53 protein-coding genes and 2 pseudogenes (2 of these 55 running past the window's edge) are annotated in these 55,875 nt (G+C 73.4%); 15 read left to right on the forward strand and 40 right to left on the reverse strand.

The window, feature by feature from the left end; translation table 11 throughout:
* The 13 genes from VFZ92_RS03985 to VFZ92_RS04045 form a co-directional block, all read right to left on the reverse strand.
* Window positions 1–87 carry the start of an alpha/beta hydrolase gene (locus tag VFZ92_RS03985; RefSeq protein WP_330874302.1) on the reverse strand. It extends 747 nt beyond the left edge of the window, so the window shows 87 of its 834 coding nt (coding positions 1–87); its start codon is at window positions 85–87; the stop codon falls past the left edge of the window.
* Between the two features lie 48 nt (window positions 88–135).
* Window positions 136–2,916: an ATP-binding protein gene (locus VFZ92_RS03990; protein WP_330874303.1), complete on the reverse strand. Its 2,781-nt coding sequence runs from the start codon at window positions 2,914–2,916 to the stop codon at window positions 136–138.
* A gap of 681 nt (window positions 2,917–3,597) precedes the next feature.
* On the reverse strand, window positions 3,598–4,446 hold the full coding sequence (locus VFZ92_RS03995; protein WP_330874406.1) for a GNAT family N-acetyltransferase: 849 nt from the start codon (window positions 4,444–4,446) through the stop codon (window positions 3,598–3,600).
* Window positions 4,447–4,477: 31 nt separating this feature from the next.
* A complete protein-coding gene (locus VFZ92_RS04000; protein WP_330874304.1) occupies window positions 4,478–5,611 on the reverse strand; it encodes a M20/M25/M40 family metallo-hydrolase in 1,134 nt (377 codons plus the stop codon).
* Window positions 5,611–8,907 carry a serine hydrolase gene (locus VFZ92_RS04005; protein WP_330874305.1) on the reverse strand — a complete coding sequence of 1,099 codons (3,297 nt, stop codon included), beginning with the start codon at window positions 8,905–8,907 and terminating at the stop codon, window positions 5,611–5,613. Before VFZ92_RS04005 ends, VFZ92_RS04000 begins: the two co-directional genes overlap by 1 nt.
* The gene (locus VFZ92_RS04010; RefSeq protein ID WP_414719802.1) at window positions 8,904–9,650 is read right to left on the reverse strand and encodes an ABC transporter ATP-binding protein; all 747 of its coding nucleotides are present in this window, start codon (window positions 9,648–9,650) and stop codon (window positions 8,904–8,906) included. The genes VFZ92_RS04005 and VFZ92_RS04010 overlap by 4 nt, the downstream gene beginning before the upstream one ends.
* Before the next feature lie 52 nt (window positions 9,651–9,702).
* Window positions 9,703–11,640 carry a dipeptide/oligopeptide/nickel ABC transporter permease/ATP-binding protein gene (locus VFZ92_RS04015; protein WP_330874306.1) on the reverse strand — a complete coding sequence of 646 codons (1,938 nt, stop codon included), beginning with the start codon at window positions 11,638–11,640 and terminating at the stop codon, window positions 9,703–9,705.
* A 3-nt stretch (window positions 11,641–11,643) separates the two neighbouring features.
* Window positions 11,644–12,639, reverse strand: coding sequence for an ABC transporter permease (locus VFZ92_RS04020; RefSeq protein ID WP_414719803.1), 996 nt, complete (start codon window positions 12,637–12,639; stop codon window positions 11,644–11,646).
* A gap of 24 nt (window positions 12,640–12,663) precedes the next feature.
* Complete coding sequence (locus tag VFZ92_RS04025; protein ID WP_330874308.1) at window positions 12,664–14,259, reverse strand: ABC transporter substrate-binding protein; 1,596 nt, start codon at window positions 14,257–14,259, stop codon at window positions 12,664–12,666.
* A gap of 40 nt (window positions 14,260–14,299) precedes the next feature.
* Entirely contained in the window at window positions 14,300–15,688 is a 1,389-nt protein-coding gene (locus tag VFZ92_RS04030; RefSeq protein WP_330874309.1) for a serine hydrolase domain-containing protein, read from the reverse strand.
* A gap of 42 nt (window positions 15,689–15,730) precedes the next feature.
* A complete protein-coding gene (locus VFZ92_RS04035; RefSeq protein WP_330874310.1) occupies window positions 15,731–16,255 on the reverse strand; it encodes a DUF6328 family protein in 525 nt (174 codons plus the stop codon).
* Between the two features lie 87 nt (window positions 16,256–16,342).
* Window positions 16,343–16,861 carry a hypothetical protein gene (locus VFZ92_RS04040; RefSeq protein WP_330874311.1) on the reverse strand — a complete coding sequence of 173 codons (519 nt, stop codon included), beginning with the start codon at window positions 16,859–16,861 and terminating at the stop codon, window positions 16,343–16,345.
* A gap of 101 nt (window positions 16,862–16,962) precedes the next feature.
* Complete coding sequence (locus VFZ92_RS04045) at window positions 16,963–17,448, reverse strand: carboxymuconolactone decarboxylase family protein (protein ID WP_330874312.1); 486 nt, start codon at window positions 17,446–17,448, stop codon at window positions 16,963–16,965.
* A gap of 169 nt (window positions 17,449–17,617) precedes the next feature.
* Between VFZ92_RS04045 and VFZ92_RS04050 the strand changes: the two genes are divergently transcribed.
* The gene (locus VFZ92_RS04050) at window positions 17,618–18,529 is read left to right on the forward strand and encodes an RNA polymerase sigma-70 factor (protein ID WP_330874313.1); all 912 of its coding nucleotides are present in this window, start codon (window positions 17,618–17,620) and stop codon (window positions 18,527–18,529) included.
* A 213-nt stretch (window positions 18,530–18,742) separates the two neighbouring features.
* Here VFZ92_RS04050 and VFZ92_RS42385 read toward each other — a convergent pair.
* Window positions 18,743–18,952 (reverse strand): annotated as a pseudogene (locus VFZ92_RS42385) (SDR family NAD(P)-dependent oxidoreductase); the annotation flags it as partial.
* 113 nt (window positions 18,953–19,065) lie between these two features.
* Here VFZ92_RS42385 and VFZ92_RS04060 point away from each other — a divergent pair.
* Together VFZ92_RS04060 and VFZ92_RS04065 are read left to right on the forward strand one after the other, a co-directional pair.
* Window positions 19,066–19,632: a TetR/AcrR family transcriptional regulator gene (locus VFZ92_RS04060; RefSeq protein WP_330874407.1), complete on the forward strand. Its 567-nt coding sequence runs from the start codon at window positions 19,066–19,068 to the stop codon at window positions 19,630–19,632.
* Between the two features lie 158 nt (window positions 19,633–19,790).
* Window positions 19,791–20,507 carry an SDR family NAD(P)-dependent oxidoreductase gene (locus VFZ92_RS04065; protein ID WP_330874315.1) on the forward strand — a complete coding sequence of 239 codons (717 nt, stop codon included), beginning with the start codon at window positions 19,791–19,793 and terminating at the stop codon, window positions 20,505–20,507.
* Between the two features lie 15 nt (window positions 20,508–20,522).
* Here VFZ92_RS04065 and VFZ92_RS04070 read toward each other — a convergent pair whose 3' ends face one another.
* Window positions 20,523–21,380: a LysR family transcriptional regulator gene (locus VFZ92_RS04070; protein ID WP_330874316.1), complete on the reverse strand. Its 858-nt coding sequence runs from the start codon at window positions 21,378–21,380 to the stop codon at window positions 20,523–20,525.
* Window positions 21,381–21,495: 115 nt separating this feature from the next.
* On the opposite strand from VFZ92_RS04070, the gene VFZ92_RS04075 reads away from it, so the two are divergent.
* Together VFZ92_RS04075 and VFZ92_RS04080 are read left to right on the forward strand one after the other, a co-directional pair.
* Window positions 21,496–22,527: an NAD(P)H-dependent flavin oxidoreductase gene (locus tag VFZ92_RS04075; protein WP_330874317.1), complete on the forward strand. Its 1,032-nt coding sequence runs from the start codon at window positions 21,496–21,498 to the stop codon at window positions 22,525–22,527.
* 13 nt (window positions 22,528–22,540) lie between these two features.
* Window positions 22,541–22,903 (forward strand): SgcJ/EcaC family oxidoreductase, encoded by a 363-nt coding sequence (locus VFZ92_RS04080; protein ID WP_330874408.1) that lies wholly within the window; start codon window positions 22,541–22,543, stop codon window positions 22,901–22,903.
* 252 nt (window positions 22,904–23,155) lie between these two features.
* On the opposite strand, the pseudogene VFZ92_RS04085 reads toward VFZ92_RS04080, so the two are convergent.
* Window positions 23,156–23,683, reverse strand: a pseudogene (locus VFZ92_RS04085) (helix-turn-helix domain-containing protein); the annotation flags it as partial.
* 183 nt (window positions 23,684–23,866) lie between these two features.
* Between VFZ92_RS04085 and VFZ92_RS04090 the strand changes: the two are divergent.
* A complete protein-coding gene (locus tag VFZ92_RS04090) occupies window positions 23,867–25,054 on the forward strand; it encodes a cytochrome P450 (RefSeq protein WP_330874318.1) in 1,188 nt (395 codons plus the stop codon).
* 32 nt (window positions 25,055–25,086) lie between these two features.
* On the opposite strand, the gene VFZ92_RS04095 is transcribed toward VFZ92_RS04090, so the two are convergent.
* From VFZ92_RS04095 to VFZ92_RS04140, 10 genes are all read right to left on the reverse strand, one after another.
* Window positions 25,087–25,821 (reverse strand): GAF and ANTAR domain-containing protein, encoded by a 735-nt coding sequence (locus VFZ92_RS04095; protein ID WP_330874319.1) that lies wholly within the window; start codon window positions 25,819–25,821, stop codon window positions 25,087–25,089.
* Window positions 25,822–25,971: 150 nt separating this feature from the next.
* Complete coding sequence (locus VFZ92_RS04100; RefSeq protein ID WP_330874320.1) at window positions 25,972–26,346, reverse strand: STAS domain-containing protein; 375 nt, start codon at window positions 26,344–26,346, stop codon at window positions 25,972–25,974.
* Window positions 26,347–26,616: 270 nt separating this feature from the next.
* Complete coding sequence (locus VFZ92_RS04105; protein WP_330874321.1) at window positions 26,617–27,162, reverse strand: TetR/AcrR family transcriptional regulator; 546 nt, start codon at window positions 27,160–27,162, stop codon at window positions 26,617–26,619.
* Between the two features lie 31 nt (window positions 27,163–27,193).
* Window positions 27,194–27,622, reverse strand: a complete 429-nt coding sequence (locus tag VFZ92_RS04110; RefSeq protein WP_330874322.1) for a nuclear transport factor 2 family protein — start codon at window positions 27,620–27,622, stop codon at window positions 27,194–27,196.
* 158 nt (window positions 27,623–27,780) lie between these two features.
* Window positions 27,781–28,734, reverse strand: coding sequence for a zinc-binding dehydrogenase (locus VFZ92_RS04115; protein WP_330874409.1), 954 nt, complete (start codon window positions 28,732–28,734; stop codon window positions 27,781–27,783).
* A gap of 2 nt (window positions 28,735–28,736) precedes the next feature.
* Complete coding sequence (locus VFZ92_RS04120; protein WP_330874323.1) at window positions 28,737–29,096, reverse strand: hypothetical protein; 360 nt, start codon at window positions 29,094–29,096, stop codon at window positions 28,737–28,739.
* Window positions 29,093–29,956 (reverse strand): extradiol ring-cleavage dioxygenase, encoded by an 864-nt coding sequence (locus VFZ92_RS04125; protein ID WP_330874324.1) that lies wholly within the window; start codon window positions 29,954–29,956, stop codon window positions 29,093–29,095. The genes VFZ92_RS04120 and VFZ92_RS04125 overlap by 4 nt, the downstream gene beginning before the upstream one ends.
* Window positions 29,949–30,767 carry a citryl-CoA lyase gene (locus VFZ92_RS04130; RefSeq protein ID WP_330874325.1) on the reverse strand — a complete coding sequence of 273 codons (819 nt, stop codon included), beginning with the start codon at window positions 30,765–30,767 and terminating at the stop codon, window positions 29,949–29,951. Before VFZ92_RS04130 ends, VFZ92_RS04125 begins: the two co-directional genes overlap by 8 nt.
* Entirely contained in the window at window positions 30,764–31,939 is a 1,176-nt protein-coding gene (locus tag VFZ92_RS04135) for a CoA transferase (RefSeq protein ID WP_330874326.1), read from the reverse strand. Before VFZ92_RS04135 ends, VFZ92_RS04130 begins: the two co-directional genes overlap by 4 nt.
* A 107-nt stretch (window positions 31,940–32,046) precedes the next feature.
* The gene (locus tag VFZ92_RS04140; RefSeq protein WP_330874327.1) at window positions 32,047–32,850 is read right to left on the reverse strand and encodes an IclR family transcriptional regulator domain-containing protein; all 804 of its coding nucleotides are present in this window, start codon (window positions 32,848–32,850) and stop codon (window positions 32,047–32,049) included.
* 196 nt (window positions 32,851–33,046) lie between these two features.
* Between VFZ92_RS04140 and VFZ92_RS04145 the strand changes: the two genes are divergently transcribed.
* Both VFZ92_RS04145 and VFZ92_RS04150 read left to right on the forward strand, forming a co-directional pair.
* Window positions 33,047–34,495 carry an amidohydrolase family protein gene (locus VFZ92_RS04145; RefSeq protein WP_330874328.1) on the forward strand — a complete coding sequence of 483 codons (1,449 nt, stop codon included), beginning with the start codon at window positions 33,047–33,049 and terminating at the stop codon, window positions 34,493–34,495.
* 38 nt (window positions 34,496–34,533) lie between these two features.
* Window positions 34,534–34,860, forward strand: coding sequence for a hypothetical protein (locus VFZ92_RS04150; RefSeq protein WP_330874329.1), 327 nt, complete (start codon window positions 34,534–34,536; stop codon window positions 34,858–34,860).
* A gap of 4 nt (window positions 34,861–34,864) precedes the next feature.
* Here the strand turns inward: VFZ92_RS04150 and VFZ92_RS04155 are convergent, their stop codons facing one another.
* The 5 genes from VFZ92_RS04155 to VFZ92_RS04175 form a co-directional block, all read right to left on the reverse strand.
* Window positions 34,865–35,311, reverse strand: coding sequence for a hypothetical protein (locus tag VFZ92_RS04155; protein ID WP_330874330.1), 447 nt, complete (start codon window positions 35,309–35,311; stop codon window positions 34,865–34,867).
* A complete protein-coding gene (locus tag VFZ92_RS04160; RefSeq protein ID WP_330874331.1) occupies window positions 35,308–36,171 on the reverse strand; it encodes a hypothetical protein in 864 nt (287 codons plus the stop codon). The genes VFZ92_RS04155 and VFZ92_RS04160 overlap by 4 nt, the downstream gene beginning before the upstream one ends.
* Window positions 36,171–37,427, reverse strand: coding sequence for a hypothetical protein (locus VFZ92_RS04165; protein WP_330874332.1), 1,257 nt, complete (start codon window positions 37,425–37,427; stop codon window positions 36,171–36,173). Before VFZ92_RS04165 ends, VFZ92_RS04160 begins: the two co-directional genes overlap by 1 nt.
* 2 nt (window positions 37,428–37,429) lie before the next feature.
* Window positions 37,430–39,619: a hypothetical protein gene (locus VFZ92_RS04170; RefSeq protein WP_330874333.1), complete on the reverse strand. Its 2,190-nt coding sequence runs from the start codon at window positions 39,617–39,619 to the stop codon at window positions 37,430–37,432.
* A gap of 119 nt (window positions 39,620–39,738) precedes the next feature.
* On the reverse strand, window positions 39,739–40,194 hold the full coding sequence (locus VFZ92_RS04175) for a nitroreductase family deazaflavin-dependent oxidoreductase (protein WP_330874334.1): 456 nt from the start codon (window positions 40,192–40,194) through the stop codon (window positions 39,739–39,741).
* Between the two features lie 96 nt (window positions 40,195–40,290).
* Here VFZ92_RS04175 and VFZ92_RS04180 point away from each other — a divergent pair, with 96 nt between their 5' ends.
* Together VFZ92_RS04180 and VFZ92_RS04185 are read left to right on the forward strand one after the other, a co-directional pair.
* A complete protein-coding gene (locus tag VFZ92_RS04180; protein WP_330874335.1) occupies window positions 40,291–40,905 on the forward strand; it encodes a TetR family transcriptional regulator in 615 nt (204 codons plus the stop codon).
* A gap of 95 nt (window positions 40,906–41,000) precedes the next feature.
* On the forward strand, window positions 41,001–42,443 hold the full coding sequence (locus tag VFZ92_RS04185; protein ID WP_330874336.1) for a pyridoxal phosphate-dependent decarboxylase family protein: 1,443 nt from the start codon (window positions 41,001–41,003) through the stop codon (window positions 42,441–42,443).
* 112 nt (window positions 42,444–42,555) lie between these two features.
* Here the strand turns inward: VFZ92_RS04185 and VFZ92_RS04190 are convergent, their stop codons facing one another.
* Window positions 42,556–42,960 carry an SH3 domain-containing protein gene (locus VFZ92_RS04190; protein WP_330874337.1) on the reverse strand — a complete coding sequence of 135 codons (405 nt, stop codon included), beginning with the start codon at window positions 42,958–42,960 and terminating at the stop codon, window positions 42,556–42,558.
* Window positions 42,961–43,201: 241 nt separating this feature from the next.
* Here VFZ92_RS04190 and VFZ92_RS04195 point away from each other — a divergent pair, with 241 nt between their 5' ends.
* Entirely contained in the window at window positions 43,202–44,218 is a 1,017-nt protein-coding gene (locus tag VFZ92_RS04195) for a helix-turn-helix domain-containing protein (protein WP_330874338.1), read from the forward strand.
* A 13-nt stretch (window positions 44,219–44,231) separates the two neighbouring features.
* On the opposite strand, the gene VFZ92_RS04200 is transcribed toward VFZ92_RS04195, so the two are convergent.
* The 4 genes from VFZ92_RS04200 to VFZ92_RS04215 all read right to left on the reverse strand — a co-directional run bounded on the left by VFZ92_RS04200 (window position 44,232) and on the right by VFZ92_RS04215 (window position 48,967).
* Entirely contained in the window at window positions 44,232–45,653 is a 1,422-nt protein-coding gene (locus VFZ92_RS04200; RefSeq protein WP_330874410.1) for an alpha-N-arabinofuranosidase, read from the reverse strand.
* A 124-nt stretch (window positions 45,654–45,777) separates the two neighbouring features.
* Entirely contained in the window at window positions 45,778–46,668 is an 891-nt protein-coding gene (locus tag VFZ92_RS04205; RefSeq protein WP_330874339.1) for a carbohydrate ABC transporter permease, read from the reverse strand.
* Entirely contained in the window at window positions 46,665–47,627 is a 963-nt protein-coding gene (locus tag VFZ92_RS04210; RefSeq protein ID WP_330874340.1) for a sugar ABC transporter permease, read from the reverse strand. The genes VFZ92_RS04205 and VFZ92_RS04210 overlap by 4 nt, the downstream gene beginning before the upstream one ends.
* A gap of 26 nt (window positions 47,628–47,653) precedes the next feature.
* Window positions 47,654–48,967 (reverse strand): ABC transporter substrate-binding protein, encoded by a 1,314-nt coding sequence (locus VFZ92_RS04215; protein ID WP_330874341.1) that lies wholly within the window; start codon window positions 48,965–48,967, stop codon window positions 47,654–47,656.
* 366 nt (window positions 48,968–49,333) lie between these two features.
* On the opposite strand from VFZ92_RS04215, the gene VFZ92_RS04220 reads away from it, so the two are divergent.
* On the forward strand, window positions 49,334–50,353 hold the full coding sequence (locus VFZ92_RS04220) for a LacI family DNA-binding transcriptional regulator (RefSeq protein WP_330874342.1): 1,020 nt from the start codon (window positions 49,334–49,336) through the stop codon (window positions 50,351–50,353).
* A 7-nt stretch (window positions 50,354–50,360) separates the two neighbouring features.
* Here VFZ92_RS04220 and VFZ92_RS04225 read toward each other — a convergent pair whose 3' ends face one another.
* Together VFZ92_RS04225 and VFZ92_RS04230 are read right to left on the reverse strand one after the other, a co-directional pair.
* On the reverse strand, window positions 50,361–50,990 hold the full coding sequence (locus VFZ92_RS04225; RefSeq protein ID WP_330874343.1) for a hypothetical protein: 630 nt from the start codon (window positions 50,988–50,990) through the stop codon (window positions 50,361–50,363).
* A gap of 137 nt (window positions 50,991–51,127) precedes the next feature.
* A complete protein-coding gene (locus tag VFZ92_RS04230; protein ID WP_330874344.1) occupies window positions 51,128–51,775 on the reverse strand; it encodes a TetR/AcrR family transcriptional regulator in 648 nt (215 codons plus the stop codon).
* 183 nt (window positions 51,776–51,958) lie between these two features.
* Here VFZ92_RS04230 and VFZ92_RS04235 point away from each other — a divergent pair, with 183 nt between their 5' ends.
* Both VFZ92_RS04235 and VFZ92_RS04240 read left to right on the forward strand, forming a co-directional pair.
* The gene (locus VFZ92_RS04235) at window positions 51,959–52,555 is read left to right on the forward strand and encodes a cadmium resistance transporter (protein ID WP_330874411.1); all 597 of its coding nucleotides are present in this window, start codon (window positions 51,959–51,961) and stop codon (window positions 52,553–52,555) included.
* Between the two features lie 107 nt (window positions 52,556–52,662).
* A complete protein-coding gene (locus VFZ92_RS04240; RefSeq protein WP_330874345.1) occupies window positions 52,663–53,010 on the forward strand; it encodes a hypothetical protein in 348 nt (115 codons plus the stop codon).
* On the opposite strand, the gene VFZ92_RS04245 is transcribed toward VFZ92_RS04240, so the two are convergent.
* On the reverse strand, window positions 52,980–54,272 hold the full coding sequence (locus VFZ92_RS04245; RefSeq protein ID WP_330874346.1) for a pectate lyase: 1,293 nt from the start codon (window positions 54,270–54,272) through the stop codon (window positions 52,980–52,982). The two genes, VFZ92_RS04240 and VFZ92_RS04245, sit on opposite strands and share 31 nt — an antisense overlap.
* Window positions 54,273–54,528: 256 nt before the next feature.
* Window positions 54,529–55,011: a MarR family winged helix-turn-helix transcriptional regulator gene (locus VFZ92_RS04250; RefSeq protein ID WP_330874347.1), complete on the reverse strand. Its 483-nt coding sequence runs from the start codon at window positions 55,009–55,011 to the stop codon at window positions 54,529–54,531.
* A gap of 172 nt (window positions 55,012–55,183) precedes the next feature.
* Here VFZ92_RS04250 and VFZ92_RS04255 point away from each other — a divergent pair, with 172 nt between their 5' ends.
* Window positions 55,184–55,875, forward strand: the 5' end (the start) of a protein-coding gene (locus tag VFZ92_RS04255; protein WP_330874348.1) for an FAD-dependent oxidoreductase. The gene runs 835 nt beyond the window's last position; the window shows 692 of its 1,527 coding nt (coding positions 1–692); the start codon lies at window positions 55,184–55,186; its stop codon lies beyond the right edge, outside the window.

Below are 55,875 nucleotides of genomic sequence, written 5' to 3' on the forward strand. Positions count from 1 at the left end.
CAGGACGACCGGCTGGCCGGAGCCGTGGTCCTCGTAGTACAGCTCGACGTCGGTCGAGCCCTCGGTGCCGACGGTGATGGTTCCCATGGTGCCTTCCCGCCCGTCCGCCGTGTGCGGACCGGGCACGGCACGAACCTAGGGAGCGAGCAGGGCTGGCCGCGTCCGTCGGACTACGTCTTCGGCGTACGTCGTCGTGCCGCGCAGCACCGCGGCGAGTTCGCCTCGTGACGTCACGCCCAGTTTGGGGAACATCCGCTGGAGGTGCGTGCTCACCGTCCTGGGCGAGACGTACAGCCGCTCGCCGATCTCCCGGTTGGTGAGCCCTTGCGCGGCGAGCTGGGCGACGTGCAGCTCGGTCGACGTGAGCCGGTCGACGGCGGCCGGGTCCTGGCGGGGCGAGGACGTGCCCGCCGCGCGCAGCTCCTGGCGTGCCCGCTCAGCCCAGGCCGACGCGCCGAGCGCGTCGAAGACCTCGCGTGCGGCCCGCAGGACCACACGGGAGTCCGCGGGCCGCCGGTGCCGCCGCAGCCACGCGCCCAGAGCGAGGTGCACCCGCGCCCGTTCGAACGGCCAGTCGACCGGGACGGCGTCGAGAGCCGCCCGGTAGAGCTGCTCGGCGGCGTCCGGCGGGCTGAGCAGGGCGCGAGCGAGGCGCAGTCCGCAGAGCAGGGCCGGTGAGGGCGTCCCCTCCGCGAGCGGCTCCAGCTCCCGCAGGACCTCCCGCGCCGCGTCGGTGAACTCGCTGCGCACAGCCGCCTCGACCAGTTCGGCGACCCCGTAGAACCGCAGCCAGGGGTGGAAAGCGGGGTCGGCGGGGTCGAAGGCGCGCTGCAGGTGCCCGAAGGCGTCGCCGTAGCGTCCCTGGCAGAGGGCTTCCTGACCGCGAGCCATCTGCACGATGGCCAGTGCCGGGCGCGCGCCACAGGGAAGAGCGGTGCGCTCCGCCTCCGACGCCCACGCCTCCACACGCGGATCGCCGCAGACGGCGGCGAGCTGTGCGCGGATGGCGTGCACCATCGCGTGCACGAGGGGCTGACCGGTCTCGCGGGCCAGCTCGGCGGCCTCCTCGGCGGCGAGGTGAGCGGCGCGCACGTCGCCGAGCCGTGCGGCGCTGCCCGCCTGGACGCACAGGGCCCTGGCCAGCATCGACAGACGGCCCTGCGCACGGAGCGGGTCCAGTGACCTCGCCGCCAGCCGACCGGCCAGGGCGGGAGCACCCACCGTCACCGCGGCGGCGCCCAGGAGCTGGTCGCCCTCGGCGTCCTCGGACGAGCGCTCCAGCTGACCGGCCAGGCCCTCGAGCGCCGTTCGGCCGCGCTCGACCGGTGCGCAGTACGCCCGCAGGGCCACCAGGTCGGCGTTGTCCGCGTGCACGGGCATCCGGTCGGCCGCGGCGGCGACCCGCCGGCGAGCGGCCGGCCCCGGCTCTCCCCAGAAGCAGTGCAGGACCGCGCCCCACAGCATGCGCAGTCCCAGCACGGGCTCACCACCGGCAGCGGTCTCGACGGCCAGCTCGGCCAGTTCGGCGGTCGCGGTGCCCTCGCCCTGCGCCGCCCCCTCGACCAGGGCGATGCCGACCCAGGCCGCACGCCCCTGGTCCCGGACCGACAGGTCCAGCGAGCGCGCCTGGGCCAGCAGGTGCGCCGCGACGTCGCTCTGGCCCGACTCCAGGGCGAGCTCGGACGCGCGCAGCAGCCGGTCCGCTCGTGCGGAGGGGTCCGCGGTCAGCTCCGCCGCTCGTCGCAGCGCGGCCAGGGCCGCGGCGACACCACCGCGCCGCACGGCCCTGCCGGCGGTGAGGTCGAGTTCCCGCGCCGCGTGCTCGTCGGGACCGGCGGTGGCGGCGGCGCGGTGCCACGCCTGCCGGTCGGGCTGTCCCTGGAGCTCGTGGGCGAGAGCGGCGTGCGCGGCCTGTCGTTCCGCGGCCGTCGCGGCGTGGTGCATCGCCGAACGGACGAGCGGGTGCCGGAAGACCATCCCCCAGGGCTCCAGCAGGCCCGCGCCGACCGCCGGTTCGAGGGCGGCGACGCCGACCGCCGTCCCGAGCATCCGGGCAGCGGCGGCGAGGCACTCGTCCATCGTTCCGTCACCGTTGAGGGCCGCGAGGAGGAGGACCGCCCGCGTGTCGGCCGGAAGCCGGGAGACCCGTGCCGTGAAGGTTCGCTCCAGCCGTTCGGTCAACGGCAGCGGACCCGGCGTGAGGGCGTAGGCCCCACCGACCGACCGCAGCGCGACCGGCAGCTCGGTCAACGCCAGCGGGTTCCCCGCCGCCTCCACCAGCAGTCGCCGCCTGACTTGCTGCCCCAGGTCGGGGGCCACCGCGTCCAGCAGCTCGCCCGACACCTCGTCCGTCAGCGGGTCCAGGTGCAGCACGGGCAGCCCGGCGCAGCCGAGCCGGTCGTCGAGGCAGCGGGTGACGGCGACCAGGGCGAGGGGGTCGGACTCGATCCGCCGCGCGACGAACCCGAGCACGTCGAGGCTGGCCCGGTCCATCCAGTGGGCGTCCTCGACGACCACCAGCAGCGGTGCCTTCACGGCCGCGTCCGACAGCAGGGTCAGCGCGGCCAGGCCGACGAGGTAGAGGTCGGGCACGAACTCGTCGACGAGCCCGACGGCCGCGCGCAGGGCGGCGCGTTGCGGCGCCGGCAGGTCGTCGATCCCGTCTCGGAGCTGGTGGACCAGCTGGTGCAGGCCGGCGCAGGGCACGTCCTCCTCCGACTCCACGCCCACCGCCGTGATCACCCGCGTCCCGCGGTCAACGGCCCGCGCCGCGGCCTCCGCGACCAACGCCGACTTGCCGATCCCAGGGGCGCCGAGGACGACCACCGCGCCGCCCGACCCCGAGGCGGCCTGCTCGACCAGGGCGGCCAGTGCACGGCGTTCCGTCTCGCGTCCCAGCAGCGCCCGTCGTTGCATGCCGCGCTCTCTCTTCCGTGTGACTTCCCGCTGCCGACGAGCGGCCGCGGTCCGCAGAATGGCACGCGCGTCGCTCCGGGCAAAGCGAGGGCTCCAGTGCCTTCGGGAGTATTCGAGCACCCGCTTGAACGTTCCACGGGCTCGTCGCTCACGAGGTGGTGCGGTTCACATCCGGGACTCGTGCGGGACCGGCCGTCCGACAACGTCGATCGGAACACCCGGCGACCGGCTTTCGGCTGACGTGAGCTCAGCCTGCCGGGCCTGCGCTTCCGCTACCACAGGACGGTTCAGGAACGTCCGGGGGATGAGGTGCCGCGGTCCGGAATCGGCCAGCCCGGAACCGCGCACCGCCCTCTGCGCAGGAACTCCTGACTCGGTGGGGGGTTGCGGGATCGGCACCAGCAGATGGCGCGGTGCACGCCAGGGCCGGAGCCGTGTCGGCTGCCGCGGCGGGCGGTCACCGGTGTGATGCCCTTGGACCGCGCCAAGTCCCGGTCGGGGACACGGCCACCGGGATGCCGTGTCCTTCGGTGAACAGGGGGTGCTCCGAGCCCGTTCCGGCCGCTCTGCCGATGCTCGACCCGATTCCCGCGCGGTGGCTGCACCTCGCGCTCCAGGGCATCGGGTTCACCGACGAGGTGCCCCGCGGTGACGTGGACCGAATCGCCGTGGCCGCTCGGGTCACGACTCCCGGCGCACCACGTACCAGCCGGTGCGGTCGAACCCGTCGACCCGGCCGCCGCCGTCGAGCAGACCGGTCAGCGCGTGGCGCACGGCGAGGCGCCAGCGCCGCGCCAGGTCGGGGTCGGTCGTGCGGAGACCCTCGACGTTCCGCGGCACGGCCACGAGGGAGGTGGCGCCGTCGAGGCTGCCCGGCAGCGGGCCGCCGTCCTCGGCGACGCCCAGCGCCACCACCGCCCCGGCCGCGAGTTCGTCCGCGGCCACGGCGCTCGTGGTGCCACCGCCCGCCGCCCGGTCGCGCAGCGCCCAGCGCACGAGGAAGCGGTCGGAGTCCTCGTCGCCGTTGATGGCGTCGAGCATGGGACCGTAGAAGTTCGTGAGGTACTCGGTCGGTCGCGCGCCCAGCTTCACCAGGTTGAAGTAGGCGTTGCGCGCCACCAGCGGGTCGAACGTCCAGGCGATCTCGGACAGGCCGCGCGCCAGCGCCCACGACCGCTGGTGCTGCTTGAGCGCGAACCCGACGCTGCGACCGGTGGCCGAGCGCGAGACACCCGCGATGTGGCTGTGCAGCGCGTCGCTCGCGGGCGCGTGGACGAAGCCGACGCAGGCGCCCACCAGCCGGTCGCCCTCGAAGGCGCCCGACACGTAGTTGCCCGCCTTGGTGAAGGCGCGCAGGAGTTCGATCGTCACCGGGGGGTTCGCCGAACGGCCCCAGACGGTGGCGAACAGGTCCACCACCTGGTTCAGCTCGGACAGGTGCGCGAGGTCGCGGACCGAGACACCGGCGGCCCTCGCCGCGGCGAGGGCGGTGTCCACCGCGCGGGCCTGCTCGGGCGCCGCGGTCTTCATGTCGGTCACGGCGTTCGTGCTCCTCAACTCGTCAGGGGTGGTCATGGCCGGGCGCCGCGGGAGCCGGGGTCGCGGAGTCCGCCAGCAGCTCCTCGACCAGCGCGCGCAGCAGCGCGGTCCGGCCGGGCACCTCGCCGACCAGCACGTGCTCGTCCGCGGCGTGGGCACCGCCGCCGACCGCGCCGAGACCGTCCAGGGTGGGGGTGCCGACGCCCGCCGTGAAGTTGCCGTCGGACGCGCCGCCGACGGCGGCCGAGCCCGGCGCGGGCAGTCCGAGGCGCGACGCGATCGTCAGCACCCGCCGGTGCAGCGCCGCCGACGAGGCGGCCTCCAGCGGCGGCCGGTTCACCCCTCCCGCCACCTCGACCCGCGCGCCGGGCAGCGCCGGCGCCAGCGCGCCGATCGCCCGGTGGACGCGCTGCTGCTCGGCCGCGGTCCTGGCGCGCACGTCGACCGCGAACGACCCGGCGGCGGGCACGGTGTTGGTGGTGGTGCCCGCGCGGGCGGCGGTCGCCGTGACCGTGGTGCCCGCCGCGGGGTCAGCGAGGGCGCTGACGGCCAGCACCTGGTGCGCCAGCTCCTCGGTGGCGTTCACCCCGCGCTCGGGTTCGAGCCCGGCGTGCGCGGCCAGCCCGAACACGCGCACCTCGTACAGCGACACGCCCTTGCGCTCGGTCTTGAGGGCTCCGCCGTCGGCGGACGCCTCCAGCACCAGCGCGGCGGTGGCGGCCCTCGCCTCCTCCTCGACCAGCTCGCGGGAGCTGGGCGACCCGAGTTCCTCGTCCCCGGTCACGAGCAGGGTGACGCCGTCGAGACCGGCCGCCGCGTGGAACGCCATCACCAGGCCGACCTTCATGTCGAAGCAGCCCGGTCCGCGCAGCACCCCGTCCTCGACCCCGTACGGGTGCTCGGCCAGCGAGCCCAGCGGCCACACGGTGTCGTGGTGGCCCAGCAGCAGCACCCGCGACGGCGCCGGGCCGAGCCGCCACCGCAGGTGGGTCCGGCCGTCCAGCACGATCCGCTCGGGCGCCACGCCCAGGCGCGCGGTGCCGACCCGTGCGACGACCTCCGCCGAGCGGGCGACGGCGGCCAGGTCGGCCGACGGCGACTCGCACTCGACGAGGGTCCGCACGTCGGCGAGCACCTCGTCGAGGAGGTCCGCCATCAGGACACCCTCGGCGTCGCGCGCACACCGAAGTGCACGTACCGCTCGCCGGTCGGCAGCTCGTAGAAGGTGACCGGGGCCCACGTCTCCGCCTCCGGCGGCTTGACCGCGAACAGGCCGGGACCGGCCGGGACGAGCGGGTGCTCCTCGACCGGATCGGGCAGCAGCGCCGCGAGCGGGCCGCTGATCGTCGTCCGCAGGAGCGGGCCGTCGGGGCCGTCCTCGACCTCCATCCGCACCGCGGACCGCTCGTACACCCCGACGTACGGGGTCACGTCGACCTGCACCGGCTCCTCCGGCGGCGCGAACGGGCGCGGCACCGCGACGTCCGCCACCTCGGCGAAGACCTCCCGGTAGAGGTCCTCGTACAGGTCGCGGGTGTGGCCGCCGTTGGTGAGCAGCACGACCGCGAGCCCCTGCTCGGGCAGCACGCGCAGGAACGCCGCCTGCCCGAGCGTGTTGCCGTCGTGGCCGAACAGCCGGTGGCCGTCCCAGTCGAACCGGATCCAGCCCAGCCCCCACGAGTCGCCGAGGACGAGCTTGTCCGGCAGGTCGGCCTGGTGCGCGGTCATGGCCGCCGCGCTCTCCTCGCCCAGCACGCGGGTGCCGTCGGCGGCGACGCCGCCGAGCAGGTGCATCCGGGCGAAGGCGAGCACGTCGGCGGCGGTGGAGGTGACCAGCCCGGCGGGACCCACCGAGCGGAACAGGCCCCAGGCCTGCGCCGGGACGGCCTCGCCGTCGCGCTCGTCGTGGCCCATCGCCGCGCCGAACGCCAGCGCCTCCTCCGGCAGCGTCACGGTGTGCGCCAGCCCGAGCGGGGTGAACAGCCGCTCGCGCAGGGCCTGGTCCCAGGTCTGCCCGGTGACCTTCTCGATCACGCGGCCCAGCAGCGAGTACCCGGAGTTGCAGTAGGACCAGGTCACGCCGACGGGGTGGTTCTGCCCGGCCTCGCCGAGCAGGTCGACGTAGCGCTCCAGGCAGTCGTCGCCGCGGCCGGTGTCGGTGAAGACGTCGCCGTCGATGCCGCTGGTGTGGTTGAGCAGGTGGCGGACCGTGACCGACTTGGTGGTGTCGGGGTCGGCGAGCCGCAGTTCGGGCAGCACGTCGACGACGGGGGTGTCGAGGTCGAGCCGCCCCTCGTCGACCAGCGTCATCACCACGGTCGCCGTCCACACCTTGGTGATCGAGCCGATCTGGAACAGCGAGTCGGTGTCGACGCGTGCTCCGGTGCGGACGTTCAGGACGCCGTGCGCCACCTCGACCAGCTCGTCCTCCGCGCCGCCGGTGCCGAGGCGGAGCAGGCCGAGCTGCGCGCCGGGCACCCCGTGGCGCTCGGCGAGCCGGGTGAGCCGCCGCTGCCAGTGGGCGGCGTCGATCCGGGCCCTGCCCCCGCGGGTGGTGTGCTGCTCCAGCCAGTCGAGCACGCGGTGGTTGAAGTCGAGCCGCTGCGAGGGCGGGCCGAGGAGGATGAACACGTGCGAGGCGTTCGGGTAGACGACCAGCCGGGTCGGGACGCCCTGCTCGCGCAGCGCCGTGTGCCACTGCTGGGCCTGGCTGACGGGGCAGGTCAGGTCGTCGGCCCCGTTGACCACGAGGGTGGGGGTGCGGACGTCGGCGACGCGGGTGAGCGGTGACATGGCGGCGTAGCCCTCCGGGTTCTGCCGCGGGGTGCCGCCGAGCTCGTACGCGCTGAGGAAGTGGCTGTCGTCGCTGGTGCCGCCCATGCTCACCAGGTCGCTGACCGGCCCGCCCGCGACCGCCGCCGCGAACCGGTCGTCGTGGCCGGTGAGCCAGCACGCCATGAACCCGCCGTAGCTGTAGCCCGCGACCGCGAGCCGGTCCGGGTCGGCGAAGCCCTCGGCGACGAGCTGGTCCAGCGGCTCCAGGAAGTCCCCGGCGTCCGCGACACCCCACGCGCCGCGGACGCCGTCGTAGAACGCCTCGCCGTACCCGTCGCTGCCGCGCGGGTTGACCAGCAGCACCGCCCAGCCCCGGTTGACCAGTTCCTGGTGGTAGAGGTGCATCTCGTCGGCGGCGGCGTTCCACGCGTTGTGCGGTCCGCCGTGCACGTCGAGCAGCACCGGCCGAGCACCGCTCCGCTCGGGGTCGTGCACCAGCCAGGCCTGGACGTCCGTGCCGTCGGAGATGGTGAACCACCGCTCCTCGCGCGGGTGCTGGTCCACTTCGGACAGTGCGGCGCCGTGGTCGGTCGGCGTGGTCTCGGCACCGGTCGCCAGGTCGACGACCGCGATCTCGCCGAACGACGTGGGCGTGGCGAGCGCGACGGCGGCCCGGCCCGCCGCGATCGACAGCCCGGAGACGACCCGGCCCGCGCCGTCGACGACGGGACGGGCGTCGCCGCCGTCGGTGCCGACCGACCACAGGTGCGTGCAGCCGCGGTCGCGCAGGCAGAACCACACCCGGCCGTCGTGCTCGTGCGGCAGGCCGCCGGGGTAGGCGGTGGCGCCGGGCATCACGTTGCGGTCCAGCGCTCCCGTGAGGTCGGTGACCGAGCCGTCGTCGACACCCACGCGGAACAGGCGGGCGTGGCCGACGGGGTCGCCGGACCAGCCGACCACGAGCAGCGCCGACCCGTCGGCCGACCAGCCCGCGGTGCTCGCGACCCCGTCGGCGAACGCGAGCACGCGCGGCCTGGCGTGCGGCGCGTCGACCTCCAGGAGGTGCACGGGCGTGCGGTGCCGCAGGTCGCCGTCGGGGCCGGTCCGCCGGGTGAAGACGAGGGTGCCGCCGTCCGGCGACCAGTCCGGCGGGCCCGCGCTGTGCGGCCCGTCGGTGAGCTGCCGGACCTCGCGGGTGGTCGGGTCGAGGACGTGGAGCTGCGTGCGGACCCGGCCGAACATCCCCGAGCCGTCGGCCTGGTAGTCGAGCCCGTCGGAGACCATCGGCCCGGCACCGCCGGACGGGTCGACCGGCGCGGTGAAGGCGAGCCTGCGGCCGTCCGGGCTCCAGCGCGGTGCGCCCGCGCCGAGCGGCAGGTCCGTCACCCGCTCGGGCACCCCTCCCCCGGCGTCGAGCACGGCCACCTGCCCGTCGCGGACGAACGCGAGGCGGGTGCCGTCCGGCGACCACGCGGGCGCGGCGTCGTCCGGCCCCGCGCTGAGGCGTCGGGGTGGGCGGCCGTCGGTGTCGACCAGCCACAGCTCGTCGACGTTGCGGTCCAGGTCGGTGTCCGGGGTGCGGAGCACGTAGGCGATCCGGCTCCCGTCCGGCGACAGCGCGGGCTGCGACGGGACCGCCACGTCGGTGAGGTCCTCGATGCGCATGCGTCGCGTCATGGCTGGCTCCTTCGCGTGGTTCGTCCGGGTACCGCGGCGAGCAGTTCGCGGGTGTAGTCGTGGTCGGGCGCGGTGAGCACCCTGGAGGTGGGGCCCTGCTCGACGACCCGGCCGTGCCGCATGACCGCGACGTGGGAGGCGACGTAGCGGACCACCGCGAGGTTGTGGGAGATGAACAGGATCGTGAGCCCGAGTTCGCGCTGGAGCTCCCGGACCAGGTTGAGCACCGCTCCCTGGACGGAGACGTCCAGCGCGGACGTGATCTCGTCGGCGATGACCACGCGCGGGCGGGCGGCCAGCGCCCGCGCCAGCGCGACCCGCTGCCGCTGGCCGCCGGACAGCCGCGACGGGACGTGGTCCGCGCACACCGGGTCGAGGTGCACGAGGTCGAGCAGCCGCTCCACCTCGGCCCGCCGCTCGGCGCGCGTGCCGCCCGGCGGCATCGCCTCGGCGACGCTCCCGCCGACGGTCATCCTCGGGTCGAGCGAGGAGTAGGGGTCCTGGAACACCATCTGGAGCGGGCGCGGCCTGCCGCGGGTCGGCACCGGGGCGCCGTCCAGGGTGATGCGGCCCGACGTCAGCGGGGCCAGGCCGACGGCGGCCCGCGCGAGCGTGGACTTGCCGGACCCCGACTCGCCGACGAGCCCGACCACCTCGCCCCCCGGCACGGTGAGGCTGACGCCGTCGACGGCGGTGGTCCGGCCGTAGCGGACCGTGACGTTGTCGAAGCACAGCTCGCTCACGTTCGCTCCACCAGGTCGTCGGTGTTCCGGTCGGGGACCGAACTCGGCGCGCTCACAGGGACTCCACCGTCTCGACCAGGTCGTCGGCGCTCAGGTCGGCGGGCAGCGGTTCGCCCGCGTGCCAGCACGCGACCCGGTGGCGCCGCGAGTCGGCCACCAGCGGCGGGTCCTCGGTGCGGCACCGGGCGTCGGCGAGCGGGCAGCGGTCGGCGTAGGCGCAGCCGGGTGGCGCGTCGGCCGGGCTGACCGGGCGGCCGGGGATCGTCGCGAGCGGCTTGGTCAGGTCGGTGGACATGTCGGGCACCGCGTCGACCAGCGCGCGGCTGTACGGGTGCCGGGCGGCGGTCGCCAGGTCGGCGGCGGGCAGGTCCTCCACGACCCGGCCCGCGTACATCACCAGGACCCGGTCGCAGACCTCCCCGACCACCGTGACGTCGTGGCTGATCAGCACCAGCGCCACGTCGTCGGCCTCCCGGATCGCGCCGAGCAGGTCGAGCACCTGCTGCTGCACGGTGACGTCGAGCGCGGTGGTCGGCTCGTCCGCGACGATCAGCGCGGGCGCGCCCATCAGCCCCATGCCGATCATGGCCCGCTGCCTCATGCCGCCGGAGAACTCGTGGGGGTACTGCCCCGCGCGCCGGTCGGCGTCGGGGATGCGGACGGCGGTCAGCCGGTCCACCGCGCGGGCCATCGCCTCGCGCCGGGTCAGGCCCTGGTGGTGGGTGGCGACCTCGGCCAGCTGGGCCCCGATGCGGCGGGTGGGGTTGAACGACGTCATCGGGTCCTGGAAGACCATGGCGAGCGAGGTGCCCAGCATCCGGCGGCGGACCGCGGTGTCGGGCGCCAGCAGGTCGGTGCCGAGCAGGTCGAGCCGGGACGCGTCGACCCGGCCGTGGTCGGCGACGAGCCGCGTGATCGCCAGCGCGGTCATGGACTTGCCGGACCCCGACTCGCCGACGATGCCGACCGCCTCACCCCGCCGCACCTCGAAGGACACCCCGCGGACCAGCCGCACCGGGCCTGCCGGACCGGGGAAGGTGACCTCCAGGTCGCGGACGTCGAGCACCACGTCGGACGACGGCTCGGGGACGTCCTCGTCGCGGACGGCGGGCTCCGGCGCGGTCGCGGGAGCGGGCGGGGCGCTCGCCCGCGCGCGCGGGCCGACGCCCACCGGGACACCGAGCCCCTTCGCGACGGACTCGCCGAAGAGGTTGAACGCGAGGCCCGCGAGGAGCACGGCCGCGCCGGGGGTGAGCGCGGCGGCGGCGTTCACGTAGATGGCGCCGATGCCGTCGTAGAGGAGGCGACCCCAGTCGAACGAGGGCGACTGGACGCCGAGACCGAGGAACGACAGGCCCGCGAACGCCAGCAGCGCGTTGCCCGCGCCGATGGTGGTGTTGACGACCAGCGGTTCGGCGATGTTCGGCAGCACGTGCCGGAACAGGATCCTGATCCGGCCGACGCCCGCCATGCCGGCGGCGGCGACGTAGTCGCGCGCCGCCACCCCGGCCACGAGGGTCTGGGTGAGGCGGGCGAACGCCGGGGCGCCCGCCAGCCCGATGGCCAGCACGGCACCGGTCGCGCCCGCGCCGAACACCACCGCGAAGAACAGCGCCAGCAGCAGGCCTGGGAAGGCCACGGCGATGTTGACCGCCGCCGTCACCACCCGGCCCGCGTGCCGTCCGAGCACGAACGGCGCCGAGCCGAGCAGCAGACCGGCCACCACCGCGATCGCGATGGCGAGCAGCGCGAGCACGATCGACAGCCGGGCCGCGACCAGGGTCCTCAGCAGGATGTCCCGCCCGAGGTTGTCCGTTCCCGCCCAGTGCTCGGCCGACGGCCCCGCCAGGATGTCGTCGGTGTCGACGGCGTCGGCGCCCGCGCCCCAGAGGACCGGTCCGAGGCAGGCCAGTGCGACCACCGCGACCACGAGCACGGTCGCCGTGAGCCCCACCGGGGTGCGCACGACCCGCGACCAGCGTCCTTGCATCCGTCAGACCTCCCGGATCGTCGAGCGGGGATCGAGCAGGGCGAGCGCGACGTCCACGACGAGGTTCGTGATCAGCACGCCGACGCCGTAGACGAGGACGATCGCCTGCACCACCGGGTAGTCCTTGGTGAGGATCGACTGCACGATCGTGCTGCCCAGTCCCGGCCAGGCGAACACGTTCTCCACCAGCACCGTGCCCGCGACCATCGAGCTGAGCAGCAGCCCGCCCAGCGTCAGGGCCGCGGTGACGGCGTTCGGCAGCGCGTGTCCCAGGTAGACGGTCCTGGCGGGGAGCCGCTTGGCGCGGGCCGTCCGGACGAAGTCCGCCTCCAGCACACCCACCATCTCGACGCGGACGATCCGCGCCAGGATCGCCGCCGCCCCGATCGCGAGCGAGAACACGGGGAGCACGTACGCCGCCGCGGTCTCGTTGCCCGCCACCGGGAGCAGCTCCAGGCGGATCCCGAAGACGTAGATCAGCGCCACGCCGATCAGGAAGTCCGGCACCGTCGCCACCACGATGCTGGTCGTGGTGAACGCCAGCTCCGTGCGGCGCCCGTGGCCGCGCCGGGTCAGCACGCCCATGAGGACCCCCAGCGGGATCGCCACGACCACGGCGGCCAGGAACGCCAGCACTGCCAGCTGGAGCGTCGCGGGCAGCCGCTGCGCGATGACGTCGGACACCGGCAGCTGCGAGGAGATCGACGTGCCGAGGTCGCCGGTGACCAGCCCCCGCAGGTAGTGCAGGTACTGGGTGAGGATCGGGTCGTCCAGCCCCAGCGCCTGCCTGCGGGCCTCGACCAGCGCCACCGGCGCCGTGGGGCCGAGCGCCCCGCGGACCGGGTCGCCGGGGATGAGGTGGATCATGGCGAAGGACGCGGTCACCAGCACCCAGAGCGACACCAGCAGCCGCCCGAGGCGCCGGACCGCGAACCGCGCCCACGGACGGGCCTGCTTCCCCGCCTCGACCCGGACCGGGCTCGGAGCCGTCACGCTCACCGACATGTCCACCGTCCCCCGTCGCTACTTCGCCAGCACGCGGATGCTCGTCGGGATGAGCTGGCCCGGCGTCCGGAACTCCGCGCCCTTGCCGAACGTGCGCACGACCTTGGCGGCGAACGGCACGACGTCCGCCTTGGCGATCAGGCTGGACTCCGCGGCGAGCCAGTCGGCGCACCCCGCGACGCCCGCGGTCGTCATCGCCGCGGCGACCGCCTTGTCGTAGTCCGCGTCGGCGATGGCGGCGAAGTTCGTGCCGTCGGGAGAGGCCGGGCCGGACAGGAAGGGCACGAGCTGGTCCGGGCTGCTCACGTTGAGCGAGACCCAGGAGACGTCCCAGTCGCCCGCACCGAAGATGGTGCTGGTCAACGTGGTCTCGTCCTGGCTGCGGGCGGTGGCCTCGACACCGACCGCCTTCCACTGCTGCACGGCGAGTTCGGCCGCGGCGTCGCCCGCGCTGCCGTTGTTGTTCTGGTAGAGGAAGGTCACCGCGAGCGGCGTGCCCCCCTTGGCGCGCTTGCCGTCGCTCCCCGCGGCCCAGCCGGCTTCGTCGAGCAGCGCGGCGGCGGCCTCGGCGTCGAAGGCGGGCAGCGCCTTCGAGACCGAGTCGCCGGGGCAGGCGACCGGCTCGTTCGCGGCCAGCGTCGTCGCCCCGGAGCCCTTGTCGGAGGTGAGGACCTTCCGCAGCTGGGCGAGGTCGAGCGCCCTGGTCAACGCCATGCGCACCTTCGGGTCGGCGGTCACCCGGCCCGCGGCGTGGTTGTACCACTGCTCCCCCACCAGCGCGGGGGTCTGCGCGGCGAACAGCCCCGACTTCTCCAGCCGCTCCGCGTCCGGCCCGTTCACCTGCGCGGCGTTCAACCCGCCGGACAGCAGCAGGTTCGCCGCGGTCGTCTCGTTCTGCACCACCTTGACCACGACCGTCTTCGGCAGCCCCTTGGTCGCGGTCGTGGCACCGCCGGGTCCCCACGTGTAGCCGTCGCGGATCGTGTAGGTGTAGTGGTCGCCCGGCGCGGCCTCGGTGAGCTGGTAGGGCCCGGTGCCCGAGGTGCCCGTCTTCAGCGCGGAGCGGTCGGCCATCCCGGTGGGGCACACCACGGGCAGGCTCGCCAGTCCGTTGAGGACGAACGGCGCGGGCTGGGGCAGCGTCACGGTCACGGTGCCCGCCGCGTCGTCGCCCACCGACGTGGCTCCCGCCGGGAAGAAGGTGCCCAGGAAGGGGCTCTTGTTGTTCGGGTCGGCGACGAAGTTGAGGTTGGCCGCGACGTGGGAGGCGGTCAGCTTCGCCCCGTCGGCGCAGGTGACGCCGTCGGCCAGGGTCAGCGAGACCGTGGTGCCCTCGACCTTCCAGGTCTTGGCGAGGCCGGACTTGATCTCGCCGGTGCCGCCGTCGACGCTGAGCAGCGGGTCGTAGGCGAACTGGGAGACGGTGAACAGCGTGGAGCCCGCGCCCATCTGCGGGTCGAGGCTGCCGGGGTCGGAGGAGACCCCGAGGGTGAAGGTTCCGCCGTCGACGACCTGGGCCTCGCCGCCGCTGGTCGAGGTGCCCCCGCAGCCCGCGAGCGCGGCGGCGACCAGGCAGAGGGACAGGCCGTAGGTGCCCGTTGTGGTCCGCTTCATGGCGGTTCCGTTCCGTGCGGTTCTCGTGGGATGGGGGTCGTCAGGCCCCGGCGCGACGTACGGCGCGGCCGAGGTGGAGGTAGAGCGCGCGGCCGGTGCCGTCGTCGCCGAGGAACGCGTGCGGCATGTGCATCCCGCGATCGGCCTCGAGCGGGATCAGCAGGTCGTCGCCGTAGTGGACGAGTTCGGTCCGCTCGACCTTCCCGCCCATGTCCACCAGCGCCCCCTTGGGGACCTGGTCGATCCAGATCCGCTGGTCGTCGTCCTGGCTGACGGTGAGGTCGAAGACCTCCGCCGAGTAGGTGCCGACGTAGCGCCGGGCGTCGATCCTCGGCGGTTGCGCGGGCGGCGCGGGCAGCGGGGGCAGTGCGACGTCGGCGAGTTCGGCGAGCACGTGGCCCACGACGTCGTGGTGCAGCGCGAACATGTCGCCGCCGTTGGTCAGCAGCGCGACCACCAGCCCCGACTCCGGGACCATCCGCAGGAACGCGCCCTGCCCGATGGTGTTGCCGTCGTGGCCGACGAGCGTGCCCTCCGGCGTGTCGAACCGCTCGAAGCCGAGCCCCCACGAGGTCCCCATGAGCCCGAGCGGGGGCAGGTCCACCTCGCGGTCGTGCATCCTGGCCGCGGTGCCGGGAGCCAGGACCGCGGTGCCGTCGGCCGCCCGGCCGTCCTCCAGGTGCATCCTGGCGAAGGCGACCAGGTCGCGGGGCCGCATCGCGAGCGTCGAGCCCGCCGGTGCGTTCGACCGCGCCAGCGCCCACACCGGAGCGGGGACGTAGCCCGCGCCCGGCTCCAGCTCGACGTGGCCGACGGCGGCGCGGAACATGATCGCCTCGTAGGGCCCGGTCGCCGCGTGGGTGAGCCCCAGCGGCGTGATGAGGTGGTCGCGCAGGCAGGCGTCGTAGGACTTGCCGCGCAGCACCTCGACGAGCCTGCCGAGCACGCAGTAGCCCGCGTTGTTGTAGGAGAACCGCTCGCCGGGCGGGAACAGCTGCGGCACGCCGTGCAGCGTCGCGACGTACTTCTCGACGCAGTCGTCACCGACCCCGGTGTCGGTGAAGATGTCGCCCTCGAACCCGGCGGTGTGGTTGAGCAGCTGCCGCACGGTGATCCGCCGGGCGGCGTCCTCGTCCGCGACGCGGAACTCCGGCAGGTACGTCCGGATGGGCTCGTCCAACCCGACCGCGCCCTCGTCGACGAGCTGCATGACCAGCGTGCTGGTCCAGAGCTTGGTGATCGACCCGATCTGGAAGACGGAGTCGGTGGTCGCCTCGACCCCGGTCGCCTTGCTGAGCAGGCCCGCGGCACCGTCGACCACCTGGTCGCCCTGGAGCACGGCCCACGCCGCACCCGGTACATCGTGCTTGGCGAGCAGGGACGGAAGCCGCTCGTCGAGCCAAGCGTGAACCTCGTGAAGGTTGCCCATGCACGATGATGCTAGGAACGAAGCGGACCGATGTGTTCGTCGTCACGGATGACTTGGCGGCTCCCGCTTGGTCGGGTGCGACAAGTCCGGGTCGTCGGGGGCGTCGATGCCGTCCCGTCCGCGTTCGCGGAGCGGGAGGACGAACCAGAGCGTCGCGAAGCCGACACCCGCCACGACGCCGAACGCGATCCCGACCCACCCGCCGACGACGACCTCACCGAGCAGCAGGACGGTGCCGGTCATGGCGCAGGCCAGGGTGCCGAGGCCGACCACGGTGAAGCGGTGGGCAACCTCGATGACGTCCTCGCGCCTGCCGCGGCGGAACAGCGCCCGGTGCCACGCGACCGGGGCCGTGAGCAGCGCGACCGACGCGGCGGCGAACAGGACCGTGACCAGGTGGGTGGCCCTGACGTACCGGTCGACCTCCTGGTAGCGGTCGGTGAACACGATGGTGAGCAGGAAGCCGAACAGGATCTGCACACCGGCCTGGGCGACCCGCAGCTCCTGGAGCAGCTCGTTGAGGTTGCGCCTCCACCGGTCCTGGTCGCGCTCCTCTGCCCGGCTCATCTGCTCGTGCGCCTCCCCAGCGGGATCGGACGGACCCCGCGACCCTCGCACCGCGCGCCGCCGACCGCCACACGAGCCTCGGCCGTCTCACGTCACGCGCAGGCGCACGACCAGCTCCTCGACCGTCGCGATGGTCACGTCGGGGACGTCGGGCAGCGCGAACTCGACGGGTTCGGCCAGCGCGTACTCGTCGCCTTCGGGCGGGAAGGCCGTCCGCGCGGCGCTGAGCCGGACGGGGTGCCGCCCCACCGCGCCGACCGTGCTGTCCGGCTGGACGACGGTCAGCGTGAAGGCCCCCACCAGCTCGTTCGCGAACCGCGACGGGGCGTCCGGCAGGGGCCGCAGCACCCCGGCGGCGCTGTCCTCCAGCTCCAGGGTGATGGTGCCGCCGTCCTCGGGGCCGCCCGCGTCGGGCAGGTCGCCGGTCAACCGCAGACCGACCAGCCGGGTCCCGACGGAGTCACCGGAGCCCTCCTCCACCCGGACGCGGCACTCGCCGACGAGGTCGACGAGCACCGGCCTGGAGCGCAGGGTGACCGCCGCGCCGGACACCCGGCAGCTCAGCTCCACCTCGACACCGACCGACGGGAGAACGGCGCGTGACATGGCACTCCTCGCTGTGCGGAACGCGGACAGGACCTCACCGCCGGTCTACCCCGGTGCGCGGGCGCCAAACGGGCCGAGGTGGGCCCGGCCGCGAACGGCGGTCAGCCCCTCATGGCGTCGAACGCGCCGGGTTCGTAGGAGCCCGCCGGGTTGCGCGCGATGACGTTCATCCGGTTGGCCGCGTTGATCAGGCCGACCAGGCAGATCAGCGCGGCGAGCTGGTCGTCGTCGTAGTGCTCGCGCGCCCGCGCCCAGGTCTCGTCGGACACGCCGTGGTGGGTGTCGGCGAGCCGGGTGCCCTCCTCGGCGAACGCGAGCGCCACCCGCTCGGCCTCGGTGAACACGGTGGCCTCGCGCCAGGCCGCGACCAGGTTGAGCCGGACCGCCGTCTCGCCCGCGGCCGAGGCCTCCTTGGTGTGCATGTCGACGCAGAAGCCGCAGCCGTTGATCTGGCTGGCGCGCAGCGACACCAGCTCCTGCGTGGTCTTCGGCAGGGCCGACTGGACGATGACCAGGCTCGCGTTGGCGAACCGCTTGCCGAACCTCGCGGCGGTCTCGTTGTGGAACAGGTCGATGCGGGCGTCCATGGCTTCGTCCTCACTCGTGGTGGTGCGATCGGTCGACCACGAGTCGTCCGCGGCGCTCCCGCCGTGACAGCGCGGTGGCGTGACGAGCGCCATGCGGCGCGGGTGTCACGGAACGGTGGTGAGCGGCGTCTGGCGGGTGACACCGGTGAGAGCGAAGAGGAGCTGCCCCATGCCCGACACGGCGCGGACCGAGACCGACGACCGCCCCGACCCCGCCACGGAGGCGTTCCTCAGCCACCGCAACCTGCTCTTCACCGTGGCCTACGAGATGCTCGGCTCGGCGGCCGACGCGGAGGACGTGCTCCAGGAGACCTGGCTCCGGTGGGTGGGCGTCGACCTCGACACCGTGCGGGACCGACGCGCGTTCCTGGTCCGGATCACCACCCGCCAGGCGCTGGACAGGCTGCGCGCGCTCGGCAGGCGCAAGGAGTCCTACGTCGGCTCCTGGCTGCCGGAGCCGCTGCTGACCGCGCCCGACGTGGCGGAGGACGTCGAGCTGGCCGACAGCGTCTCGATGGCGATGCTGCTGGTGCTGGAGACGCTCGCGCCGACCGAGCGGGCGGTGTTCGTGCTGCGCGAGGTGTTCGACCTCGGGTACGACGAGATCGCCGACGCCGTCGACAAGACCCCGGCCGCCGTGCGCCAGATCGCGCACCGGGCGCGGGCGCACGTCGCCGAGCGCCGACCGCGCGGGGCCGTCTCCCCCGCCGAGACCCGAGCCGCGTTCGAGGCCTTCCAGCGGGCGACCGAGACCGGCGACCTCCAGGGGCTGCTCGACGTCCTCGCGCCGGACGTCGTCCTCGTGGGTGACGGCGGCGGTGTCAGGCAGGCCGTTCCCCGGCCGATCGTGGGAGCGCTCAAGGTGGCCCGCCTGCTCACCTCGGGGCCGGGCCGCGACGCGGCGGCGTGGCTGCGCCCCGCGCAGGTCAACGGCCACCCGGCGATGGTCCTGCACCGGGACGGGGAGGTGGACACGGTGCTGGCGATCCGCATCGACGACGGTCTGATCACCGGCATCTACGCGGTCCGCAACCCCGAGAAGCTGTCGCACATGGAGCAGGAGACGTCGCTGAGCCGGTGAGTCCGGACCACCCACCGTCCTCCCAGGACACCCCGGTGACCGGCGGAACGGCCAGGTCCCGTCGGCGGGGTTCACCGACCATAGTGAGCACGTCGCCGCGGTCGGGCCTCCACCCCAGCTCCGAGCGCGCGCGGACCCGGCTGGACGCGGCGAGGACGTCGCCGCGGTCGAGGTGATGTCGACGACGGTGCCGTGCCCGCGCTCGGCCACGGCGGGGACGGGAGCGCCCACCAGGAGGAGCGGTGCGCGGGTGTTGACGGCGAAGTGCCGGTCGAAGCCGTCGGCGGTGGTGTCCGGCGTGCTGGTGAACGCGTGGATGCCCGCGTCGTCTACCAGGACGTCCACGTCGCCCGCGTGGGCGGCGAGAGCCCGCACCTCGTCGGCGTCGGCCAGGTCCGCGGTCACGCACCGGGTCCTGCCGCCGCGTTCGCCGACCTCCTCGACGAGCCGGGCGCCCCGCTCCGGGTCGCGGCCGTGGGCGAACCACCGAAGCCGCGCCGCCTGACCCGAAGGGCAGGGCGACCAGGGACCGCATCATCGAGGCCGCGACCGAGCTCATCGCCCGCAACGGCGTGGCAGGCACCGGCATCGTGGACGTGCGCGCGGCGGCCGGGGTGAGCGGATCGCAGCTCTACCACTACTTCGACAGCAAGCAGGCGCTGATCAGGGCGGTCATCACCAGGCAGGCCGACGCGATCGTGCGGGCGGACCAGCCGAGGATCTCCGCGCTCGACAGCGTCGAGGCGCTGCGCGCGTGGGCCGACGCCGCGATCGAGCGGCAGCGGGAGAACGGCAGCCGCGGCGACTGCAACCTCGGTTCCCTCGCCGGTGAGCTGAGCGTCCGCGACGAGGAGTCCCGCACCGACCTCGCCAACGGCTTCCCGCGCTGGAAGGACCTCATCCTCGGGGGTCTGCGGGCCATGCGCGAGCGCGGGGAGCTGCGGGCCGACGCCGACCTGGAGGAACTCGCGCTGTCGCTGCTCGCGGCGTTGCAGGGCGGTGTCCTGCTCTCGCAGACGATGCTCCAGGTCGCGCCGCTCGAAGCGTCGATGAACGCCGCGCTGGCCTACGTCGGTTCGTTCGCCACCGGCACCGGGCGGTGACGCCCGCGGCGTGACCGCGCCGAGTCCGGTGTGGACCCGGTGATCCATTACCGGGAGGCATCGATCCGCCGGAGCAGGCATTTCACAGGCTTTCCGGACGCGCCTAGCTTTTGTGGTGACAGGCGAACAGCCCAGACCACACCGGAACGGACAGCACCATGACGAACAGCATCCAGAAGGTCGCCGTCATCACCGGCGCCTCGCAGGGCATCGGCGCGGCACTCGTGGAGGCCTACCGCAAGTCGGGCTTCGCGGTCGTCGCCAACTCGCGCTCGATCGCCCCGTCCACCGAGCCCGACCACGTCACCGTGGCGGGCGACATCTCCGACCCCGCCGTGGCCAGGGCCGTCATCGAGACCGCGGTGCGCGAGTTCGGCCGCGTCGACACCCTCGTGAACAACGCGGGCATCTTCATCGCCAAGCCGTTCACCGAGTACACCGACGAGGACTACCGGGCCGCGATCGGCGTCAACCTCACCAGCTTCTTCACCACGACCCAGCTCGCCGTCGACCAGATGCTGCGGCAGGGCGGGGGCGGTCACGTCGTGCAGGTCACCACGAGCCTGGTCGACCACGCGAACAGCAGCGTCCCGTCGGTGCTGGCCTCGCTCACCAAGGGCGGCCTCCAGTCCGCGACCAAGTCGCTGGCCATCGAGCTGGCCACGCGGGGCGTGCGGGTGAACGCGATCTCCCCCGGCATCATCAGCACGCCGATGCACGCCCCGGAGACGCACGCGGCCATGGCGAGCCTGCACCCGGTGGGGCGCATGGGGACCATCGACGACGTCGTGGACGGCGTGCTCTTCCTGGAGAACGCGCCGTTCGTCACCGGTGAGGTGCTGCACGTCGACGGCGGCCAGAGCGCGGGCCACTGACCCGCGGGCACGACGTCAGCCGCGGTCGCGGGCGGAGTCGACGGCCGCCTCGACGAACCGGCGCATCAGCCGGGGCAGGCGGTCCGGCAGGAACGCGATCGAGACGGGGCTGGACGGGGCACCGATGAGCGGGATGAAGCGCACGGCGGGGTGGATGTTGCGGCGCATCGCCACCTCCGGCACGACACCGATGCCCCGGTTCGCCGCGACCGACTCCAGCCACTCGTCGAAGTTGTGGGTCTCGACGACCTCGGTCGGACGGCCGCCGCCGGTCCACGACCACGGTCCGGTGGTGCCGCTGACGGTGTTGACCACCAGCGGCCACCGGCCGACCTCGTCCCAGCGCACCTGCTCGGCGTCGGCGAGGTCGGAGTCCGCCGAGCACACGGCGACGCGCACCTCGTCGAACAGGTGCACGACCCGCGCGGGTGAGCCGCCGTCGACCGGGCCGCGCACGACGGCGACGTCGATCCGGCCCTGCACGACCCCGACGAGGGGGTCGTCCACCCGCACCAGCGACACCCGGCTCCCGGTGGCCCGCTCGAAGCGGGTCAGGGTGCCCTGGGCCCACGGATCGGGCAGCAGCCAGCTGAACCCCATCCGCACGGTCACCCGCTCGCGCGTCGAGGCCAGCGCCTGGTCCACGGCGACGAGCACCTGCTGAGCCCGTTCGAGGAACTCCGCGCCCACGGCGGTCAGCTCGACGTGGCGGGAGTCGCGGTCGAGCAGGCTGACCTCCAGCACGGCCTCCAACTGCTTGACCGTCCGCGTCAGCGCGGGCTGGGTGATCAGCATCTGCTCGGCGGCACGGGTGAAGGAGAGCTGCTGGGCCACCGCGACGAACGCCCTCAGGTGACGCAGCTCGACATCCATGACCGGTGAGTATAGGTGCACCGCACCAGGCATTTCCGCCGCGGACAGCGCACGCCTACCGTCGTTTTAGGACAGTTCACGACCCGGCCCGAGGAGGGCGGGGAGGAGGAGACCGATGGGCACCAGCTTCCTGGACGACCTCGGCGTGGCGCTGCCGGTGCTGGCCGCTCCCATGGCGGGCGGACCGACGACGCCCGACCTCGTCGTCGCCGCGGCCTCGGCCGGGGCGCTCGGCTTCCTGGCGGGCGGCTACCGGACCCCGGAGCAGCTCGGCGAGCAGATCGCGGCCGTGCGGTCGGCCACGGGCGCGTTCGGGGTGAACCTGTTCGCCCCGAACCCGGTCCGGGTCGAGAGGGCCGCCTACCGCCGCTACCGCGACGCCGTGCGGGCCGACGCCGAGCGGTTCGGTGCCGCGGTCCCGCCGGAGCCGGTCGAGGACGACGACCACTGGCGCGACAAGGTCGACCTGCTGCTCGACCACCCCGTCCCGGTCGTCTCGTTCACCTTCGGGCTGCCCGACGCCGCCGCGGTGGCGGCGCTGCACCGGGCGGGCAGCGTCCTGGTGCAGACGGTGACCTCGGCCGACGAGGCGCTGCGGGCCGTCGACGCGGGCGTCGACGCGCTCGTCGTGCAGGCCTCGGCCGCGGGCGGCCACTCCGGGACCCTGACGCCCGACCGGATCCCGCCGGAGAAGCCGCTGCGCGAACTCCTCACCGAGGTCAACCACGCGGCGGGCCTGCCCAAGATCGCCGCGGGCGGTGTCGTCGACCCCGCCGAGGTCGCGGCGATGATCACCTGCTGCGCGCGGGCCGTCCTGGTCGGCACGGCGCTGCTGCTCGCGCCGGAGGCGGGCACGTCCGCCGCGCACCGCGCGGCCCTGCTCGGCGCGGACCGCGGCGACACCGTCGTCACGCGCGCCTTCACCGGACGGCCCGCCCGCGCCGTGCCGAACCTCTTCACCGCCGCCCACCACGACCACGCGCCGTCCGGCTACCCGGCGCTGCACCACCTCACCAGGCCGATGCGCGCGGCGGCCACCGCCGCGGGCGACCCCGAGCACGTCAACCTGTGGGCGGGCACCGGTTACCGGCAGGTGCGCCCGCGGCCCGCGGCCGACACGCTCACCGACCTCGCGCGCGACCTCTGAACGGAGAAGGACCATGAACGACGAGGACATCCTGACCGGGGTGCTCGACGAGTGGAAGGCGGGCGTCGACGCGCACGACCCCGAGCGGGTCGCCGCCACCTTCACCGAGGACGCGGTCTTCCAGGGCCTGCGCCCCTACTCCGTCGGGCGCGAGGGGGTGGCCGCGTACTACGACGGCCAGCCGCTCGGCCTGACCGCGGACCACCGGGTGCTCGAAGTCCGACGGCTCGCCGAGGACGTCGTGCTCGGCTACGTCGCCGTCGACTTCGGCTTCACCGACCGACCGGCGCTGGCGGTGCTCCTGGGCGTGGTCCTGCGGCGGGTCGACGGCGCCTGGCTCATCGGCCACTACCAGGTGTCCCGGCCGACCCCCTGAGCCGGGGAACGGCCCGCCGAGTTCCCCGCCGATCACGGCCCGCCAGTGCCGCGCGGACCGGATGATGTCGCCGCCGACGTGGTCCAGGAGGCGGCCCGCCGCCGCGAGCCTGGCCCCGACGGCGGTGTCGGTCCCGAAGACGTCGGCACCGCGCAGCGCGGTCGCGGCGAGCCGCTGGTTGGCACGGGCGCCGACGACGGCGGAGCGGAAGCCCGCGTCCTCGTCGACGGAGTAGCGGTAGCGCCTGCTCCCGGTCTCGCGCTCGCGGCGGACCAGTCCCTGCTCCAGCAGGAGGCCGACGGCGTGGGAGGTGGTGGCCGCGCTGACCCCCAGCTCCCGCGCCAGCTCGGCGGCCGTGCGGCTGCCGGTCTCGGAGGTGGACAGGCACGCCAGGGCACCGGCGGCGGTGCGCGGCAGGCCGGTCGCGACGAGCGCCGCGGTGAAGTCGGCGACGAACGCCGCCGCCAGCTCGGGAGCGAGGCCGCGGTGCTCGCCGACGCGCCGCGCCACCGCCTGCGGCCGGGGCCTGCGCCGGGCCCGGTGGGTGGTGGCGAGCTGCGCCAGGTCCGCGCGGTAGCGGCCGGGTCCGCCGTTGCGCGCCACCTCGCGGCTCACCGTGGACGTGGGGCGGCCCAGCAGCCGGGCGATCCCGGCGTAGTCCAGCCCGCGCGCCAACCCCGCGGCGATCTCCCGCCGGTCGGCGCCGGTCAGCCTGCGTCCTGGCATCCGCCCAGCACCCCCGCTCCGTCGCCGCCAGTATGTGCGGGCGTCGAGGACCATTGCAACGCGACCACCTGTCAGAGCATTAATCGGCACGGTCGTTGCAATCGGCGATCACGACCACCACCAGCGCGAACCCTCCTGGCGACGAGCTTTGCCGGTGGATCGGTCTTCGGCCCGTCCCTAATGTTCGGAGCCGGTCGCCGGGCACCCGGCGGCCTCCGCGGACGAACGAGGGAGACCATGATCGAGTCCGCCGTCGACCTGCCCACCGGACGGACGCCGGGCTGTCCGTTCGACCCTCCTGCCGAGCTGACCCGCATCGGCGCCGCGGCCCCGCTGACCCCGCTGCGCTTCCCGGACGGGCACGACGGGTGGCTGGCCACCGGCTACGGCACGGTGCGCCAGGTGCTGGCCGACCCGCGGTTCAGCAGCCGCGGCGAACTCCAGCACTCGCCGCTGCCGGGGTTCGAGGGTGTGACGGCGCCGCCCGCGCGGCCCGGCGACTTCCTCAAGATGGACCCGCCGGAGCACACCCGGTACCGGAAGCTGGTGGCGGGCAGGTTCACCACGCGCCGGATGGCGCAGCTCACCGAGCGGATCGAACTCGTCGCCGCGGAGCACCTCGACGCCATGGAGCGGCACGGCGGGCCGATCGACCTCGTCACCGCCTACGCCCAGCCCATCCCCACCACGGTGATCTGCGAGCTGCTCGGCGTCCCGTACGCCGACCGGGGGCGCTTCCAGGCCGACGCCGCCAGGCTGTTCGGGACCGACACCGCGCCGGAGGGCAAGCACGAGGCGTTCGAGTCGCTGAGCGGCTACGTCCGCGACCTGGTCACGGCGAAGCGCGCCGCACCGACCGACGACGTGCTCAGCGAACTCACCACGACCGACCTGACCGACGACGAACTGGCCGCCGTGGGAGGTCTGCTCCTCGCGGCGGGCCTCGACACCACCGCCAACGTGATCGCGCTGGGGACCTTCGCGCTGCTGCGGCGGCCCGAGCGCTGGGCGGCGCTGCGCGGCGGTCCGGACGTGGTCGACACGGCGGTGGAGGAGCTGATGCGCTACCTCACCGTCGTGCCCGTCCTCGCGCGGGTGGCGCTGGAGGACGTCGAACTCGACGGCCACGTGGTCGGGGCGGGGTCGACCGTCGTGCTGGCGGTGGCGGCGGCCAACCGCGACCCGGCGAGGTTCACCGATCCCCACGTCCTGGACCCGCACCGCGCCGCCGTCGGCCACCTCGGCTTCGGCCACGGCCCCCACTTCTGCCTCGGCAGGCAGTTGGCGCGGGTCGAGATGCGCGTGGCGTTCCCCGCACTGGCGGCCCGGTTCCCCCGGCTGCGCCTGGCCGTCGCCGCCGAGGACGTCCCGCTGCGCGAGGGGGCGGACGTCCACGGGGTGACCGCGCTCCCGGTCACCTGGTGAAACCCGCGGCGGGGCCGGTTCGCCGCGGGGGTTCAGCCCACGGGCCTGCTGACCTCCGCGATGAACTGCGTGGCGACCTCGTGGAGCCTCTTGTTCTGGCGCTGCGACTGCTCGGCCAGGATGCGGAACGCCGAGTCGGCGTCGACCCGCCGGACCGCCATGATGACGCCCTTGGCCTGGTCGATCACCGCTCGCGAGGCCAGGGCGCGGCGCAGGTGCTCGGCGTTCTCCTTGGCCAGGGCGTACTGGCGGTGCGCGCGCAGGATCGCCTCCACCGCGGTCGAGTAGAGCGCCAGCGCCTGCCCGTCCAGCTCGACGAAACCCCCGTCGGAGGCGCCGTAGCAGTTCACGGCGCCCGAGAAGCCCTCCTCCACGACCAGCGGCGCCGACAGGAAGCTGCCGAACCCGGCCGCGTGGGCGTCCCGACCGAAGTCCGGCCACCGGTCGATCGCCTCCCGAGCGGTCGCCCGCACCAGCTCACCGGTGCGCGAGGCGTGCAGGCACGGGCCGTCGCCGATCCGGTACTGGTCCTGGTCGAGCCTCTGCACCAGGTCGCTGGTGGCCGCGGCGGTGCGGGCCTTCCCGTGGTCCAGCAGGGTGATGGTCGCCTGCCGCACCTCCGGCAGCGCCGTCACCACCTGCTCGCACGCGCTCTGGAGGAGGACCTGGAAGTCCTCGTCGCCGTCCAGCGCCTTGGTGAGCCCCAGCAGGGCGCTCCGCACCTCGTCCAGCGGACCCGGCGAGGCCGAGTCGGGTTGCAAGCGCATTCCTTCTCCCGTCGCACTCTCGGACGTCCACCACAGTGCACCGCTCGCGGACCGGCCCCAGACCACACCTCGATCGCTCACGACCTGGTCGGTGTCTACCCGTTCGCGGCATGATCCATGCCTTCCTCCGTGCCGACGGCGCACGGCGGCTCAGGACGTGGCGGCCAACGCCTCGGGCACGCTCGCGTACAGCTGGAGCACCTCGTCGAGCATCGTGGCCCGCAGCGCGCGCAGGGGGTTGCGGGCCGGGGCGACCACGCGCAGCGGCGTGCCCTGCCGTTCGCCGATCTGGTGGTGCTGCACCAGCAGCGACAGCCCGACCGAGGCGAGGAAGTCGACGGCGGTCAGGTCGACCACCACCGGGAGCCCGCCTCGCGCGGCGGCGGTGAACGCCGCGGCCAGCCCGTCGCCGAGGACCGGGGCGGTGGAGGTGTCCACCTGTCCGGCCACCCGGACGACGACGGCGTCGTCCCGGTGCTCCTGCTCCACCCGTACCGGTTCGACGTACTCGTCCTCGATCGACATGCCGCCTCCAGACGCCTCTGGCTCCGCTCACCAGAACCGTAGCCTGCCGCCGGAGGCGGATCGTGGAGCCGAGGGCGCTCGGCGGCACCACCCTCGACGTCCGGGAGGGCGAGCTGGTCGGTCCGGTCGGACCGAACGGCTCCGGCAGGACCACGCTGGTCGACCCGCTGTCCGGCCGCCCCGCGGCGAGGTCCTGGTGGGAGGTGAGGACGTCACGCGCCCCGCCCCGGATCGCGCACGTCGGGCGTCCTGGGCCTGTGAGCGCCGCGGTCAGGTGCGCAGCGTGCGCGCCCAGGGAGCGTCGACCGCGGTGGCGTCGATCGCCACCACGACGTTGCTGAGCAGGGCGTCCGCGAAGTACCGGCGGATCTGCTCGTCGGAGGCACCGGACACCGCCCGGACGTGCTCGACCTGCTTGGCGTAGCAGCGGCGCACGGCCTCGCCGATGACCGGTTCGGCCGCGCAGCACTGGGCGTGCACCAGGATCATCAGCAGGGCCCGGTCGGCGATGACCTCGTCGTAGGAGGCGGTCAGCGCCCGCAGCACGTCCTCCGGGTCGGTGCTCGGCGCGGACGCCGCCGCGGCGGCCACGGACTCGCGCAGGAGGTCCGAGCAGTGGTCGACCAGCGCGGCGAACAGCGCTTCCTTGTCCTTGAAGAGCCGGTACAGGTAGCCCTGCGAGATGCCCGCGGCCTTGGCCACGTCCATCGTCGAGGTCCCGTAGTACCCGCGCTCCGCGAACGCCTCGATCGCGGTGCGCAGGACCGTGGCCCGGCGCTGCTCGGCGGTGGAACGCTGTCGCGTGCCGCTGTCCATGTGCTCGACCAACTCTCGTGCGCGGGCCGCGTCAGCCCTCGCCGAGCGCCTCGGCGACCACCAGCGGGTTCCAGAAGTCGACGTAGCGGCTGATCCTGCCACCCTCGGTCTCGACCACGCAGATGTAGGTCTGGTCGTAGGGCCGACCGGTCGCCAGCGCGACCCCCGTGCCCTTGAGCTCCGCGATGACCAGCGAGGGGTCGACGGTCTCGTGGAAGCGCAGGTCGGTGAAGTCGACGCGGAAGTTCTCCGAGAAACCCCTCAGGTGCCCGGCCAGGCCCTCCCGGCCCACGACCCGGCTCGGGTAGCCCTTCGGGGCGTAGGGGAACTCCAGCACCCCGTCCTCGGTGAACAGCTCGGCCCACTCGGCGGTCCGCCCGGCGGCCAGGTGCTCCAGGTGGGTCCGGAACGTCCGCTGGGCGGTGGTTCGAACGCTGTCGGTGGTCTGCGGAGCGGACACGGTGTCTCCCATGCTTAGTAAGCGGTTGACCACTTACTTTCCAACCCAGATGAATGCCCAGTTCACGGCATCACCGATGAGTCAGGAAGTGCGAGTGGTCACAAGTAAGTAATCAACCACTTTCTTCCTCGGCCGTCAAGCGGCGGCCGCCCGCGCGGTCACGGGACCAGCACCATCCGGCCGCCGACCCGGCCCTCGGCCTGCCGCTCCCACGCCGCGGCGACCTCGGTCAGCGGCACGGCCTCGTGCGTCACGGACAGCTCGCCGCGGACGATCGCGCCCGCCACGACACCGATGCCCTCAGCCCGCTGCGCGGCGGTCAGCTCCTTGTTGGTGTACCCGAGCAGCCTCAGGGACCGGCCGTAGAGCACCGAGGCGTCCAGCGGGCACGTCGACCCCGCGCTCGCCCCGAGCGTGACCATGCGGCCGCCGGGCCGCAGCACGTGGGCGGCGGCCGCGGCGGGAACGCCGAACAGCGGGTCGAGCACGAGGTCGGCCGAGCCGTCGCAGGCCGCGAGGAAGCGGCCCACCAGCTCGGGGTGGTCGTCGGTGTCCAGCGCCACCACGGCGTCGGCGCCCGCGGCGGCGGCACGGGTCCGCGCGGTCGCGGACCGGGCGGCGGCGACGACCCGACGCGCTCCGGCGAGGCGCGCCAGCCGCACGGCCGCCTGCCCCACGACACCACCGGCGCCGAGCACGACGACCTGCTCCCCCGCCACCAGCCCGCCGCGCCACGTCAGCGCCATGTGCGCGGCCACGGCCGACAGCCCGGCCGCGGCGACCAGCACCGGGTCGGCCCCGGAGGGCAGGTCGACCAGGTCGGCGCGGCGCACGGCCACCGCGTCGGCCATGCTGCCGTCCTCCGGTGCCATGCCCGCCGCCGTGGGGAACCACACCAGCCGCCCCTCGGCCGTGCCCACGCCCTGGACGCCCGGCACGTAGGGCGTGCGCGGCACACCGTGGTAGGACCTCCCGCCCGCGCACAGGACGTCCAGCGGCGTGATCGGCGCGGCCAGCACCCGGACCACGACCTCGCCCAGCCCGGCGCGGGGCGTCGCCCGGTCGACCACGACCGGGGGCAGACCGGGCAGGCGGATCTCGGCCGCGCGCATCCTCACGTGCTGATGTCGGGGTAGGGCAGGGCCTCGTGCGCCAGCCGCCGCGCGTACTCCAGCTGGAAGCCCAGGCCCTCGTGGTCGCGTTCGAACATCGCGATGAACAGCGTGAGCGTCAGGAACGGGTGGGCGCCCATCGCGAACAGCGCGGGGTAGTCGTGGGAGCGCAGCGCCTCGCGCTCCGCCTCCTCGAACGACAGCCAGGTCGACCGCTCGTCGACGACGCAGTTGAGGATGCGGTTCGCGTGCTCGTCCTCCCACCACGCGACCGTGCCCGCGGGGTCCTCGCGGTAGCGCTCCACGAGGTCCTGGTCGCGGTCGACGGTGTAGAGGAACTTGTTCAGCAGGTACTTGCTCATCGCGCACCGCCGTCCGGGTACCAGGTGAAGTAGGCCTCCATCGTGTGGAACAGGTCGAACGTGTCGACGTAGTCGGCCTTCCGGCCGTCGCCCGCGACGCCCATCATCAGCATGAAGTCCATGAACCCGTGGGTGGCGTTGCCGGGCAGGTGCAGGCTGTCGAGGCTGACCTCGGCCAGGCACTCCTCGATGTCGCCGCCCGCGATCCACTCGACGGCCTTGCGGTCGAACTCGGGGTCGGGGCCGTGCGGGCCGAACTGCCGGGGCCCGCCCAGTTCGAGGGAGAGGTGCCCGGTGCCGATCACCGCGACGCGCTGGTGCGACGGCCACGACTCGATGAGCTGGCGGATCGTCCTGCCCAGCTGCACGAACCGCTTCGGCTGCGGCAGCGGAGGGGCGAAGATGTTGGTGTAGACGGGGACGATCGGCAGGTCGGCCTCGGGGCGCAGCGTGATGATCGGGCACGTGATGGAGTGGTCGATCCGCAGCTCGTTGGAGAACGCCAGGTCGAACCCCGCGTCCATGCCCTCGCGCAGCACGTACGCCGACAGGTCCTCGTGTCCTTTGAGGAGCATCCTCGGCAGGCCGAACTCGCGTTCCTCGTTGGCCCAGTTCGCGTCGTAGAACGGGGCCTTGCCGACCAGGAACTGCGGCATGTTGTCCAGCCAGAGCTGGTGGAAGTGGTCCGATCCCACCATCACGAGCACGTCGGGCCGCGCCTTCGTGAGGGTCTCGCGGAACGCCTCCACCTTGCGCACCCACTCGTCCGCGAACGGGGGCCGGTCCTCCCCCGTGGCGGTGCTGGCGCGGTAGTAGAACGGGTGGTGCGTGGACGCGATGACCGCGACCAGTTCAGCCATGCCGACCTCCGGTGCTCGACTCGGGTGACTGGGGATCCGGTGGGACGGAAGCGTTGTTGAGGTCCACCGAGAGGAAGATGTCGTTGCCGACGGGGTGCCTGATCTCCTCGGCGAGCTGGCCGATCAGCCCGGCCGTGCGGGCCAGCAGGGCGAAGGCGCGCAGCAGTTCCAGCGGCAGTCCGAGGTCGGCCAGCGCCGCGCCGCAGGTGCCCGCGCCGTTGAGCGGCAGCGTCTTGCCGAGCACCCGCGGGTGCACGCGGCCGATGGCGGCGAACAGCGCCAGGTGCGGGCCGTGCAGCCCCTCCTCGGCGGCGATGGCGAACAGCCGGGGCGTGCGCGGGTCGCCGTCCTTGTGCACGTGGTGCCCGAGACCGGGGACGAACTCCCCCCGCTCCCGCCGCGCGCGCACCGCGGTCAGGGCCAGCTCGTCCCAGCCGTCGTCGTCGACGGGCAGCTCACCGTCCACACCGGACAGCACGTCGTGCAGGAACCGGCCGCAGTCCTCGGTGACGCCGAGGAACCGGGAGCCGCCGCCGAGCAGGCCCGCGGCGAGCGCGCCCTGGACGGAGTCGGGCGCGGACAGGTAGGTCAGGCGGGTCACGATCGCGGTGGGGGTGAACCCGTGGTCGGCCAGCGCGGCGAGCACGGACTCGAAGACCCGCGTCTGCCCCGGCGTCGGCCTGCGCTGGGTGGCCAGCCAGAACGCCAGCTCACCGAAGCCGACGCTGCCCATCACGTCCTCGGCGAGGTCCTGGCCGAGCAGCGTGATGGTCGTGGGGGTGGAGGCGCCGAGCGCCGTCGGGTAGGTCACGCGTCCCGCCCCTTCTCCAGCCAGGCCCGCAGTTCCCCGCCGTGCTCGTCGAGCAGCGGGGGCGGCAGGCGGTAGCCGACGGGGGTCGCGGAGAAGCGGATGGGGTGGCGGGTGGTCGGCACGGCCCGGTCGCCCTCGCCCACGACGACGACCGGGTCCAGCTCGAACCGCTCGGCCATCGCGAACCCGCCGTCGATGGTGTTGATCGGCCCGCACGGCACGCCCGCCGCGACGAGCAGGTCGAACCACTCCAGCGCGCCCCTGGTCCGCAACCGCTCGGTGAGCAGCGGTCGCAGTTCGTCCCGGCGTCGCGTGCGGTCGGCGTTGCGGACGAACCGGGGGTCGTCGGCGACCTCGGGGATGCCGAGCACACCGCACAGCTTGCGGAACTGCGCGTCGTTGGCGGCGGTGACGATCAGGTCGTTGTCCGCGGTCGGCAGCGCCTCGTAGGGGAAGACGCTCGGGTGCGCGTTGCCCATGCGGAACGGGACGACGCCCGCCGCGACGTAGGAGGAGCTGTGGTTGACCAGCCCGGTCAGCGCCGACGAGAGCAGGTTGACCTCGACGTGCTGGCCCTCGCCGGTGGCGTCGCGGTGCCGCAGCGCGGCGAGGACGCCGATCGCGGCGTGGTTGCCAGCCATCACGTCGAACACCGAGATCCCGGCCCGGAACGGCGGCCCGTCGGGGTCTCCGGTGAGGCTCATCAGCCCGGAGATCGCCTGCACCATCAGGTCGTAACCCGGCACGTCCCGGCCCGCGCCGGAGCCGAACCCGCTGATCGACGCGTACACGACACCGGGGTTGGCCTCCCGCACCGACTCGAAGTCGAGCCCGTACTTCGCCATGCCGCCGGGCTTGAGGTTCTCCACCACGACGTCGGCCCGCCGGGCCAGTTCGCGGGCGACCTCGACGTCGGCCGCGTCGCGCAGGTCGAGCGCGATGGACCGCTTCCCCCGGTTGACGCCCAGGTAGTAGGTGGACACGCCGTCGTGGACCGGTGGCGTCCACGTGCGGGTGTCGTCGCCCCCGGGCCCCTCGACCTTGACGACCGAGGCGCCCATGTCGGCGAGCAGCATCGTGGCGTAGGGCCCGGCGAGGATCCGGGAGAAGTCCGCCACCAGGACGCCCGCCAGCGGGCCCGCCGACGTCTCCGGCACTCCGGTGTCAACCATGCAGTTATCCCGCCGTCCTGCGGACACGCGTCCGCAGGACGGATTGTGCGACTGGCACGGGAACTAGTCAAGGATCTAGCGGACACATGTCCGACGAGCGGACAACGCTAGGCGGACGCGGTCACGTGCGGGACGGTCTCCAGCCGGGCGAAGTCGGCGCTGATGTCGCCCGCGGTCTGGAGCAGCAGCGGCAGGTGGTGCTCGACCAGCCGCTCCACGGAGGTCTCGGCGGCGTGGCAGTTCACGTTCACGCCCGCCACGACCCGGCCGGACCCGTCGCGGACCGGCGCGGCGATCGAGCGGATCCCGAGCGTGAGCTGCTCGTCGGTGAGCGCCCAGCCGCGGGCCCGCACCTCGCGCAGCGCGGCGTCGCGCTCGGCGCGGTCCGGCTGCCACCGCGAGACCAGGCCCGAGCGCGAGGGCTCGGCGAGCACCCGGTCCAGCTCGTCCGGCGGCAGCGCCGCGAGCTGGACCTTCCCCAGCGACGTCGCCAGGGCCGGGAACCGCGTCCCGATCTGCACCGACAGCGACACGATCTTGGGCACGGAGACCCTGGCGACGTAGACGATGTCCGAGCCGTCGAGCTGGGCGATCGAGCACGACTCGTTCGTGCGCTCCACCAGCTTCTCCAGGTGCGGCCTCGCCACGTCCCACAGGCCCATGGACCGCACGTACGCCACGCCCAGCTCCAGCACCCTCGGCGTCAGGGAGTAGCCGCGGTCCGCCGTGCGGACGTAGCCCAGCTCCTCCAGCGTCAGCAGGATCCGGCGCGCGGTGGGGCGCGCGAGGCCCGTCGCGGACGCCACCTCGGCGAGCGTCATCGCCGGGCAGCCCGGCCGGAAGACCGCGATGACCTCCAGCCCGCGCGCGAGCGCCTCGATGAAGTCCGGACCCGTTCCCTCACGTGGCACCACGCGCCTCCTCCCACCTGCTGATCCGACCCAGCGTAGCCCGCGCTGTCCGCGATGCGGACAAGGCGACTCCCCAGCCTGCGGCAGGTCGGTCGCCCGCGCTCATTGACACTGGTCGAGCGGAGGTTCAGAGTGACCGCCAGAACCCGATGACCGTTGGTCGGACAGTTGTCCGGACAGTGAGGGAGCGACGACGATGCCGCAGCCACCCGCCGAGACGTCGAACAGGCCGGTCGTGTTCCGGGGCGGCACGGTGGTGACCGTGAACGCGCGCCACGACGTGCTGACCGACCACGACGTGCTGGTGGTCGACGGCGACATCGCCGCCATCGGCCCCGCGCTCCCCGTACCCGAGGGCACGGTGGAGGTCGACGCGAGCGGCGGCGTCGTGATGCCCGGCATGATCGACACGCACCGCCACCTGTGGCAGACGGCGATGCGCGGCTACGGCGCGGACTGGACGCTGACCCAGTACTTCGTCTGGTACTACCTGGAGTGGGGCCGGGTGTTCCGGCCGGAGGACGTCCACGCGGGCAACCTGCTCGGCGCGGTCGAGGCGCTGGACGCGGGCGTCACGACCACCGTCGACTGGTCGCACGGCCTCCGGACCACGCAGCACGCCGACGCCGCCGTCGACGCCCTCCGGGCCGTGCCCGGCCGGTTCGTGCTCGCCTACGGCAACATCCAGGACGCGCCGGCGAACTGGACCGCGACGCCCGAGTTCCGCGACTTCGTCAGCCGCCGCACGACCGGTGACGACCTGCTCGGCTTCCAGCTCGCCTTCGACGTGACCGGCGACCCGGCGTTCCCGGAGCGGCCCGCGTTCGAGGTCGCCCGCGACCTCGGCGTCCCGGTCACCACCCACGCGGGCGTGTGGGGCGCCACCGGCGACGACGGCATCAGGCTCATGCACGACCACGGCTTCATGACGCCCGAGACGGTCTACGTCCACGGCGCGTCCCTGTCGGCGGACTCCTACCACCGCATCGCCGCCACCGGCGGTTCCGTCTCGGTGTCCACGGAGAGCGAGCAGAGCGCGGGCCAGGGCTACCCGCCCACCTGGGCCCTGCGCGCCCACGGCATCCCCGTGTCGCTGTCCATGGACACCTCGGTGTGGTGGAGCGGCGACCTGTTCTCCGCCATGCGCGCCACCCTCGGCGCCGACCGCTCCCGCGAGCACCTGGAGGCGCACGCGAAGGGCGACACGGTCACGCACTCGTCGCTGCGCGCCCAGCAGGTGGTGGAGTGGGCGACCCTGGGCGGCGCCCGCGCGCTGGGCCGGGAGTCGCGGCTGGGCAGCGTCGAGGTCGGCAAGGCCGCCGACCTCGTGCTCCTGAAGAACGACCGCTCCCCCGTCTCGTTCCCGCTGCTCAACCCGCACGGCCACATCGCGTTCCAGGCCCAGCGCGCCGACGTCCACACCGTTCTGGTGGGCGGCCGGATCGTGAAGGCCGACGGTGAACTGGTCGGCATCGACCTCGCGGCGGTCCGCTCGACGGTCGAGAGCACGGTCGAGCACCTGCGCTCGCGGCTCGGCGAGGAGGCGTGGGCCAGGGGCATGAACCCGGACGTCCCGACCAGCGAGGTGCTGGACAACCCGTACACCTACACCGACTACCGCAGCGGCAGCACGCACAGCGGCTGAGCACTGCGGAAGTCCCGTCGAGCCACGACACTGGAGCCGTGGACGGGAAGAAGGGCGGGGCGGCGCGGAAGGCGCCTCCGCCCACGACCGAGGACGGGCGCTACATCGTCGTCTCCGGTCGCCGCTGGCGGGCCACCGACCCGGACCTCCCCGACGACGTGGCCGCCGTGCTGCGCTCGGCGCTGATGGCCGCGCGCCGGGACGTGGGCCGGGCGCTGCGCGCCGGTGCCGATCCGGCGTCGGCGCGAGCACGTGTGCAGGTGGCGAAGGCGGCGCTCGGCGAGCGCGGCACCCCCTGGTGGGAGCAGACCCCCGACGAGCGCGAGCAGCGCTGGCGGCGGGGTCTGCGCGAACTGGAGGAGTAGCGCGTCAGCCGGGGTCCGCGTCGCCGTCGAACACGAGCAGCGTGCTGGGCACCCGGCCGAGCGGGACGGTCCAGCGCTGCACCCGCGGGCCCAGCCTCGTCTCGTCCAGGACGACGGTCGGTCCCGGCCCGGCGAAGGTGATCGACAGCCGCCCGTGCCAGGTGACGACGTCCAGGACCTCCTCGGCGGTCTTGCGCACGAGGGAGTCGACCAGGCCGCCGAGGATCGGGATCTCGGTGGTCGTGGCGTGCTTGGCCACGAGTCCCTTGCGGAAGGCGGAGATCGTCACGACCGCGCCGTTCCAGCGGTGGCGGGCCGGGCCCCGCAGCGTCCACGACAGCGGCCCGCCGCCCGCGTCGAGCCGGAACACCTCGGTCCTCCCGCCGTCGACGACCCTGGCCCGCGTCCACGTGGGGGCGAAGGTGAACAGGTCCCTCGGCTCGCGGGTCACCAGATCGTCAGCAGGCCGATCAGCAGCAGCACCCCCACCAGCAGCGCCGACACCACGAGCCTCGTCCCGACTCCCGCCGGCGCGACGGCGGTCGGCTCCGGTTCCGGCAGCCGGGACGGGGCTTTTCCCCGGCTCACCGGGAGGACGACCGGCGCGTCGCCGAGGCTGTCGTCGGAGCGCTGCACCAGCAGCGCCAGCGGTTCGGCGGCGGGCTCACCCAGCACCGGGTAGCCCGCCAGACCGTCGTGGACGTCCGGTTCCAGGCAGTAGTTGGCCACCACCGCCCGTCCCCGCGCGCCGCGCAGCAGTTCGCCGACCCGGTGGGCGAACGCGGCGCGGCTCGCCTCCCCGTCCACCGCGCCCGCCCAGCGCTCCGCCGTCGTGGCACCCGGCGACGCGGGCGGCACCCGTGCGGGCAGCGTCCGCACGGCGGTGCGGAACCCGCGGGCCACCAGCCGCCGGGTCTCGTCGCCCGCCTCGGCCCGCCACCGCGTGATCGTCCCGGAGTCCTGCGGGAACGCGGCGGAGAACGTCCTGCCGACCTCGGCCGACCCCCGGTCGGGGTCCAGCCAGCGGTGCACCAGCGCGGGCACCCGGTCCACGTCGGCGTCGGGATCGCCGTGCTCGCCCTCCAGCACGAGCACCAGCCCGATCGAGGTGCCGCCCGGACCGACCATCGTCATCGCGATGGGGGCCAGGTAGAGCCGCCACCCCGCACGGTCGGACTCGACCAGCAGCGACGGGAGCTGGAGGTTCGTGACCGCCTCGTACCGCCGCCACCACGACTCCCCCGGCGCCTCCCCGAGGAACGCGTACTCCTGGCGCAGGCCCCCGCCGCGGGTCATGACGTGGACGCGCATCAGTGCGCCCTGGCCGCCAGCGGGCTGCGCACCCGGCTGGAGTAGGAGCGGCCGGAGAAGTCGTCCACCACCGCGTCGAGCAGGCGCAGCCGCTCCAGCGCCCGCTGGTGCGCGCCGTCCAGCCGGTCGGCCGCGCGCACCTCGCTCGTGTACTCGCCGAACCTGCGCAGCCCGAGCCCGCGCAGCACGGACGTCCTGCGGTCCACGAAGTCGAGCACCCGGTCCTGGCCGTAGGCGTCGGTCGCCAGCTCGTCGACCAGGCGGAAGAAGTTGCCCACCAGGCCCCGGTCGCGCTCGGCCAGGCCGCGGGCGGCGTGCGCGTCCTCCGCGGTGGCCAGCACGTGCTGCTCCTCGGCCGTCTTGCGGGCGGCCAGCAGGGTCTTGCACAGCGCGATGAGCACGTCCTCCACGCCGTGGATCGACAGGACGGGCCTGGAGCGCACCAGGAAGCGGCCCTCGAAGCGGAGGTGGGTGTCCTCGTCGGGCACCCACCTGCCCGACATGCGCTCGACGCACCCGAGGGTGTCGACCGGCACGTAGAGCATCTCGGTGTGCTCCGCCTCGCCCGCGATGGCGTCGAGCACGTCGCCGTAGACCGACCGGAAGCGGTCGAACAGCTCGTCCGCGCGGTCGTGGCGCCCGCCGTTGTCGGCGAAGTACGACTCGCACTTGACCGGCACGAACAGCACCAGCGCCGGGGAGTCCGGCCGTTCGGCCCTGCTGCGCGCCCACCTGCGCGCGACCTGGCCGACGTCGTAGGTGTCGAGCACCAGCGGCACCGCGCCCCGCTGCGGGGCGGTGACCGCCTCCATCAGGACGGTCGCGTCGACCGGGACGACCAGCACCGAGCTCCGGACGATGAACCCCTCCACCTCGCTCCACGCCTGCTCGTGCGCGGTCGAGCGGTTCGCCGGGTCGAGCCACCCGCCGGGGAAGTCGAGCAGGCGCAGGGCGATGCCGGTCTCCTCCGCGGTGTCCTCCGCGGAGCCGGGGTCGAGCAGCAGCTCGAACGAGACCGTCGTGTGGTTGGCGGCCAGCGCCCCCGGTGTGAAGCGGCGGGACTGCACGAGGCTGTCCAGCGCCCTCGCCTGCTGGCGCATCTTGACCTCGGTGGCCCGGTCGTTCGCCCTGATGGTGACACCGGACGTCTTCAGCAGCCGCTGGCCGTCGCGGAAGAGGGAGCTGACCAGCGAGGTCTTGCCCACCCGCGACGGACCCAGCAGACCGATCTCGAACAGGACTCGCGTGGGTTCCACGGTTACGGGTTCCTCCTACCGGCGACCGCGCCGGAGATCGACTCCACCAGCCGGTCGACGCGGGCCGCGCGGGAGCGGGCACCCTCGATCCGGTCGGACTCCTCGGGCCACAGCAGGTCGCGGTGGGTGCGGGCGAACCGGGCGAACTCGACCTTCGACCGGCCGGACCGGATCAGCTCGTCCTCGAACTGCTCGACGGCCGCGTGCAGCACCAGCGCGGGCACCACGGACTCGCGCTGGAGGGCGAGCATGGTCTCGTAGGCGGCCTGCTCGGTGAGTTCGGCCAGGCGCGCCTCCAGCACCTCCACGTCCTCGCGGCCGACCCCCACGACCAGGCGGGTCACCGGGTCGCCGGTGACGGGGTCGACGCCCTCCAGGTTGAAGCCGTCCAGGGCGGCGCGCACCCCGGGGTGCAGGTGCGTCCGGTACTCCAGGCGGGTGGCGAGCAGGTCCGCGACCGCGCCGCCGAGCGTCGGGCAGGACGCCTGGTCGAACCGGGTCTTCAACGACCACAGGGCTTCCTCGCCCTCCACCTCGCCCACGAGCGGCCCCAGCACGTCGGCGAACGCGTCGGCGACGTGCCGCCACGTCTGCCGCAGCAGCGCGTCGAAGTAGGTGTCGAGGCCGCCGAACCGCTTGCTGACCTCGACCCGCAGGCGGCTCATCTCCTCGGCGGTGAACGGGCTGGCGTTGCCCTCCGCGCCGACCTCCAGCAGCGCCGCGGACCGCCACGCCTCGGCTCCGCGGCCGAAGCCGTCCTCGATCCAGGCGCGGATGCCGTCGAAGACGTCCGTGACCGCGTCGACGTACTCGTCGCTGTCGTCGCCGCCGTCGCGGGCCCGCGCGTGCAGCGAGGAGACCAGGCCCCGCAGCGCGAAGGACACCCGTTCGCGCAGTTCCTTCGCGCCCCGCGCCAGCAGTTCGTCGGCGCTGTGCGCGAGGTCGCGGGAGCCGCCCTCCAGCGCGGCCAGCACCTTCGCCGCCTGCTCGGCGGTGGACGCGGCCCGGTCGAGCGCCGCGGCGAGCACGTCGTCGTCCATGCGGCCGAGCGTGCCCGCGAGGTCCGACAGCAGCGGCAGGAGCACGGACCCGTCGACGTCGCGCCGATCCTTCAGGTCGGCCTCCAGCACCTCGTAGTACCGCCCGTCGACGCCCGCGTTGACGTCGGCGAGGATGCGGTCGCGCAGCACCGCCACCCGCTCGGGCTCCTTGCCGGTGTTGAGCACGATCCGCACGAAGTCCTTGGGGCCGCGGACGTCCCCGCGGGCGACGTCGAGCAGCGCGAGGGTCCTCTGGTCGGCGGCGCCGAAGTAGGTGCTGTCCGCGCTGGCCGCCGTGACCAGCAGCACCACGTCGATCCCGTGCCTCAGGTCGGCGACGTGCCGCTGTTCCGCGTCCGCGGCCAGCTCCCCCAGCCCCGGCAGGTCGACCAGGGTCAGCCGGTCGACCTCCTCGTTCGGGAACGGGCACTCGATCCTGGCCTCGCGCACGGCGAGGTACCGGCGGTCGGCGGTGCCCGCGTTCTCCTCGGCGTTGGTCGGGTAGGCCACGTAGGGGCGCAGGTGCTCGACGTCCACCTCGACGTCCCGCCCGGTGAGCAGGTCGGCGTAGGAGTCCAGCGAGTCCCGCATCCGGCGGAGGCGCTCGTGCAGGCCGACCGAGCTGTGCTGGTCCACGGCCTCGGCGGACGGCCGCGGGTAGTCCCACCCGCGGAACCGCGCCAGCGTCGCGGGCACCTCGGCGATGCCCAGTTCCCGGTGGTACGGCGCGACCACCTCGGCCAGGAACGAGTCGACCGTGTGGGTGCCCAGGACCGCCCGGCGGCGCGGGGAGCAGACGATGCGGCTCCGCACGGCGGTGACCGGCACGTCCGGCCCGGTGGGGATCTGCTGTTCGGTCAGCCCGGACACGGTCTGGAGCAGCGTGCTCTTGCCAACCCTGGCGCGACCGCTCACGCCCACGCAGACCTGGTCCCTGGCGAACCGGGACTCCGCGGCCGACAGCACGTCCACCGTCCGCGCCACCTCGGCCGACAGGGCGGGGAGCCGGTCGTCCGCGGTGGTGTCCCGCTCCAGCAGCCACGTGACGTCCGCGGCGACCGACCGCCACCTCGCGAGTTCCGCGCGGACCTCGGGGAGCCGTTCCGCCCGCCGGCGCAGGATCTTCTCGATGCGCTCGGAAATCTGCCCCACGCCAGCCCCTCCCGGTCCCCGGCACGTCCTTCGACGACCACGATACGCAGGGCGCCGCGGAGGAAGTCATTCCAGCACAAGGGGAATCGAGCAGGTATTACCTCGACCTACCCCGAGGGTCACGGCGAGACGGGCTCCAGCACGACCACCGGGATCTCCCGCTCGGTGTAGGTCGCGTAGGTCGAGTAGGGCCGGTAGACGGCCACCAACCGCTCCCACAGCGCGGCCCGCTCCTCCCCCTCGGCGACGCGCGGCCGGACCCGGCGGCGGTCGCCGCCGGGCAGCTCCACCTCCGTGGTCGACATCGCCATCAGGTTGTGGAACCACGCCGGGTGCGCGTCCGAGCCGCCCTTCGACGCGACGACCACCAGCCGCGGCGCGTCGTCGAGGTAGATCAGCGGATTGGTGCGGGCCTGCCCGGACTTGCGGCCCACGTGGTCCAGCAGCAGCACGGGCGCGCCCAGGAAGGTGCCCCCGACCCGGCCACGGGTCTTGCGGAACAGGAACTCGTTGAGGCGCGCGAGCCCGCGGTGGAGCTTCCAGTAGGGGGACGTCGGCGCGGGTGGTTTCGGCATGGGTCGATGCTGGCAGAGCTCAGCAAGTGTCGTCAACTGACAAAAGTCAGAGCACGACTCTTGGCTCACCGTGTCGCGAACCCGTACCCTGGCGGCGTGGACAAGCCCGGCCTGCGCGAGCGGAAGAAGCAGCGGACGCGCGAGGCGCTGACGGACGCGGCGTACGCGCTGTTCCGCTCCAACGGCTTCGACGCGACGACCGTCGACCAGATCGCCGAGGCCGTCGAGGTCTCGTCGCGGACCTTCTTCCGGTACTTCACCTCCAAGGAGGACGTGGCCCTCTCGCTCGCGGACGAGCAGATCACCGCGATGCTCGACAGCTTCGCCGCGCAACCGGCCGACGTGCCGGTGCTGACCGGGCTGCGCCGGGCCTCCGTCGAGGTCGTGCGGGCCTACGAGGCGGACTCGGACCAGGACCGCTACCAGCGCACGCAGGACCTGATCTCCACCAGCCCGGCGCTGATGGCCGCGTGCACCGAGCGGGGCGCCGCCCGGCTCGACGAGGTCGCGCGGCTGGTCGGCGTCCGGATGGGCGTCGACCCGACCGCCGACCCCCGACCGCACCTGGTCGCGTCGGTCGTGCTCTGCTCGGTGCAGACCGTGATCACGGCGTGGCGGGCCACCGGCCGCCAGGCACCGGACTCGGAGCTGATCGGCCAGGCCTTCGACCTGCTGTCCACGGGCCTCGACTACCCGGCGGCGCGGAACTGACGCTCGCCCCCGCACGGCGCGGGAGCCGCCGTTTGTAGCATCGGCGTGCGCTGATCCGCCCGGACCGGCGCGGTGGAGCAGGGAACGGACGACGCATGAAGCCCGAGGAGTTCCGCACGGCCGCGCACGCGCTGGTGGACTGGATCGCCGACTACCGGGAGCGGATCCCGGACCTGCCGGTGCAGTCACGGGTGAAGCCGGGTGACGTGGCGGGGATGCTGCCGACCTCGGCCCCGGTCGCACCGGAGTCCTTCGACGCGGTCCTGCGCGACCTCGACCGCGTGGTCGTGCCGGGCATCACGCAGGTGCAGCACCCGAGCTTCTTCGGCTGGTTCCCCTCGAACGCGACGCTCAGCTCCGTGCTCGGCGACTTCGCCACCGCGGGCCTCGGCGCGCTGGGCATCACGTGGCAGTCCGCGCCGTCGCTGACGGAGGTGGAGGAGGTCGTCGTCGGGTGGCTGCGCGAGCTGACCGGCCTCCCGGAGTCCTGGCGCGGCGTCATCCAGGACACCGCCTCCACCGCGTGCCTGGTGGCGCTGCTCGCCGCCCGCGAGCGGGCCACCGACTACTCCGAGACGCGCGGCGGCCTCCAGGCCGAGCCCGCCCCGATGACCGTCTACACCACCGAGTACGCGCACTCGTCCATCCCGAAGGCCGTCGCGCTCGCGGGGTTCGGCGCCGACAACCTCAGGGTGGTCGCGACCGACCCGTGGACGCGGGCGATGCTCCCGGAGGCACTGGCCGAGGCGGTCGCGGCGGACGTGGCGGACGGTCGGCGGCCCGTCGCCGTGGTCGTGAACGTCGGCACGACGGGCACCACGGCCGTGGACCCGCTGGCCGAGATCGTCCCGATCGCCCGCGAGCACGGGATGTGGGTGCACGTCGACGCCGCGATGGCGGGTTCCGCGCTCCTGCTCCCCGAGATGCGCGGCCTGGTGGCCGGGCTCGACGGCGCCGACTCCCTCACGTGGAACCCGCACAAGTGGATGGGCGCGGTGCTCGACTGCTCGCTCATGTACGTCGCCGACCCCCAGCACCTGGTGCGGGTGATGGCGACCGGCCCGTCCTACCTGCGGTCCGCCGTGGACGGCGAGGTGACGCAGTTCAAGGACTGGGGCATCCCGCTCGGCCGCCGGTTCCGCGCGCTCAAGCTGTGGTTCCAGCTCCGCCTCGACGGCGTGGAGGCGATCCAGGCCCGCCTGCGCCGCGACCTCGCCAACGCCCGCGCGCTGGCCGAGCAGGTCGAGGCCGCCGAGGGGTGGCGCGTGCTGGCGCCGGTGGCCCTGCAAACGGTGGTGCTGCGCCACGAACCGCGGGCCTGGGTGGCGCCGGACGGCGACGTCCTCGACGGCGCCGCGCTCGACGCGCACACCCTGGCGTGGGTCGACGAGGTCAACAGCTCGGGCGCGGCCTTCATCACCCCGGCCAAGCTCGACGGGCGGTGGTCGGTGCGCGTGTCGATCGGCGCCGAACCCACCACGTCCGACGACGTGGCCGCGCTGTGGCACCTGCTGCGGACCACCGCCGAGCGCGACTGACCGCCCTGTCCTCCTCGGGTGGTTCGGGTGGTCGACGCCTGGACCAACGGCCCCGCCGGCGCGTGCCGGCGGGGCCGTACCCCCAGATGTGGTTGGTCTCAGCGCCCCCGGATCAGAAGCCGCACGGCTCGATGCTGCCGCTCGTGCCGTCGGGGTTGACGTCGAGCAGGTCGTCGCGCACCCAGCCGCGCACGCCGGTCCGCAGGTTCTGGAGGTAGGTCCAGGTGAACCCGTCGTCGGCGTTGGTGTAGCAGTGGTAGCGGGCGTCGTCGGTCGGCTGGAGGGCTCCCGGCGCGTCGCAGCCAGTGGACGAGCCGCTGCGCTGCCTGGCCGCGCCGCTCAGGGGCGCGTCGACCTCGACCCGGTTCTCCAGGTTCGGGCCGGCTCTGCCGCAGGTGGCGTGCCGCGTGCCCGCGGAACCGTGGTCGGGCTTCGGCGCGGCACCCGCGGAAGGGGCCGAAACAATTCCGAGCACGGCGAACGCGGCCATTGTCGTGGCGGCGACTGCTTTCCTCATGGACGGTCTCCTGTTCGTGGTTTATTCCTGACGGTCCGGGATATCTCATCTCCCCCGCCCCTGCCCACGGGGCTGAACGGACACAGCGGAAGACTCGGCCAGGAACGAGCGGCTGGGCAAGGGGTTGCGGGTACCTTGGGATGCTGGGACGCGTCGACACGTCTCGCGGTGCACGGGCAACGGACCTGCTGGGACGCGTGTGGGACGGCCGCGTCCGGTACGGACCGGCGAGAGGTGGACCGTGGCGCGATCAACGGAGGAGCAGCAGTTCGCAGCATTCCTGCGAATGCTGAAGAACCGCACCGATAGGAGCTATGAGGCTTTGGCGAAGCGAACCGGCATCAGCGGTTCGAGCCTTCACCGCTATTGTGCGGGAACGAAGATCCCGTCGAACTTCGGCACGATCCAGCGGTTCGCCGAGGAGTGCGGCGCCACCCGGTCGGAACTGCACGAGCTGCACCGGCTGTGGGCGCTGGCCGACACCGTCCGGCGGGGGCAGCCGGAACCCGCCGTCGAGCAGGTCGACGAGTCCCCGGACGACCTCGCCGAGCAGGAGCGGACGTCGAGGCGGACGACCGCGCGCCGGAGGTGGGCGCTCATCGGCGCGGTGGTGGTCGTCCTGGTGGCGGGCGGTGTCACGTGGTGGTTCCAGTCGAACACCGACCCCGGATCGGTGACCACCCTCGACGGGCCCATGCTGCTGTCGCCCGCGTGCCCGCCCGTGATCAGCATGGGCCAGCACGACGAGTGCGCGCGGGAGGTCCAGTCGCTGCTGTCGAAGGCGGGCGCCACGATCTCCGTGGACGGCGACTTCGGCCCCGCGACCCTGCGCCGCGTCACGGCGTTCCAGGTGCTGGCGGGCCTGCAACCCCGTGGCGTGGTGGACGAGCCGACCAAGCGGGCGCTCTACGAGCAGGACACGTCCATGGCCACCTGGTCACCCGAGCAGGTGGAGCGGCGCGTCCGCGAGGTCTTCCCCGAGGAGCCCGACCGCGCCGTGGGCATCGCGCGCTGCCAGTCGTTCCTCGACCCGCTGCACGTGCTGACCAACACCAACGGCACCCGCAACTGGGGTGTCTTCCAGCTCTCGGACAAGCTGCTCGGCGAACTGGGCGGCACCCAGGAGCAGGCGCTCGACCCCGACTGGAACATCCAGACCGCCCGCCGCGCCTGGAGCCGCTTCCAGGACTTCCGCGACTGGGAGCACTGCGACCAACCGTTCCGGACGACGACACCCGCACCCACCAGTTCCCCGTGACCCTCGGGCGACCTCACCGGGGAGGACGGACGAGCCGCACGGCGTTCCAGGACACCGGTGGCAGCACCACGGTCAGGGTGTCGTCAGCGAGGTCGGTGGGCTGGGAGCGGGGTACGACCCGGTCGGGCTCCTGCTCGGTGTTGGCCGCGGCCGTGTCGGGGTCGGAGAGCGTCCACGCCTCGGCCACCTCGACGGCGCCGAAGGCGAGCGAGACCCGCAGCTCCACCGGCTCGGTGCGGTGCCGGTTCACCGCGAACACCACCACGGCGCCGGTGTCGGGGTCGTGGGTCGCCACGGCGTCGACCACCGGGACGTCGCCGTAGCGGGCGGTCGGGTAGGTCGGCGAGGTCGTCTCCGCCCGCAGCACCCGTCCCCCGGCCAGCCGCGAGGTCAGCGCGAACGGGTGGAACGTCGTCTGCCGCCACGCCGGGCCGCCCGGTTCGGTGCGGATCGGCGCGATGACGTTGACCAGCTGCGCCTGGCAGGCGGCGGTGACCCGGTCGCTGTGGCGCAGCAGCGAGATCAGCAGGCTGCCCACCACCACGGCGTCGGCGACGTCGTACCGGTCCTCGATGATCCGCGGCGCGACCTCCCACTCCACGGGCGGGTTGGCCTGGAAGCGCTTCTGGTACCAGACGTTCCACTCGTCGAACGACACCCCGATCCGCTTGTCGCTCCCGAGCCGCGCGCCGACGGCGTCCGCGATGGCGACGACCCGCTCGACGAAGCGGTCCATGTCCACGGCCGAGGCGAGGAAGCTGTCGACGTCGCCGTCGAGCACCTCGTAGTAGGCGTGGCAGGAGATGTGGTCGACCTGGTCGTAGGCCAGCTCCAGGACGGTGGTCTCCCACTCGCCGAACGTGGGCATGGCCGAGCTGGAACTCCCGCAGGCGACGAGTTCGAGCCCCGGTTCGGCCTGGCGCAGCGCCCTGGCCGTCTCGGCGGCCAGCCTGCCGTACTCGTGCGCCGTCTTGTGGCCGGTCTGCCACGGCCCGTCCAGCTCGTTGCCCAGGCACCACACCGCCACGCCGTGGGGTTCGGGCGAGCCGTTGGCGCGGCGCAGGTCCGACAGGCGCGTGCCGCCCTCGTGGTTCACGTACTCGTGGACGTCGAGCGCCTCGGTGATGCCCCTGGTGCCGAGGTTCACCGCGTACATGACCTCGACGCCCGCCTTGCGCGCCCACCTCACGAACTCGTCGACGCCGACCTCGTTGGTCTCGATGCTGTGCCACGCCAGGTCGCGGCGCACGGGGCGGTCCGCGACCGGGCCGATCCCGTCCTCCCACCGGTAGCCGGACACGAAGTTGCCGCCGGGGTAGCGGACCAGCGTGACGCCGAGTTCACGGGTCAGCGCCAGCACGTCACCCCGGAAGCCGTCCTCGTCGGCCGTCGGGTGGCCGGGTTCGTAGATGCCGGTGTAGACGCAGCGGCCCATGTGCTCGACGAACGACCCGAAGGTCCGGCGCCGCACGGGGGCGACCACGTGGTCGGGGTCGAGGACGAGTGACGCGGTGAGCACGGTTCTCCCGAGGTGGTAGCGGTTCGACGAGGGGGACGGACTACTTCAGGGCGCCCGCGCCCACGCCACCGCGCCAGAAGCGCTGGAGCAGGACGAAGGCGGTGATCAGCGGGACGATCGCGAACAGCGCCCCGGTGACGACGAGGGTGAACAGCACCCTGGTGCCCGCCTCCTGCTGGGCGGTGTTGAACCACGTCGTCAGACCGACGGTCAGCGGGTAGAGGTCGGTGTCGCTGAGCATCACCAGCGGCAGGAAGTAGTTGTTCCACGTCGCCACGAGCGTGAACAGGAAGACGGTGACGATCGCCGGGCGGATCATCGGCACCACGATCCGCCAGAAGATCCGCAGCTCCCCCGCCCGGTCGACGCGGGCGGCGTCGATCAGCTCGACCGGCACGCTCTCGGCCACGTAGACCCGGACGAGGTAGGTGCCGAACGGGCTGAGCAGCGACGGCAGGATGATCGCCCACACGGTGTTGACGATCTCCAGCCGCGACAGGATCAGGTACGTCGGCAGCACCAGCGCGGTGGCGGGCACCATGATCATGCCGAGCAGCGCGGTCTCGAAGAACCGCTTGCCCCAGAAGGAGAAGCGGGCCAGGCCGTAACCGGCGGCGGCGGCGAGTGCCGTCGCGCCGACCGCGCTCACCCCGGAGTACAGGGCGGTGTTGAGCAGCCAGCGGCCGTACACGCCGCCGTCCTCCCGGAAGAGCTGGACCACGTTGTCCACCAGGTTGAACTCCCGGCCGAACCACAGCGCCGGGGTGGACAGCAGGTCGGGCTGGCTCTTGGTCGCGGCGATCACGACCCACAGCAGCGGGACGAGGAAGTACAGCACCCCGGCGGCCATCAGGACGTGCGGCACGCGCGGGCTCGGCTCGCCGAACCGGCGGGACCTCGCGGCGGCGCGGCGCTCGGCGGACGTGCTCACGAGCCCGCCCCCCGCCTGCGGCTGACGAACACGAAGACGTAGGCGACGACGAACACGACGAAGCCGAGGGTGAAGGAGATCGTGGCGGAGTAGTTGAAGTTCGAGTAGGCGAACGCCTGGTTGTAGGCGTAGAGGTTGGGCGTGTACCCGGCGGAGATCGTCGGGGCGAAGCGGGCCATGACCTGCGGCTCGGTGAAGAACTGGAGGGTGCCGATGACGGTGAAGACCGCGGCCAGCGAGATGGCCCGCCCGATGGCCGGGACCTTGACGCGCAGGGCGACCTGCACGGGTGAGGCGCCGTCGACGACCGCTGCCTCGTACACCTCGCGCGGAACCCCCTGCAACGCCGAGTAGAGGACGATCGTGTTGTAGCCGGTCCACGCCCACGTGACGACGTTGCCCAGCGACAGCAGCAGGAGCGGCCCGCCGAAGAAGTCGACCTCACCGAGGCCGAGGGCGGTGGTCAGGCCGGTGAACGGCCCGAAGGTCCTGCTGTAGAGGAAACCCCACATGAGCGCGCCGACGACGGCGGGCACGGCGTAGGGCATGAAGGCGATCAGCCGGTAGAGCACCGCGAACCGGGTGGTGACGGCGTCGAGCGCGAGCGCGCCCGCCAGCGCGATGCCCAGCATGACGGGGATCTGCACGGCGCCGAACAGCAGCACCCGCAGGAAGCCGTCCAGCAGCAGCGGGTCGGTGAACGCCTTGACGTAGCCGTCCAGCCCGCTGAACCGCGACCCGAGCACGAGGCTCTTGGTGAACAGGCTGAGGTACAGCGCGAAACCCAGCGGCACGACCAGGAACGCGACGACCACGAGGAAGAACGGCAGGACGAACAGCATCCCGGCGACCGGGTGCGCGGTCGTGCGGCGGGAGGACCGGCGGGGGCCGCGGTCGACCCGACGGCGCGGCGGTGACCGGTCGGCGTCCGGCGCCGCGGTCGGCGGGGCACTGGTCACGGGGACCTCCAGGACGGGGCGGGCGGCTACTCGGTGACGGTGAAGCCCTGCTGCCGGGCGTACGCGACGACGTTCTTCTGCGTCTCCTCCAGCACGGTGCGCCACGGCCTGCTGCCCGACATCGCCTCGGCGCTGCGGTCGTTCAGCTCGCTGAACACGAAGTCCTGGAACGGGGTGTACTGGAACTCGCCGAGCTTCCCGGACACCGGCACGAAGATCTCGTTCACCTTCTGCCCGGCGAAGAACTCGTAGGCCTTGCCGGTGAACGCCGGGTCGGCGGCGACCTCCTTGACCAGCGGGTAGAGGAACGCCTTGTTCAGGCCGACGTCCCAGGCCGCCTCGGAGGAGCCGAACAGCTCCCTGGCGACGGTGGTCGCGGCCTTCTTGTTCCTGGCCTGCTTGGTCACCGCGAACGTCGAGCCGCCCCAGTCGCCCTGGTCGTCCGCGCCCTCGGTCCACTGCGGCATCGGCGCGACCGCCCACTTGCCCGCGGTGTTCTTGAGCGACCCGGCGACGTAGCCGGGGGTCCAGCCCGCGGCGGCCCACGTCCAGTACTTGCCGGAGTCCAGCGCCGCGGTGGCGTCGGCGGTGAAGAACGGGTCCTTGGCCATCAGCCCCCTGTCGACCAGGTCGCCGTGGAACTCGAACACCTTCCGGCACTCCCGGCTGGTCAGGTTGATCTTGACCTGGTCCCTGGCGGTGGCCGCGGAGTACCCGTAGGGCCTGCACCCCGCCTGCCACATGAGCCCGTTGATCCAGCCGCCGTCGCTGCCGAAGCTCGCGACGAAGGCGGTGGGGTCCACCGCCTTGATCCTCGCCGCGGCCTCGGCGTACCCGGCCCACGTGGTGGGCACCGGGATCTGGTGCCGCTCGAACAGGTCCCTGCGGTACATCAGCGCCATCGGCCCGCCGTCCACCGGGATCGCGTACACCTTGTCGCCGTCGGTGGCCTGGCTCCACGCCCACTCGGCGTAGAGGTCGCGGTCGTCGCCCGCGCCGAACTCCCCCATGTCCACGAGGGCGTCGAGGATGACGAACGTCGGGATCTCCTGGAACTCCACCATCGCCACGTCCGGAGCCCCGGTGCCCGCGGTGAACGCGGTCTTCAGCTTCGCGTACTGGTCCGGCCCCGTGCCGACGTTCGTCCAGTCGACCTGGACGTCGGTGTGCGAGGCGTTGAAGGCGTCGACCACGCCCTTGAACTCCGGGTACCACGCCCAGACCGACACGCGCACCGGCCCGCCGCCCGCGCCCGACTCGCCGCCGCAGGCCGCGACGGCCAGCAGGAGACCGACGGCCAGTGTCGACGCGGTCCTTCCCACCCTGCCGATACCGAGCATGGACAGCACCTTTCTGTCGCGGCCCGCCGTCGGAGCGCACGGCGACCACCCCACCGGACGGGTGGGGAACGGGAGGGTGGGCGGCGCGGATCCGCACCGCGGGGGGGTCTTGCGCCGCGTCCGGCGGGAGCCGGACCTCCCGACTGCCACCGCCGGAGCGACACCGGCTTTGCTGCGCTGCAATGGACTATGGCGCGCATTTTGCTGCGCTGCAAGACCTCACCGGAACGCAATCCGGGTGACTCGCGGGCCTGGATGGGTTCAGCCGTGGTGAGGCGGGTTGTCGCCGCCAGGGGCCCCGTGCACACTCCTTGCAGCGCTGTGGTGCGGATCGGCCCACTCGCACTCGTCCGAACGGAGGAGGCCATGCGCGATGCCACCCTGCGCGACGTCGCACTGCTCGCCGGTGTGTCGGCGCGGACGGTGTCGAACGTGGTCAACGGCTACGCGCCGGTCACCGACCGCACCCGGCGGAAGGTCGAGCGGGCGATCGTCGAACTCGACTACCGGCCCAACGTCCTGGCCCGCAACCTCGCCAACGGCCGGTCGGGGCAGATCGCGGTGGTCGTGCCCTACCTCGACACGCCCTACTTCGCCGAACTGCTCCAGGGCATCATCCCGAGGGCGCGGGAGCGCGGGTACAATGTCCTGATCGACCAGACCGACGGCGACGCGACCCACGAGCGCGACCTGATCCGCCGGGGCGCGCGCGGCTTCCCGTTCGACGGGATGATCCTCAGCCCGCTCGGCCTGGCGCAGGAGGACCTGTCCGACCACGACCCCGCGCTGCCGCTGGTGATCCTGGGCGAACGCGTCTCCGACGGCGTCTTCGACCACGTCGGCATCGACGACGTGGTGGCCTCGCACGAGGCCACCCGCCACCTGATCGACCTGGGCAGGCGCCGGATCGCCGCCATCGGCGACCAGCCCTACCCGACCGGCGAGGCGGCCCAGCTGCGCACCCTCGGCTTCCGCCGGGCGCACGAGGAGGCGGGCCTGCCGGTGGACGAGTCGCTGATCATCCGCACCCCGCGCTTCAACCGCGTCGACGGCGCCGACGCCATGCACCGGCTGCTCGACCGGGACGACCCGCCGGACGCCGCGTTCTGCTACAGCGACCTCGTCGCGCTGGGCGCACTGCACGCGGCCCTGGAGCGCGGTGTCCGCGTGCCGGAGGACATCGCGCTGATCGGCTACGACGACATCGAGGAGGGCCGGTACTCCAACCCCACCATCAGCACCGTCTCGCCCGACAAGCTCACCATCGCCGCGACCGCCGTCTCCCGCCTGCTCCAGCGCATCGGCAGCACCGAGGCGCTGCCGGGCGTCGAGGTCCGCGCGGGCCACCGCCTCATCGCCAGGCAGAGCACCGTCGGCCGCCGCTGAGGGCCGGTCAGAGGCACGGCGGCCGGTAGCCGTGCACCTCCAGGCCGCGGAACTCCAGCTCGTTGGGCGTCTTGCCGACGAAGACGAGCCCGCGCGCCTCCTCCAGCGCCGCGTCGAACGGGTACGCGGGCGCCCCGAGTTCCGGCAGCGTGGTCCACGCCTCCGGCGCGAAGCTGAAGAACCGCGTCACCGTCCGCCCGCCCGTGGCGGGCACGAGCGTGAGCCACTTGTCGCCGCCGCTCCAGTGCGACGCCGGGCGCAGCTGCACGTGCACGTCGTCGGTCGCGCTGTAGGTCAGCCAGAAGCCCGCCGACCCGGACAGGTCGACCTGGGCCTCGAACCGGTTGGCGAGCCAGAGGACGACGACGTGCCACTCGGCGTCGAGGAACGACACCCTGGCCGCGTAGTCGACCCCGTGGCCGCCGCGGACCGGGGTGAGCAGGCTGCCCGTCGCGGGCACGGTCGTGCCCTCCCCGCTGGCCAGCCACTGCTGGAACCGGTCGACGGACGGGGTCCGGCACTCGTGCCGGGAGACCTCTCTGCCCGCCGCGGCCGGACTCGCGGGCGCGGGCGCCACCGCGACGCACACGGCCAGAACAGCCACCGACATCCCCGCCGCGAACTTCCGCACCGGCACGCCCCTCACCACGTCACGACCGACCCCGCAGTGGTGCGGGGCCCGGCTTCCACCGGTGGATCATCGACCACGACCGCGCCGGAGCACCGGAACGCCCTCGGGATTCACTGGTTTGGACCAATCGGGGCGGGCGCCCGTCAGCCGGGCCCCACCACGACGTCGGGGAGCGGGCGTCCGGCGACCTCGACGGCCTCCTCGTGCGGCAGGCCCAGCATCCGGAGCACCATCTCGGCCATGTCGGTCGCCGCCGCGTCGCCGTCCAGCTCGGGCCGGGTGAACCGCAATTCGACCAGGGCCAGCATCGCCCCTCCCAGCGCGGCCAGGGCGATCACCGGGTCGACGCGCGCGAAGCGGCCCTCCGCGATGCCGTGCTCCAGGTCGCGCCGGGCGCGCGGGCCGAGGCCGGTGTCGGCGTGCAGGAGCCCGGTGGCACGGCGGCGCAGCACCTGCATCACCTGCGGGTGCGTGTCCGCCATGCGGGCCGCCAGCCGGAAGCCGCCCGACATCAGCTCGGCCGGGTCCTCCACCCCGCTCAGCCCCTCGTCGAAGGCGCGGCCGAACTCCTCCAGCGCCTCGGCCACGGCGACGTCGAACAGCTCGACCTTCGACGCGAAGTGGTTGTAGAAGGAGCCGAAGCCCACGTCGGCCCGCTCCGCGATGAGCTGGATGCTCGCCGCGGCCTCACCGCCCTCGGCCAGGATCTGCCTGGCAGCGCGGACGAGCGCCCGCCGGGTGGCGGCACGGCGGCGCTCGTTGCGGTTGCCGGACGGCGCGGGACTGGACACGACCCGATCCTATCAGCGGCACTGAGTACCATTCCAATTCTGATGACTTCATCAGTTCGTTGTGCGACCGCGGACCGCGAGCACCCCGTCGTCCGGTCCGGCGCGGTCGGTCGGGAGAATGCGGCGGGCACCGGGTCCGAGCCCCCGGTTCCACGACGACGGAGGTGGGGCGTGCCCGCGGAGCTGAGCCTCGGCGTTCTCGGTCGGGCGGCTGGCCTGTTCGCCGTCACCAACATCGACGACATCGTCGTCCTGGCGCTGTTCTTCGCCCAGGGCGCCGGACGGCGCGGCACGACGCGCTCCATCGCCCTCGGCCAGTACGCGGGTTTCGCGGGCATCCTGGTCGTGGCCGTCGCGGCGGCGGTGGGCGCCACCCTCCTGCCCGACAGCGCCGTCCCCTACCTGGGCCTGCTGCCGCTCGCGCTCGGCGTCAGGGCCGCGGTGCGGGCGTGGCGGGACCGCGGCGGCACCGACGAGGAGCGGTCCGCGCGGGACGGTGGCCCGACGGTGCTCGCCGTGGCCGCCGTCACCTTCGCCAACGGCGGCGACAACATCGGGGTCTACGTGCCCGTCTTCGCCACCGCGGGCGTCGGCGGCATGGCCGTCCACGTGGTCGTGTTCCTCGTCCTGGTCGCCTTGTGGGTCGCGGCGGGCAGGTACTTCGCCACGCGCCCCGCCGTCGCGGAGGCGCTGTCGCGGTGGGGGCACGTCCTGCTGCCCGTCGTCCTGATCGGCATCGGCCTGCTGATCCTCGTCGAGGGTGGCGCGTTCGGCCTGTGACGGGCCGGAACCGGGCGCCCACGTCGGCTCCGCTCGCGGGACGCGGGAAGGTCGGGGCGGGGATCGAGCCGCCCGCGGTCCCAGGCCGGTGCTCGTGGTCGTCCCTCGTGACCAGCCGCTCGAAGACGCTGCCGTTGGCGTCCAGCGCGAACACCCCGCCGCGGACGCTGATCGTGGTGCCGGGCCGGGCCGGGACCACCGCCCTCCGGATCGTGCGCGGCGGCGCGGCGAGCGTGCCCGCGGCGTCGCCGCCGCCCGCGGTCGCCACGTGCGGCACGGCCGTGGCCGCGGCGCCGGGCAGCGGCGCGGTGCCGGGCCGCGGCGAACGCGGCTCCCGCGGCGAGTCCCGTCGCCGTCGTGCCGGTTCTCCCGTGGTGTTCGGGACGGGACGGAGCCGGGGTCGCGACCCCGGCTCCGACTCACGTCACCTCTGGGTGATGTCCGACGGTTGGTAGAGGCAGTTCACGCCGTCGGCGCCCGAGCCGATCTTGGTCGGCTCGCTGCCCTTCGGCACCCCCTTGTACTTGTCGCACACGGAGGTGGTGCCGTAGACGGTGATCCGCGAGAACCGGGCGGTGTCGCCCCAGTTGGTGTTGATGCCCGCGAGCACCTTCGTGGACCGGGCGGTCACGCCGTCGAGCACCACGTGCCGCTGGTAGGAGTTGGTGCAGTTGCCGCACGCCCGGTAGAGCTTGCCGGAGCTGTGGACCTGGAAGTTCCGGATGGTGACGGTGCCCGCGCCGTTGTGCTGGAACACCTTGTCCGAACCGGACTTCGCGCCGCCGCCGTCCACCAGGTACCTGGCCGAGGAGCTGGGGCTCAGGAAGGTCGCGGCGTCCTCGCCCACGTCGTTCCACCACACGTTGCGGATCGTGCACGAGCCCTCGCAGTGGATGCCGTCACCGGCGGGCGTGTCGAGGAAGACGTTCTGGATGGTGCCGCCGTCGGCCACCACGAACATCGGGTCCTGGCTCTCGCCCTGCCCGCCGTCGCCGATGCCGTAGTGGCGCTTCATGCCGCCGTCGAAGAACGTGCCCGCGTCCTTGGTCGTCGTCTGGTGCACGCTGCCGGTGTCGGACGGCCACGCACCGCTGCCGTCACCCCCACCGGGCTGCTGGGGCGTCGTCGTGGTCGTCGTGGTCGTGGTCGGGTTCGTCCCGCCGCCCGCCGGGGTGAACGTCCACTGCTTGGTGGCGGCGCCGTCGCAGGAGTTCGTCTGCACGAGCGCGCCCGCGGCGGTGGAGTTGTCCTTGAGGTTCATGCACTTGCCGCCGTTGGTGTCGACCACGCGGTAGCCGCCGCCGCTCTCGGTCAACGACCAGGTCTGGCCCGCGGAGCCGGTGCAGGCCCGCTGCTCGATCACCTTGCCCGCCGACGTCGACGCGTCCCGGACGCCGACGCACAGGCCGCTGCCGACCGAGGTGATCCGGAACCCTCCGCCGACCGCCGCCAGCGTCCACCGCTGCCCGCCGCACGCCGCCTGCTGGAGCTGCGCGCCCTCGGCCGCGCTCGGCGCCTCCAGGCAGAGCCCGCTGCCCGCGTTGGTCACCGCGTAGGTCCCCGCGCCGACCGCGGCGCTCGCGGGCGAGGCCATCGGCCAGGTGGCGACGGTGGCGGCCAGCGCCGCCGTGACGGCAGCCGCCGCGAGACCCGCGCGCCAGCGCGCACCACGCCGCCGTGGAACACGCGTGGATGGTGGTCGATCCGATGTGCTCATGGGAACTCCGCTTCCGACTGTTCTGGAACTCGTTGCGCGCCAACGCGGAAAACGCTTTCCATGCGGATGCTAGATGCAGCCGGATCGGCAGGTCAACGGCCGTTTCCGCAGGCACGGGCCGGTCCGACGTCGAAATTCCCGTCGAATGCGATCGAACGCCGTGGTCGGCCAAGTCGGAATCGATCACCGAGTTGTCCGGCAGGCGGCGGAGGTGGTCGCACTCGTGAACGGATCCGGGCCGAACCGGCCGGGAGCGCTAGACCTCGCCGTCGCCCTCGGGGGCGGCCAGGTCGCGCAGGTCGTCGACGAACCTGCGCATCAGCCGCTCCAGCTCCAGCAGGTCGCGGTCGCTCCACTGGGCGAACACCGGGCCCGCGAGCCGGTGCCGGGCGGCGTCGAGCGCGTCGGTGACGCGGCGCCCCTCGGGGGTGATCAGCGCTTCCCTGACCCGCTTGTCGGCCGCGCTCGGACGGCGCTCGACCAGACCCAGTTCGGCCAGCTTGGCGACCTGCCTGCTGACCGTGGTGTGGTCGCGACCGGCCCGGTCGGCGAGTTCGACCACGCCGATCGGCTGGAACCGCTCGATCCCCACGAGCAGCGGGAACAGGGCGCGGTCGAGCGTGACGCCCGCCTCCCGCAGGAGGACGTCGTCGCGGCGCGGCAGGTTCATCAGCGCCACCAGGTCCACGACGGACCCGTGGAGGTGCCGCTGCGCCACCAGTCGACGCCTCGTGGTCATCCCCGCCGCACCTGCCTTCCACGCCGCCCCGGACGGGCGGGCACATGGTAGCGCGAGCCCGCCGACGCCCGTATACCTGTGCATCACGCACAGGTATACGACAGGGAATCATCAGTCAGAGAAAGAATACTGAGATTGACGACCGGGACAGTCGACCCATAACGTGTGCATCATGCACACAATTTACCCACCGGTGGAGCACCGAACCACCGCGGAGCCCGACGTGGTCATCTGCGGCTCCGGCGCGGCGGGGTTGACCCTCGCCGTCGACCTCGCCCGCAGGGGCGTCGGGTTCCTCCTGGTCGACAGGGCTCCGCACCCGTTCACGGGCTCGCGCGGCAAGGGCATCCAGCCGCGGAGCCAGGAGGTGTTCGAGGACCTCGGGCTGATCGACCGGATCGTCGCGTCCGGGGGCGAGTACCCCGCCCAGCGCCACCACGCCGACGGCGGCTGGGTGGACCGGTCCGACTTCGGCGGGCTGGAACCGACGGCGGCGGAGCCGTACCAGCTCCCGCTGATGGTCCCGCAGTTCCTCACCGAGCGGCGGATGCGGGATCGGCTGGCCGAACTCGGCCACGTCCCGCTGCACGGCCACGAACTCGTCGGCTTCGAGCAGGACGCCGACGGCGTGACCGCGCGGATCACGACCCCCGACGGCGAGCGGACCGTGCGGACCCGGTACCTGGTCGGCGCCGACGGCGGGTCGAGCTTCGTGCGCAAGGCCCTCGGCATCGGCTTCCCCGGCAAGACCCTCGGCGTGCGGGCGCTCGTGGCGGACGTCCTGGTCGACGGCGTGTCGGCCGACGCCTGGCACACGTGGGGGCACGGGACCCCGGACCACGTGTCGCTGTGCCCGCTGCGCGG

Origin of the sequence: Umezawaea sp., from assembly GCF_036375055.1 — a bacterium.
Lineage (GTDB): Bacteria > Actinomycetota > Actinomycetes > Mycobacteriales > Pseudonocardiaceae > Umezawaea.

Excerpts from the sequence above, each read along its gene's own strand:
- VFZ92_RS04045 (WP_330874312.1), bottom strand. The coding sequence starts at position 17,448 with ATGGACGCCCGCATCGACCTGTTCCACAACGAGACCGCCGCGAGGTTC.
- VFZ92_RS03990 (WP_330874303.1), bottom strand. The coding sequence starts at position 2,916 with ATGCAACGACGGGCGCTGCTGGGACGCGAGACGGAACGCCGTGCACTG.
- VFZ92_RS04145 (WP_330874328.1), top strand. The coding sequence starts at position 33,047 with ATGCCGCAGCCACCCGCCGAGACGTCGAACAGGCCGGTCGTGTTCCGG.
- VFZ92_RS04105 (WP_330874321.1), bottom strand. The coding sequence starts at position 27,162 with ATGGACAGCGGCACGCGACAGCGTTCCACCGCCGAGCAGCGCCGGGCC.
- VFZ92_RS04135 (WP_330874326.1), bottom strand. The coding sequence starts at position 31,939 with ATGGTTGACACCGGAGTGCCGGAGACGTCGGCGGGCCCGCTGGCGGGC.
- VFZ92_RS04025 (WP_330874308.1), bottom strand. The coding sequence starts at position 14,259 with ATGAAGCGGACCACAACGGGCACCTACGGCCTGTCCCTCTGCCTGGTC.
- VFZ92_RS04100 (WP_330874320.1), bottom strand. The coding sequence starts at position 26,346 with ATGTCGATCGAGGACGAGTACGTCGAACCGGTACGGGTGGAGCAGGAG.
- VFZ92_RS04000 (WP_330874304.1), bottom strand. The coding sequence starts at position 5,611 with ATGGCGGACCTCCTCGACGAGGTGCTCGCCGACGTGCGGACCCTCGTC.
- VFZ92_RS04050 (WP_330874313.1), top strand. The coding sequence starts at position 17,618 with ATGCCCGACACGGCGCGGACCGAGACCGACGACCGCCCCGACCCCGCC.
- VFZ92_RS04090 (WP_330874318.1), top strand. The coding sequence starts at position 23,867 with ATGATCGAGTCCGCCGTCGACCTGCCCACCGGACGGACGCCGGGCTGT.
- VFZ92_RS04200 (WP_330874410.1), bottom strand. The coding sequence starts at position 45,653 with ATGGGCCGCTGCGTCTACACCGGCATCTACGAACCCGGCCACCCGACG.
- VFZ92_RS04250 (WP_330874347.1), bottom strand. The coding sequence starts at position 55,011 with ATGACCACGAGGCGTCGACTGGTGGCGCAGCGGCACCTCCACGGGTCC.
- VFZ92_RS04015 (WP_330874306.1), bottom strand. The coding sequence starts at position 11,640 with ATGCAAGGACGCTGGTCGCGGGTCGTGCGCACCCCGGTGGGGCTCACG.
- VFZ92_RS04075 (WP_330874317.1), top strand. The coding sequence starts at position 21,496 with ATGGGCACCAGCTTCCTGGACGACCTCGGCGTGGCGCTGCCGGTGCTG.
- VFZ92_RS04120 (WP_330874323.1), bottom strand. The coding sequence starts at position 29,096 with ATGAGCAAGTACCTGCTGAACAAGTTCCTCTACACCGTCGACCGCGAC.
- VFZ92_RS04215 (WP_330874341.1), bottom strand. The coding sequence starts at position 48,967 with ATGCTCGGTATCGGCAGGGTGGGAAGGACCGCGTCGACACTGGCCGTC.
- VFZ92_RS04115 (WP_330874409.1), bottom strand. The coding sequence starts at position 28,734 with ATGCGCGCGGCCGAGATCCGCCTGCCCGGTCTGCCCCCGGTCGTGGTC.
- VFZ92_RS04080 (WP_330874408.1), top strand. The coding sequence starts at position 22,541 with ATGAACGACGAGGACATCCTGACCGGGGTGCTCGACGAGTGGAAGGCG.
- VFZ92_RS04030 (WP_330874309.1), bottom strand. The coding sequence starts at position 15,688 with ATGGGCAACCTTCACGAGGTTCACGCTTGGCTCGACGAGCGGCTTCCG.
- VFZ92_RS04070 (WP_330874316.1), bottom strand. The coding sequence starts at position 21,380 with ATGGATGTCGAGCTGCGTCACCTGAGGGCGTTCGTCGCGGTGGCCCAG.
- VFZ92_RS04035 (WP_330874310.1), bottom strand. The coding sequence starts at position 16,255 with ATGAGCCGGGCAGAGGAGCGCGACCAGGACCGGTGGAGGCGCAACCTC.
- VFZ92_RS03995 (WP_330874406.1), bottom strand. The coding sequence starts at position 4,446 with ATGAAGACCGCGGCGCCCGAGCAGGCCCGCGCGGTGGACACCGCCCTC.
- VFZ92_RS04175 (WP_330874334.1), bottom strand. The coding sequence starts at position 40,194 with ATGCCGAAACCACCCGCGCCGACGTCCCCCTACTGGAAGCTCCACCGC.
- VFZ92_RS04040 (WP_330874311.1), bottom strand. The coding sequence starts at position 16,861 with ATGTCACGCGCCGTTCTCCCGTCGGTCGGTGTCGAGGTGGAGCTGAGC.
- VFZ92_RS04245 (WP_330874346.1), bottom strand. The coding sequence starts at position 54,272 with ATGAGCACATCGGATCGACCACCATCCACGCGTGTTCCACGGCGGCGT.
- VFZ92_RS04005 (WP_330874305.1), bottom strand. The coding sequence starts at position 8,907 with ATGACGCGACGCATGCGCATCGAGGACCTCACCGACGTGGCGGTCCCG.
- VFZ92_RS04160 (WP_330874331.1), bottom strand. The coding sequence starts at position 36,171 with ATGCGCGTCCACGTCATGACCCGCGGCGGGGGCCTGCGCCAGGAGTAC.
- VFZ92_RS04220 (WP_330874342.1), top strand. The coding sequence starts at position 49,334 with ATGCGCGATGCCACCCTGCGCGACGTCGCACTGCTCGCCGGTGTGTCG.
- VFZ92_RS04185 (WP_330874336.1), top strand. The coding sequence starts at position 41,001 with ATGAAGCCCGAGGAGTTCCGCACGGCCGCGCACGCGCTGGTGGACTGG.
- VFZ92_RS04125 (WP_330874324.1), bottom strand. The coding sequence starts at position 29,956 with ATGGCTGAACTGGTCGCGGTCATCGCGTCCACGCACCACCCGTTCTAC.
- VFZ92_RS04065 (WP_330874315.1), top strand. The coding sequence starts at position 19,791 with ATGACGAACAGCATCCAGAAGGTCGCCGTCATCACCGGCGCCTCGCAG.
- VFZ92_RS04190 (WP_330874337.1), bottom strand. The coding sequence starts at position 42,960 with ATGAGGAAAGCAGTCGCCGCCACGACAATGGCCGCGTTCGCCGTGCTC.
- VFZ92_RS04095 (WP_330874319.1), bottom strand. The coding sequence starts at position 25,821 with ATGCGCTTGCAACCCGACTCGGCCTCGCCGGGTCCGCTGGACGAGGTG.